Raw genomic sequence first — 57,671 nt, forward strand, 5'->3', positions numbered from 1 at the left:
CAGTAAATTATTATAGAAATAGAAAAACAGGTGGAGAAAAACAACTCGTTTTTCTCCACCTGTTTTATTTTAGGGACTTATTAGACAGCCCCTTTTAGTCAATGGCATAATACGATACTTATTAGTGTTTCAAAAATATAAATTCCAATTAAGTTACTTGACTTTTATTTTTCTGATAATTAAGATAATTAATTGAAGTTGCTTAACTGGAAAGGACCCAGATCCTTTGCAGATTTTACATACAGGAGGAATAGATATGAGCGAAATTATAATTTTATCAGGCAGCCCTGCTATACCATCAAGAACAGATATTTCATTAAAATATATCCAAACGTTGGTGGAAAAAGAAGGATTTACAACGGACTATCATTCTATTACCGAGTTTTCTGCAAACGACTTATTCCAAGGTCGTTATGATAGCGAGGATATTCTAAGACTTTCAGAAAAGATTAAGCAAGCTAATGGTATCATTATTGGTTCACCTGTCTATAAGGCATCTTATACAGGAGTGTTGAAAGCTCTAATTGATTTATTACCCGAGGGCGCGTTTAAGGATAAGCCAGTTTTGCCCATAATGGTTGGGGGAAGCAACAGGCATTTATTGGCTATAGATTATGCGCTGAAACCTCTTATATCAATATTAAAAGGGGAACCGATGCAGGGGTTATACTTTGTGGATAAAGAAATCGATAAGCAGAATCCAAAACATCCGATTAAGGAAGTGGAATTACTTGATCGTACAAAGAGTCAAGTAAAGGAATTTGTAGAAGCCATACAAAAAAGAAGAAATTGATGATTTCTTCTTTTTATCTTGACCCTTCCCATCAACGAGTTAAGTTATAGGCTACTTTAAAGGTTTATTCAAGCTTGTTCAGGATGAATGAACCTTTTTTACTGGCTTAACAAATCACTGTAACAAACTTGAACTATTTGTGTATAATAATTGAAGTTAAACCAAAATATTAAACCAAGTTAATTTATATGAAAACTCCATTGACAATGATTTGATATGTGTTAATATTTAAAATAATAAAACTTATCAAGAGCGACGGAGGGATTTGGCCCTTTGAAGTCCAGCAACCTGCATCATGAATGCAAGGTGCTACATCCAACAAAATGTCATCATTTTGGAAGATAAGGTAAATAAGATTACCTTATCAATCTTTCCATCTTGGCATGGAAGGATTTTTCTGATTGATTTTATTAATTTGGGGGAATTCATTTACAAGCTGATCATCTTACGACAAGCTAGTCGACGAGTTTTCTTAAAGGAGGAATAGCCTTGGAAAAGGAAAATCAGCTGGGGGAAATATTTGAAAGGCTGCAAGAAATGCTAAAAACTATGAAATATGGATCCATAACCCTTATCGTTCAGGACGGTAAGGTTATACAAATGGAAAGAAACGAAAAATTGAGAATTAAATAAATGGACTGCTGACTAGAAAACTAGAGGTGGATTTAGCTGATATAAATAGGAAACTATTGGTTAAAGCCGCCTTTTTCATTATAAGAAATGGTGTTTCAAAGGCTTTCAAAGATATCTGCTGTACCATAGGGTGATTCTTAAAAGGGGGTATAGAGTTGGCAGAGCTAGTGGACTATGAAAATATTGATACAGCGACATTACCTTCGTTCCCGGAAGATAGCGATACAAAAGGCGCGTTAGAAGTATTGGAATGGGCAAATTCAGAGTACGGAGATAAACTCATTTATGCCTGTAGTTTTGGGATTGAAGGAATTGTACTGACAGATTTGCTGGCAAAGGTTAATCCTTCCGCCAAAATCGTATTCTTGGATACGGATGTTCATTTCGCTGAGACTTACCAATTAATCGAACAAGTGAAAAATCGTTACCCACGGCTTTCCATTGTAATGAAGAAACCGGAAATGACATTGGAAGAACAAGCCGCTGAATTTGGTGATGAATTATGGCTTCATGACTCAAATCAATGCTGTAACATCCGCAAAATTACGCCGCTCACTGAAGTATTATCAACAGCGACGGCTTGGCTCTCGGGACTGCGCAGGGAGCAATCGGAAACCCGTGCATTGACTGAATATATAAACAAGGACAACAAATTCAAATCTATCAAAATTTGTCCGCTCATTCATTGGACATGGAAAGATGTATGGCGTTATGCGCATAAAAATGGCTTACCATATAATGTGCTTCATGATAATGGATATCCAAGTATTGGCTGTAAAACATGTACAGCACCTGCCATTAATGCTGATGATCTTCGTTCAGGACGATGGCAAGGTGCCCAAAAAACAGAATGCGGATTACATTTATCATAATTATAAAAAATTCAGGGGGAAATCAGCATGACCATTAGCTTGCCGCACGGAGGAACATTAATCAATCGCTTTGAACCAGACTATGATTTAACTAAAATAGAACAATCCGTTGAAATTGATGAAATCTCATTAAGCGACTTGGAACTTATAGGGACTGGAGCATACAGCCCCATTGAGGGATTCTTTTCAAAAGAAGACTATCAAACAGTAGTAAAGGATATGAGGCTTAGCAGCGGGCATGTCTGGAGTATTCCTATTACATTACCACTTTCCGCTGATGTGGCAAACGCTCTTACAATCGGGGAAGAAGTAAAGTTAACTCATGAGGGCCAAACTTATGGAGTCCTTGCCGTTTCCGATATATTTACACCTGATAAGCAAGTGGAGGCAACTTTAGTTTATCAAACGGATGATGAGAATCACCCAGGTGTAAAAAATCTATATAATCGTGGCGATGTATATGTAGGTGGTAAAATCAAGCTTATTAAACGGATCGAGCGTCCATTATTCGAGGATCATTATTTAGACCCAGTTGATACCCGAAAAACATTTGAAGAAAAAGGGTGGAAAACGGTTGTCGGTTTCCAAACAAGAAACCCCGTTCACCGTGCCCATGAATATATTCAAAAAACAGCATTGGAGATAGTGGATGGATTATTCTTAAACCCATTAGTTGGTGCCACGAAGTCCGATGACATTCCTGCTGACGTTCGGATGGAAAGCTATAAAGTATTACTTGAAAAGTATTATCCAAAGGACCGTGTCTCACTTGCGGTATTCCCAGCAGCCATGCGATATGCAGGACCTAGAGAAGCGATTTTTCATGCAATGGTTCGTAAAAACTACGGATGTACTCACTTCATTGTCGGACGCGACCATGCAGGTGTGGGCGATTATTACGGTACGTATGACGCACAAAAGATCTTCGGGAACTTCACTTCTGATGAGTTAGGGATAACATTATTATTCTTTGAACATAGCTTCTATTGTAAAACATGTGGGAATATGGCTTCTGCAAAAACATGTCCGCATGGTAAAGAAGATCACGTCATCCTTTCTGGGACGAAGGTTAGGGAAATGTTACGGAATGGGGAAATTCCACCAGCGACTTTCAGCCGCAAAGAAGTAATCGAAGTATTGATAGAAGGGCTTAAGAAGAACGAGGTATATAACTAATTATTGTAAGTTTTAGAAGGAGGATCCTCATGAGTAAAAGTACTAATGTAACTTGGCATGATGCATCGGTAACGAAGGAACTTAGACGGAAGCAAAACGGTCATGAGAGCACGGTGATATGGTTTACCGGGCTTTCAGGTTCTGGGAAATCAACGATCGCCAATGCTGTTGCAAACGAGTTGTATAATCGGAATATCCGAAATTATGTTTTGGATGGGGATAATATCCGTCATGGACTTAACAAGGATTTAGGCTTCTCAGAAAAAGATCGCACAGAAAATATTAGACGGATTGGAGAGGTATCCAAGCTCTTCGTGGACAGTGGTCAATTCGTATTAACGGCATTTATATCACCTTTTCGTGCAGATCGTCAAATTGTTCGGGACCTGCTTGGAGAAGGCGAGTTTATTGAAGTGTACATAAAATGTCCACTTGAAGAATGTGAAGTCCGTGATCCAAAAGGTCTTTACGACAAGGCGCGTAAAGGTATCATTAAAAATTTCACTGGAATCGATTCTCCATATGAAGAACCGGAACATCCGGAAATCGTATTGGAATCCAGTCAGTTTAGTGTAGAAGAGTGCGTCGAACAGGTTATAGACTATTTGACAACAAAGAGAGCGATTTAACCTAGGGGGAAAAGAAATGGTGTACGAGAAGATTTGGGCGGACAATCCAGCGCTTGCCAAAAACAAAATGGAAATTCGGAAACTGGAAAAAGATGCTTTGAAGATTTTTGACGATATTCCTCATTACGCGGCAAATGGATTCGACTCCATCCCTAAAGAAGAATGGGATGTGTTCAAATGGGCAGGTCTTTACTTACAACGTCCTAAAGAAGCTGGTTATTGGATGATGCGTGTTGTGATTCCAGGAGGGATTCTCACATACGACCAACAGATCACCCTTGCAAATATTGCTAAGGATTATGGCCGCGATGTCTATGACATCACTACACGGCAAGCTATACAATTTCATTGGTTGACGATAGAGCAGGTCCCTGATATATTAAATCGTCTAGATCAGGTAGGATTGACAACAGCGGGTGCTTGCGGAGACATAACACGGAATATTATCGGCAACGCTCTAGCTGGAATCGATCCAGATGAGTTATTCGATACGCGGGAAGTCCTTACGGATGTATTTGAATACTTCAGAATGAATGAAGACTTTTCGAACCTTCCACGTAAATATAAAATGTCAGTCAGTGCTAATATACATAATGCTTCAAACGCCGAAATCAATTGCGTTTCCTTTAATCCGGCAACAAAGGTCATAGATGGGCAAGAAGAAGTCGGCTTTCATGTGAAAGTTGGTGGGGGTCTATCCTCAGTCCCTATGCTGGCACAAGAACTGGATTTATTCGTTTTACCTGAGAAAACGGTAGAAGTGGCTGCAGCGATCACAACGATTTTTCGTGATTTCGGATACCGGGAAAAACGCCACCGTTCACGTTTGAAGTTTCTTGTTGCTGATTGGGGCCCTGAACAATTCACGGAAAAAGTACTGGAATACACTGGGCCGCTACCTGACAAGGGAGAAAGTGCGTTGAAGGAATGGAATGCTGGTTATTTTTACGGCATACATAAACAAAAACAGGAAGGACTCAACTATGTGGGCGTCAATATCCCAGTTGGTCGACTAACGCCCGAAGAGGTTATCGAGTTCGCCGAAATAGCTAAAAGATATGGAAATGGGGAAATCAGGAATTGCAATTCACAAAACCTGATTATTCCGAATGTATCGGATGGAAATCTGGAAGCCTTAAAACAGGAAACAATCTTTGAAAGATTTCCATACGAGCCCAAGAAATTTCTCGGTTACTCCGTTTCCTGCACAGGTATAGAATATTGTAACCTAGCACTTGTTGAAACGAAAAACAGGATGAAAACCATTGCCGAAACATTGGATAAGGAAATTGATCTAGATGTACCGGTAAGGCTGCATATGGTTGGCTGCCCTAATAACTGTGGCCAACGAGCGATTGCTGATATAGGATTACAAGGGATAAAAATGAAAAACCAAGATAAAAAGATGGTTGAGGCTTTCGAAATATACGTGGGCGGAACATTAAATGCTGGCGGAAAATTCAATGAAAAACTAAAAGGAAAAGTGGAAGCGGAACAACTTTATCATGTCTTGAAAGAGCTAATTCTTTATTTTAAAGACAAAAAACTTCCCTCGGAAAGTTTTCTTGAATTTGTTGAACGGGTTGGAACGTCGGAATTACAGAATAAACTGGATAATGTCTTAGCGAGCATGATTGCTGTTTAAAAAGAGGTAAAAAAATGATGAATCTTTATCGCTTTGAAGTTACAATTAAGAATGAATTATGTCATGTCATCATTGCTGCAGATTCAGATGAAATGGCTTTCCAGCTTGTCGATATCGAGCTGGAAAAACGGTTTTTGAAAATGCCGATGGTTAATGACGTATCATTATATGAAAAGAAACAAATTAAAAATGGAGCAGGTTTCGTTTTATCGAATTTCGAAACAGTACTCTGAGGAAAGGCGGATTGCAAAATGGGGAAAGTATATCTAGTAGGAGCCGGTCCCGGAGATCCAGATTTAATTACAGTAAAAGGGTTAAGATGTATTCAGGAAGCTGATGTTATTTTATATGACCGCCTTGTAAACAAAGAGTTGTTGACTCATGCCAAAGATGGCGTAGAATTGATTAATTGTGGAAAACTGCCGGATTACCATCTCTTGCAACAAGAAACAATCAATCGTTTTCTCGTCAAATATGCAAAAAAGGGTAAGGTGGTCACCCGATTAAAGGGCGGAGATCCCTTTGTGTTCGGTAGAGGCGGAGAGGAAGCAGAGGCTCTTGTCGAAAATGGAATACGCTTTGAAATAGTACCGGGCATTACAGCTGGCATAGCCGCATCGGCCTATGCAGGTATTCCGGTTACCCATAGAGACCATGCATCATCATTTGCCATTGTAACCGGTCATCGTAAAAAGGGTGAAGACGATAACATCAAATGGGAATCGCTTGCTAAAGGCATCGATACATTGGCGATATACATGGGTATTAAGAACCTTCCGTATATTCAAGGAAAACTCTTGGAACATGGGAAAAGTCCAGACACACCTGTAGCATTAATCCATTGGGGGACATTGGATACACAAAAGACGGCTATCGGTACATTAGGCACTATACTAAAAACTGTCCAAAACGAAGGAATCTCAAATCCCTGTATGATCGTCGTTGGAGAAGTGGTTAACTTAAGTGGGAAAATTAATTGGTTCGAACCAAGGGAAGTCGAAAAGTTATTGGCTAACGAGGCCTTTTAATGGAAGCGATTCTTTACATATGTCATGGGAGTCGCGTTAAAGAGGCTTCCGCGCAAGCTATCGATTTTATTCGAATTTGTATGAAACGACACCCCAATGTTATTCAAGAGTATTGCTTTCTGGAATTGGAAAGCCCGACCATAGAAGAAGCATATGCAGCTTGTGTATACAGGGGAGCAACAAAAATTAAAGCGATCCCGATTCTCTTATTAACTGCTGCGCACGCTAAACATGATATTCCACAGGTTTTACGTAAAATGAAAAACCAATTTCCTGATGTGGAAATGAAATATGGTAGGCCAATAGGGGTCAGTGAGAGAATGGTGGATATCTTAGAGGAACGTTTGGTAGAAACAAAAGAAAAGATAACGGAAAATTCACTTGTTTTATTGGTTGGGCGGGGAAGCAGTGATCCTGATGTAAAAAGAGACTTAGGCCATATAGCCAATTCACTTCAAAACAGGATACCAAACACTAGAGTGAAGGACTGTTATTTGACAGCGGCCTCACCAAGCTTTGGAGAAGCACTGTTAAAAGCGAATTCGACTCCCGTAAACCAAATTTTCGTAATCCCTTATCTATTGTTTACTGGTCTTTTAATGCAATCGATGGAAAGGGCAATATCGGAAGTCCAGAGAAACAGCGACAAGAAATTTGTCCTTTGTCCTTATCTTGGCTATCATCCTAAGATTGAACAAGCAATATCAGATAGAATTCAGGAATTATCTGGGGAGAGTGCTTATGTATCCGATTACGCTTAATCTCGAAAATAAAAAGTGCGTCATTATCGGCGGCGGTAAAATAGCCTTTTTTAAAGCTAACCCTTTAATAAAAGCAGGAGCTATTGTCACTGTGATAAGTCCTGAGATTTGTGAAGGGTTCCAGCAACTTCAAGAACAAGGAGCCGTTCATGTTGTTCGTAAAGAGGTGGAAGCAGCGGATTATCAAGAAGCCTTTTTAATCATTGCCGCAACCAACTCATCCAAGGTTAATGAAGAAATCTACAAAAATGCTCATGAAAATCAACTCGTCAATGTCATCAGTAATCACGAGATGGCAAACTTCCACATTCCGGCAACTTTACATAGAGGAAAGCTTTCAATCAGTGTTTCCACAAATGGGGCAAGCCCTCAGCTAGCTAAACAGATCCGTAATGATTTACAGGAAGTATATGATGAATCGTATGAGGATTATCTCGAATTCCTATTCGAAGCAAGACAGCATATAAAAAGCAGTTCATTTTCAAAAACAGAAAAATCCAGGTTGTTAAAAAATTCAATCGACGTGTTGTATAAGCATTCCGTTAAGGAAAGATATCGATTTTTAGTGAGTCTTATGCCGGTTGAAATTGATTAATAGATTGCGCTCATCAGAGAAAAGGAAGGCACCTTGCAATGATAATTTATCATTGCAAGGTGCCTCTTTTGACTATACATGAATGGTGTATGTAAGGTCAGTGTATTAATCTAGGAAAATGGGGAGGAAGTCATGGGAAAGTTCATCGTGTTAGCTTTCATCAGTTTTTCAAGAATGAATAGATGGTTCACTTGGAACAGTCATGGGAAAGTTCATCTTCACTCCAATTGATGTTTTGAATTACTCCAGCAGTTGCTTCAGTTTAGCATGTTATCCGTCCCTTATCAGAATTGGAACCACCGCTGTTTCAGTGGCCTCGTCTATCAACCTTGGTATTGTAGACAAGAATATAGTCTATCGCATGGTTTCCAGGGGAAATGGAATACATGTCTTTTTAGGCTGTCTCGGAATCTACCATAGAGTCACAAAACTGTCTTTAGCAAAAAAGCTAGGGACTTATTCAGCCTAAGCGAATTGACTCTTAAACAACCCTTGTGGTTGTTTTTTGCATTCCATGGAAACCTCATTCTAAAATTTAATCAGTTCATTTATACGAGGAATTTAGTTTCTTCCCTTTTAAGAAGTTTTCTTACTATAATAAGTCCAATCGAATGAGACAAGGTATCCATATACTATTGTTGAGGCTAAATAAGAAAGGGGTACATCAATGTCCATTTTTTCAAAAGACTCAACAGGCTCAAGGCTAGGCAAAGTTCTAGCACGGTTTCGGGCTGGCGATTCATTTTCATTAGAAATCATTCCCGGGTATATCTTCACAGTCAATAACAAGTTCAACGCTACACTCAAGAAAAAAAAGGAGAAAGAGTGTAAGCAAGATGAGACGTGTCAGGAACGAAAAAACAAACACGACAATAAAGAAAATGATTAAACCATTCCATGATTTATGTGTCAAGATTGACCAGTAAATTTCTTAAAGAATCAGTCATCTGAATGGATGGCTGTTTTTTTATATGTCGATCTATAAAGAGTTTTGCCTTTTTAAGTCATCGTGGATTTATTATCGAGATAAAAACATCTGAAAAGGTAGTTAAATATTTTACAGTTTTGTACAATAATATAAAAGAGATAACTTAACGTTATAAAAGGAGTTTTAAAATGTACAGCATACCCGATCACCTAGCGAAAAATTTGGATATCCTGTTTGTTGGCTTCAATCCTAGTATCCGTTCAGGACAGACAGGACATCATTATGCCAATCCAAATAATCGCTTCTGGAAGATTCTCTTCGAAGCTGGATTAACCGAAAGAAAATACGATCCTTCTGAAGACTTCGCTTTATTAGGGTTGGGTTTTGGATTTACTAATATTGTTTCTAGACCGACAAAAGGGGCTGCCGATATCACTAAAGAAGAATACAAAGAGGGAAGAAAACAACTACTTGCAAAGATAAAGCTTTTCAAGCCTAGGATTGTTTGTTTCGTCGGTAAGGGAGTATATCAAGAGTATCGGCAGAAACGAGACGTTCCATGGGGCTTACAGAAAGATCCTTTGTCGAAGGAAACGATGGAATTTGTAGCCCCATCTTCAAGCGGTTTGGTTAGGATGAGGATAGAGGATATTATTGAAATCTATCGAGAATTGCCGGAGCTTTTGAAGAAGTGAAAATACATAATAAGGGCGGAGACTTATGAGGCAGGATAGTTTGGGAGAAGAGCGTATCTATACAGATGTCAATGAAGGGCAAAGTTTCTGGGAAGGGGTGAAGGACTGTATCCCTACTTTACTGGGATATCTAAGTATCGGCTTTGCGGCTGGGGTAGTCGAAAAAACAGCGGGCTTAAGCATGGTGGAAATTGCCCTTATTTCCCTCTTATTATATGCAGGATCCGGTCAATTTATAGCGTCAGGCATGATTGCGGCAAGTCACCCGATCTCTGCCATTGTTTTTACGATCTTTTTCATCAACAGCCGCCATCTTTTACTAAGTGCGGCATTGGCACCATATTTCCGTCATCAAACAACGAAGCAAAATATACTAACAGGTGCCTTGTTAACAGATGAGACTTTTGGCGTTGCCATTAATCATGCACAGCTAAATAGAGCCATCAATTTTAAATGGATGTTAGGTCTGAATGTTGCCGCCTACTTTAATTGGTTCGTGGCAAACATGGCAGGGGGCTTTTTAGGGCAATGGATTCCCAATCCCGAGAAATATGGCATGGACTTTGCATTGCCTGCAATGTTTATTGGGCTTCTTGTTTTGCAGATTTTAAGACATAAAAAGTATTTTCTTGACTGTTTGGTAGCTCTCAGTGCCATCATAATTGTAGTGGCTTCAAGCTTTGTTTTTTCTGGAAGCACAGGTGTCATCGTTGCAACAATATTAGCATCAACCATAGGGGTGGTGATTGAAAGGTGGAAATAAACGCATATATTTTCTATGTGATCTTAGGGGCCGCCATCGTTACTGTCATCCCTAGAGTCTTACCATTAGTGTTACTTAGCAAAATGCATATTCCTGAGTGGGGCATCAATTGGCTGAAACATGTTCCTGTTGCTGTCATGGCTGCCCTACTTGCTCAGGAACTTCTTTTAGTGGACCAATCGTTTTCTATAAGGGAAAATTTATTGAGCCTAGCTGCTGCACTGCCTACATTTGCAATAGCCATTTTCACACGAAGCTTACTAATTACCGTACTTGGAGGAGTTCTTTCATTAATGGCATTAAGAATATTCTTTTAAAAAAGTTTTAAAAAGTACTAACTTTTTAGTGAATGAGTCGATATAACTAGTGAGGTTCGCCTCACTGGTTTTTTTGGTGCGTGATAATTGGGTGGGGATTTATCTTAACTTATAAGGTTTAGGAAGCTTGATTATCAAAAACGCGCGGGCTTACATATTCTATAATAAAAGAATTCGTATTGTAAGCGCTTTAAAGATTGGATGAATGTTTAATAATTGAATGGCTGTTAATAATGGAAATAAGCAAATTGCTACGGAGGTGTTTAAGTAATGAATATAAATGGAGCCTTAGAAGTCCTTGATCGTATGCGTCTTTCTAATGGGGCATATACAGCAAGTCTTTCTGAAGATTATAATTATGTATGGGTTAGGGATGTAGTTTACACAGTGTTACCTTTTTTAACTGATTCATCCGATCGATATATGAATGCCTATCATGCATTATTTGATATATTTCGTATGTATGAATGGAAAATAGACATTCATACCGAAAAAAAACCTCAATATCTTTTTGAATATATTCATGCTCGGTACTCCACTGATTTAAAAGAACTTCCAGTTGAATGGGGCCATGCCCAGAATGATTCAATTGGTGCTTTTTTATGGGGGGTTGGCGAAGGTTACCGGAATGGACAAAAGGTCATACGAGATGAACATGACTTGGAAATTGTGCAAAAGTTAGTCGATTATCTTGAGTGTCTTCAATATTGGCAGGCCGGAGATAATGGGATGTGGGAAGAGAATATTGAAATACATGCTTCAAGTATTGGAGCTTGTGTAGCCGGTTTAACTTCCGTAAAAATGCTTGTGACAGTTAAGGAAGAATTAATCAAGAAGGGAGAGGAAGCTCTTCGTTTCCTGCTTCCACGAGAAAGCTATACGAAGGAAACCGATCTTGCCCTTTTATCATTAATTTATCCATACCGTCTAGTTGATCGCAATACTGCCCTGAAAATTTTAGAGAATGTTACGAATCGTCTTGAAAGGACTTACGGTTGTATACGTTATGAGAAGGATCTTTATTATAATGAAGGGCAAGAAGCCGAATGGTGCTTCGGGCTCCCTTGGATTGGACTTTGCTACCTTGAACTAGGTATGGTGAACAAGGCGATGGATTATATTGATAAAACAAAAAAAATCATTCCTTTAAATTGGGAGGTGCCCGAATTATATATTGGAGGAAGAGACGTCCCTAACGGAAATACCCCGTTAGCTTGGTCAGTTTCTTTATCATATTTATTTTTGGAGAAAACAAATATGATGCAGAATGAAAAAATTAAATAAGTCATTTAGAGCATGAAAAAAAGCTCTTCCCATCAAGGGAAGGGCTTACATTTATTTTGGGGGAAGTATTTTATTACATTTATTGGGTATTCTTCCATTAAAATGTTTAAAGGTAGTGCGAAAAGGGCATTTATTACAATATATCGCCTCTGTTTGAAGGATAAATGCCATTTTTAACGAATATATATATTAACTGGTACTTATTGATACGAATATGCTATCGAGTTTATATTGTTCATGTTGATGGAGGCGGATAAATGAAGACAATGATTGGCCAACTAGAAGATAGTTATCCAAGTGACTTTGATTTATATTTATTTCATGAAGGTACGCTTTATGAAAGTTATAAAATGCTTGGGGCGCATATTCTAACATCATCAGGTATAGAAGGTGTAAGATTTGCGGTTTGGGCACCTCATGCCAAGAAAGTTTCAGTAGTGGGAAACTTTAATAATTGGGACGGTACAGATCATTTTATGGAACGTATCGATAATTCCGGTATCTGGGTATTATTTATACCTGGATTAAAAGAAGGTGATTTGTATAAATACGAAATACATTCACCGGGAAATAAGCAATTTCTAAAGGCAGATCCTTATGCTTTTTATTCTGAAATGAGACCAGATACAGCCTCCATTGTCCATGGTTTGAATAGCTTCGATTGGGCTGACTCGAAATGGCTGAGTGATAGGAAAAAGGGAAATGTTTATCAAAAACCCATGTCCATTTATGAAGTGCACCCTGGTACATGGAGACAGACAGCGATGTCCGAGTTTTATACCTATCGAGAGTTGGCTGATAGCTTAGTAGAGTATGTGGTTGATAATGGATTTACCCATATTGAACTGATGGCCATAATGGAACACCCTTTCGATAAATCATGGGGATATCAGGTGACCGGTTATTATTCAGTAAATAGCCGCTTTGGATCTCCAAATGATTTTAAATACTTGGTGAACCTTTGCCACCAAAAAGGGATAGGTGTCATATTAGACTGGGTTCCTGCACACTTTTGTAAGGATTCCCATGGTCTTAGCTGTTTTGATGGTACTCCACTCTATGAACCAATTGAATTTGATCGAGCTAATCGACCAATATGGGGAACATTTAATTTTGATTTTACGAAACCAGAGGTTATTAGTTTTCTCATATCTAATGTGATGTTCTGGATGGATGTATACCATATTGATGGTGTACGTGTGGATGCCGTTTCTTCCATGATTTATTTGAATCATGATAATCCCTTGCCAGTAAAACTTAAAAACCAATATGGCGGGGAAGAGAACCTAGAAGCGATTCGGTTTTTACAAAAATTGAATGAAGTGATTTTTGATAAGTATCCTAATGCCTTAATGATGGCTGAAGAAGCAACAGATAGACCCCTTATTACTTCTCCAACTGATATAGGAGGTCTAGGCTTTAATTATAAATGGAATATGGGATGGTCAAATGATATCCTCCGATATATGCAATTGGAAACAAGTGATAGACCCAGTCATCATAACCTCTTAACCTTCTCATTTCATTATGCATTTTCAGAAAATTTCGTCTTGCCTTTCTCTCATGATGATGTGGTTCATGGAAAGAAGTCTTTATTGAATAAGATGCCGGGAGACTATTGGCAGAAGTTTGCTAATTTGCGCTTGCTCCTCGGGTATTTCATGACGCACCCAGGAAAAAAGCTTCTCTTTATGGGCGGGGAATTTGGACAGTTTATTGAATGGAAAGATGATGAACAGTTGGATTGGTTTCTTTTGGAGTATGAGTCCCATACAAAGTTAGCTCTTTATTTTCGAACCCTGCAACAATTTTATCGAGAACATTCATCTTTATGGCGACAGGACCACGTACAGGATGGTTTCGAATGGATAGATCCCAATAATCGTTCCCAGAGCATTCTTACATTTATGAGAAAAGGTAAGCGAAAAGGAGATTATTGTATCGTGGTTTGTAATTTTTCAGAACAGACACACTATCAGCATAAAATTGGTGTCCCATCTCTAGGGAAGTATATGGAGGTATTTAACAGTGATGACCTTACCTTTGGAGGGTCTGGACAAATCAATCAAGAACCTCTTCATGTAAAAAAAGAACCTTATCATAACCAAAGATACAGTATGAATATTACAGTTCCTCCATTAGGGGTTTCAATTTTTATGAAGCAAACAAAAAAAAGGGCTGGGAGAGTGAACGAATAATGGGAGCAAAAAAGTGGATTGCGATGTTATTGGCAGGAGGTCAAGGCTCAAGGTTAGGTGAATTAACTATTGGATTGGCAAAACCTGCAGTTCCTTTCGGTGGTAAATATAGAATCATAGATTTTCCATTAAGTAACTGCACTCATTCCGGTATCGATACGGTTGGGGTCCTGACTCAATATCAGCCATTGATACTTAATGATTATGTCGGAAACGGAAAAGCATGGGACTTGGATTTAGATGTGGGTGGCGTTTCTGTCCTTCCCCCTTATCAAGGAAAAGAGGGTGGGGAATGGTATAAGGGTACAGCTAATGCTGTTTATCAAAATATTCAGTATATCGATAACTATGATCCTGAGCATGTGTTAATCCTCTCAGGCGACCATATTTATAAAATGGACTATAGCAAAATGCTGGACTATCATATCGAAAAATCTGCTGAGGCAACTATAGCAGTGATTCAAGTACCTTGGCAGGAAGCAAGCCGCTTCGGCATTATGAATACGAATGAAGGTGATAGGGTCACTCAATTTGATGAAAAGCCAAAATACCCGAAGAGTAATCTGGCGTCAATGGGTGTATACCTTTTCAACTGGAAAACATTAAGAAAATATCTTATAAATGATGAAAAAGATGTGAATTCTTCCAATGATTTTGGCAGCAATATCATTCCAAAGATGCTGGAAGATAGAAAGAAATTGTATGCTTATCGATTTAATGAATATTGGAAGGATGTTGGAACGGTTGAGAGCCTATGGCAAGCCCATATGGACTTATTGGAAGAAAACCCTAATTTCCAGTTAGATGACCCGCAATGGAAAATTTTCGCCCGAAATGCTAATCATCCGCCACAATATATTTCGAGAGAAGCGGAAGTCACACAATCGCTCGTGAATGAAGGCTGCATGATTTATGGGAACATTGACCATTCCGTCTTATCCTATAATGTCAAGGTTGGATTTGGCTCAACCATAAAAGACTCGGTCATAATGCCGAATGTCACCATTGGCAATAATGTCCACATTGAAAGAAGTATCATAGCAAGTAATTGCGTGATTGAAGACGGAGCAGTGGTAGGTAATTCAACCGTGACTTCTGACATTACCTTAATTGGAGAAAATCAGACCATTACTGATTCAAATAAAAAAAAGATAACTCTTAATTGATCAAGGGGGAGCTGCAATGGAAAATGTGTTAGGAATCATCAATTTAATTAATGAAAAACAACATTTAAAAGAATTGACTGCTCACCGTAATGTGGCATCTGTGCCATTTGGCGGACGATACCGTCTAATCGACTTCACAATGTCGAACTTTATCCATGCGGATGTTTCAAAGGTCGCTGTCTTTCCAAAGGAAAAATACCTCTCTGTTATGGACCACTTAGGATCAGGGAAAGAATGGAACTTAGACCGGCGTTCAGGTGGATTATTCATTTTGCCACCTATACATCCTGATGAAACGGTCACTGGAGACATGAAACAATTTTATGACCATCTCAGCTTTTTTGAACGGGCAGATGCCGACACCGTCATCATATCTCCTGGATGCCATGTTTGTAAATTGGACTTTAACGAAGTGCTTGCTTACCATAAAAAAGAGAAAGCGGATATCACTGTCGTCTATAAAGATTATGTGGGAGAATCCATTGAAAAACCCATCTACCACAAATGTTCAGTGAATTCGGATGGCGCCATCACCGACATTAGCTTTTTTACCATACCTCAACCGGGAGACCATGTTTGTCTAGAAACCTTCATTATCAGTAAAAGCCTTTTGGTCAATTTGATTAAGAGCTGTGTTGCCAATGGGGAATACGATTTCTTGAAAGATGCGGTTAAAGCCAATCTTCATCGTTTTACGGTTAAAGGCTATCATTTCACTGGAGAAATGCCGTTCATACATTCTATTGAAAGTTTTCATTCGAGTAATATGGATTTCTTGAATCCTGCCGTCATTCGGACTTTCTTTGGGGATACATGGGATGTCTATACAAAAATTAAAAACGAGGCTCCGGCTAAATACACACAATCCTCCAAGGTTACTAATTCATTGATTGCCAATGGGTGTAATATTGAAGGTACAGTTGAAAACAGTATTCTATTCAGAGGAGTCAAGGTGAAAAAAGGGGCAGTCGTAAAGAACAGCATCATCATGCAAAAAGGTGAGATAGAAGAAGGGGCAGTCGTAGAAAATATTATAACGGATAAAGAAGTTAGAATTACACGGGATAAAGAAGTAATTGGCCTACAACAACCAACTGTAATAAAGAAAGCAGAAGTTATTTAATGGAGGTACAGCTATGAATGTTCTATTTGCCGCTTCAGAATGCGCTCCTTTCATAAAAACCGGAGGACTTGGAGACGTGATAGGTGCACTTCCAAAAGCACTTAAAAAACAGGGGGTCAATGTAAGTGTAATTCTTCCAAAGTTTAAAGACCTTCCTTTTCATATCAAACAGGAAATGACGCACGTGACCAGTATCGAGGTCCCTGTAGGCTGGCGCCAACAATTTTGTGGAATTGAAAAGTTGGTTGCCAATGGGATTACATATTATTTTCTTGATAATGAATATTATTTTAAAAGACACGGAAGTTATGGATATTTTGATGACGGTGAAAGGTTTGCATTTTTTTCCCGTGCCATATTAGAATCCATACCTTTTTTAGACGATCACCCAGAAATCATCCACTGTCATGATTGGCAAACAGGTCTTGTGAGTGTCTTGTTGAAAGCACATTATCAAAAACATCCATTATATGAAAATATTAAAACGGTATTCACCATACATAATTTACTCTATCAAGGTGTCTACCCTAAAACTGTCCTAGCGGAATTGTTGGATTTAAGTGAATTGTATTTCAATATGGATGGTCTTGAATTTCACGGTAATGTGAGTTATCTTAAAGCGGGTCTGGCCTTCTCTAACTATATTACAACCGTAAGTCCAAGTTATGCAGAAGAGATACAGACTCCCTATTATGGAGAGCAACTGGATGGCTATCTGCGTAAACGGAACGGGGATCTTAAAGGTATCATAAATGGGATCGATAATGAATCCTATAATCCTGCTTCAGATGAATATTTACCCGTGCCTTTTTCCACATATGAAGGGAAAATGAAAAACAAGCGCGAATTACAGGAAATATTGAATTTGCCAGTCAATGATGAGGTTCCAGTTATATCAATGGTGACACGATTGGTTGACCAAAAAGGGATAGACCTTATCCTGCATGTCTTCCATGAAATGATGGGTCAAGGCATTCAATTCATATTATTAGGAACGGGCGAGGAAAAATATGAATGGGCTTTCCGTAATTTGGCTGAGCAATATCCTAATCAAGTATCGACCAACACATATTTTGATGAAGGAATGGCCAGGAGGATTTATGCGGGCTCTGATATTTTCTTGATGCCGTCACAATTCGAACCATGTGGAATCGGTCAGCTTATAGCAATGCGCTATGGTGCATTGCCGCTGGTGAGAGAGACTGGTGGCCTTCGTGATACGGTCATCCCTTACAATCAATTTACAGGCGAAGGTAATGGTTTTAGTTTTACGAACTATAATGCTCATGATATGCTTCATACTATTGAACAAGCGGTAGGAATGTATAAATTCCAACCAAAAAGATGGAAGCAGTTGACTGAAAATGCCATGAATGAAGATTTCAGTTGGGATTCCTCATCTTCCGAATATATAGATTTATATGAAAGCTTATTAACAATCAAAAAATAAGACAGTATAAAACACTTACGATTAATTTTCGTAAGTGTTTTTGTTTCTTTTGTCATACTTCATGGGTATATATAAATATAAATTATTTGTAGGAGAATGAAAATGAAAAGTAGAAGAAGAATGGAAATTGTGTTTTTATTTATTTTAATCGCATCTGTTTATATGGTTTTATTTAGCTATGCTAGCTTCAATGTGAAGCTATTTTTTATGGGATTATATATCTTGGTTATGCTTATAACGATGATCTCACTTATGCTAGAAAATAGATTTGCCCATGATACACTTTTATGGATGTATGTTCTTTTTTGTTTTCCTGTTTTTGGATTTATTTTCTATTTGTTTTCAGGTCAACTTTATCTAAAAGGATATTTATTTCAATCTAAAAGAAGAAAAGATAGAGAAGAATGGAAGAATCTTGTCAATGACATATCAGCTCCTGATTTATCGTTTCTGAATAATCATCAGCAATCTTTTGCGGATTTTGCAAAGAATGCTTCAGAAACAACCATCAGTACATCTTCAGAAACGAAAGTATTGAAAAATGGGAATGAAACATTTACAGAAATCATTCAACAGTTAAAAAAGGCGGAAAAGTTTATACATATAGAATATTATATTTTTCGTTCTGACAGGCTTGGTAAGGAAATCATCGATATCCTCATTGAAAAAGCAAAGGAAGGGGTAGAGGTATTATTTATCTTTGATGCAGCAGGAAGCTTAAGTCTAGCAAATAAAGAAATCAATAGAATGAAAGAGGCAGGTGTGAAGATATTTCCATTTTCGCCGTTAAAGCACGGATTTTTTAATCAAAAATTCAATTTTAGAAATCACCGGAAAATAATCATCATAGATGGAGAGATTGGTTTTGTTGGCGGACTGAATGTAGGGGAAGAATATCTTGGAAAAAATAAAAACATTGGATTTTGGCGTGATACACATATGGTTCTTAAAGGGGAAGCTGTTTATATGCTCCATACCGTATTCCTGATGGATTGGGAATATGTAAGTGGAGAAGATGTCTTAGAAGAACGACCAAAAATGAATAAATTTGAAAAGGGAGATGGAGCTGTCCAAGTTGTTGCGAGTGGACCCGATACCCAGCAGGGAATCATGAGCGATTATTATTTTTCCCTCATAACGACTGCAACCAAATCAGTTTGGATAGCAAGTCCATACTTTGTCCCCAATCAAGCAATTAAAGCTGCGATGAAGAATGCTGCTTTAAAAGGAATACAAGTTCGTCTTATGGTTCCTGCTGTAAATGACGGGTTCTTAACCCAGTATGGGAGCCGCTCCTATTTTGGTGAGCTTCTACAATTTGGCGTAGAAATATACTCCTATAAAAAAGGTTTCCTACACCAAAAAATAATCATTGTGGATGGAGACATGGCTTCGATAGGTACGGCAAATATGGACATGCGAAGCTTTCATTTAAACTTTGAGGTAAATGTCTTCTTGATGGGCAATAGTTCCATTGCTGATTTAGCCACTCATTTTCAAGAAGATATAAAAGATTGTGAAAGGATTGATCCATTAACCTATAAAAATAGGACACTATTGGAACGTTCAAAAGAATCATTTGCCCGACTATTTTCCAATATTCTATGATGGGCATGCATTAAGAAATCATAGTATAGTAGGATTGGAAGTCAAAACAGATAGATATAAGGAGAATAGAATAAAAAATGAAATTGGTATCTTGGAATGTAAATGGCATAAGAGCGTGTGTAAAAAAGGGATTTTTAGATTACTTTAAAGATGTGGATGCCGATATTTTTTGTCTGCAGGAAACCAAGCTTCAAGAAGGGCAAATCACACTTGATTTAGAAGGCTATTATCAATATTGGAATTATGCTTTGAAAAAAGGGTATTCAGGAACGGCGATATTCACGAAGGAAAAACCTATTTCGGTTAAATATGGAGTTGGTGACCGAGATGAAGAGCCTGAAGGAAGAATAATAACTCTTGAATTTGAAAAATTTTATATGGTAAACGTGTATACGCCTAATGCCAAACGAGATTTAACGAGACTGGACTATCGTTTGGAATGGGAAGATGAAATGATCGAATATCTAAAAGCCTTGGATATGAATAAACCAGTCATTTATTGTGGGGACCTTAATGTAGCATACTCCGAGATAGACTTAAGAAACCCCAAAACGAATGTTGGAAACTCCGGCTTCACCCTGGAGGAAAGAGGTAAAATGACTAACTTGTTAGAATCGGGTTTCATTGATACTTTTCGTCATTTTTATCCAAACAAAGAAGGTTCATACTCTTGGTGGTCTTATATGAGCAAGGTAAGAGAAAGAAATATTGGCTGGCGGATTGATTATTTTATTGTTTCGGAGCGGTTGGCTGTAGATTTAAAAGATGCTAGCATTCATTCAAATATAATGGGTAGCGATCATTGTCCAATTGTCTTGGAAACGGCCTTTTAAGTAGGATAAATATGATGTTATGGGAATATACTATCCGTTATCCAGTTTAACGGGGGGTGACGTGATGAGAACGTTTATTGCAAGCTTCCATCAAGAAAATCATATAGAATAGCATGCAAGTACAAAAGCTTACAGCCAGTGAATTTATTGAAGCAGGGGCAAGTGGTTTCCGAAGGTTATTCGAACTTGAAAAAAATGCAGGTAGCTTTGTCTTTTTTGACCAAAATTGGAGACGGACTCCTTTCCATCTCATCCTGCTATATCCTGAAGAAAACAATGATCCTAGTGATTGTTATTCATTTTCAAGAAATGATTGTTATGAATTCATGGTTCTTTATTTGCAAGGGATGGAGGAAAGAAGAGCAAGAGTATGGTCCAATTCATCACATGGAACATTTGAGGTTTCATATTGTGGAAGAGGGTAAAATATTGAACCATTAATGGATGAGGTGGAACCATGCAAGGGACGTGTGAGCTTTGTTCTCGAAGTGAGATAGAACTGACTGTGCACCATCTAACGCCCAGGGAGGAAGGAGGCAGTCAGTTACCAACCGCTTTTCTTTGTAAATCGTGCCACAAGCAAATTCATGCCTTATATTCAAACCGGGAGTTAGCCATAAGATTATATACCGTTATTTTGTTAAAAGATGATGAAGCTTTGAAAAAATATATAAAATGGATCAAGAAGCAACCTGCTAGCAAATCTGTAAAAACAAGAAAGTCCAAAACTAAATAATACGAAGGCCCATCTTGAATTAGATGGGCCTTCGTATTATTTATCTATTAATGCTTCCCCTATTCTTTAAACGATCCAGTAAAAATCCACCTTTAAAATACCTCGGTTCATAAGAAATGATGAAAGCTTTAGGTTCGAATTTTTCAATTGTAGCAATTAATTCTTGTTCTCGGTTACGTTTTGTTAATATTTCCATCCGATAACGGTTACTATCCCTTCCTTCGCCTGTATAGAGAGTAACACCAAAGCCGTTGTTCCTTAATGTGTCCATCAATTGGGTGTTTTTCGTCTGTGTATTAACGGTAACATTGATAAAACCAATAGCAAGTTTTTGCTCAATTTTCGTCCCGAATATGATACCTATTCCAAAACCAACTGCATATACAACCATGGCCAATATGCTTTGGTCTCCACCAAATACGAGGGATAGTCCAAATACATAAACTAACATCTCGGCTATGCCTAAAATAGAGGCCAAAGAGGTTAAGTTTTTGACTAAGAATATGGTACGTAATGTATAGATGGGAACATAAATAAGTTGCAATAATAAGATTAATAATATTTCCTTCAATTGGGCACCTCTCCATTATAATTAAGTCCATTAACTATTCTATATGAAACATCTTCCATAATCTAAACATATGGCACACAATAAAGCTATGGAAATATTATGCATGAACATGGGCATGCACATCCTATCACTTTTTTAGTTAATAGTTCTAGGTACTAAATCAATCTTAAATTTGGTATTATTGTTCTAACTATTTATCACATGTGAAGAAGAGGGTGTCTTCTGCTTTCACTTGTTGGTCCAATTCATGTTAAATTGCCTTGGATTTTCATGTTCACTTGTAAAAACATACAAAGGAAATGAAAAACTGTGAAAAGGTCACCATTTTAAAACGAAAGGGTTGAAGGTTATTACAACGATTTGTATAGTACGCCATGGAGAAACAGATTGGAATGTAGAAGGACGGTTACAGGGGCAAACAGACATACCACTTAATGAAAATGGAAAGAGGCAGGCCAGGAAGTGTGGAGAGTTTTTATTCAAAGACAAGTGGGATGTAATTTTTACTAGTCCTCTAAAAAGAGCAAGGGCTACAGCCAATATTATAGGTGAAATAATTGATTCCCCAATTATTATTAAAGAGGAATTCATTGAAAAGAATTTTGGGGACGCTGAAGGAATGACAGCTGATGAGAGGGAATCCACATTTTTTAATAAAGAATACCCTAATCAGGAAGACCAGGAAAGTTTACGAGAACGCCTTATGAAAGGCCTACAGGATATTGAAGCAGAATATCCTGATAAGAAAGTAATTTTAGTTGCACATGGGGCGGTCATTCATATGATTTTACGTATGATGTCGAATGAAAAGATTGTATCAACTCAAACTAGATTATCAAATGCTTGCCTGAGTACAATCAAGTTTGAACTGAATTCATGGGTTATAGCCGATTATAATCAAGTGAATCACTTGTCTTAATCCTTTCTAATTTAACAGTTCGGTTGCTATTGGGCAGCCTATACGAGAAAGAAGGAAAACATGACTAAAAAAACTGCGTTAGTTTTAGGTGCAACTGGGGTTGTAGGCACCCAACTATTGAAAAGGTTATGTACTAGTAAGGATTATCAAACCATACATCTATTTACGAGAAGAGAACTAGAATATAAAGATTCCGTTTGTAAAGTGCATATTGTCGATTTTAATAATATGAAAGAATTTGCAGATTTGTTTCATGTCAATGATGTGTTCATATGTTTAGGCACTACCATTAAAAAAGCGAAATCTAAAGAAGCTTTTCGGAAAGTTGATTATGATTACGTAGTAGAGGCGGGAAAATTGGCAAAAGCGGCAAATGTAGAGAATGTATTGGTTATAAGTGCTATCGGTGCTGACTCTAAATCAAGTTTCTTTTATAGTCGAGTAAAGGGAGATATGGAAGAAATACTAAAACAATTAAAATTGAATTCTTTACATATTTTCAGACCTTCGTTATTAATTGGAGAACGAAAAGAACTCCGTATCGGTGAAAAGATATCCGGTAAACTGAGTTCGATTTTTAAATTTTTGTTAGTGGGACCTCTTCGCCCATATCGCGCCATACATGTAGAAACGGTGGCTACTGCCATGAGTATTGCGGCAAAATCCATTACTTCAGGAAACCATGTGTACCAGTCCAATGAAATAGAGGAACTTGCTAATGAGAGAGAACTATATTAGGAGTTTGATTGATAAGATAAAAAAATGAAAGCGGGCCAATTATATGAGGCTCGTTTTTATTTTTATGAATTTTGATATACAAGTTCCTTATTTTTCAATATAATAGGTATAAAGTCTTAGAGAAATAGGTGATATTTTTGTTTTGTTCAACATGTGGTAAGAAACTATCAAGCGATGGTCGCTATTGTCCTAGTTGTGGGAATAAGAAAAAGAAATCTAAATTAATACCATTCTTAGTTATATTAAGTATTTTAAGCACATTAACTTTTGTGTTGACCATCAAATATTATTGGGATGAAGCGGACAATAAAAAAACAGCCACTATACCTACTGTAGTAGAAACCAAAAAAGATAAAAATGAAACGGGGAAAAAGAAAGAAGTAACAAGGGTGGTTGCATCAAAGCCAGTTGAGAAGATGAAAGAAGATACAAAACAAAGTGTCACGCAGATCATCGAGGAATCTCAGAAAAAAGTGTATACCATTTTTGCCGGGGACAGCCAAGGTTCTGGATTTTTAATTAATGACAAAGGTGATGTCTTGACAAATGCACATGTTGTGGAAGGGTATCTTGAAACAAGTATTAAAGATAAAGGTGGCACAGAGTATAATGGAAAGGTTATCGGTTATTCCACCGATACAGATGTAGCCATTATTAGAGTTCCCAAATTAGCCGGGATAAAGCCAATTGATGTTGAAAAAACAGGAGGGGCCAAGATTGGTCAGGAAGTAGTCGCACTTGGCAGTCCATTGGGCCTTGAGAATACAGCAACGCTTGGGACCATAACTGGAGTGGATCGCAGTTTCTTTATTGGAGAGCGTTCATATGATAATATTTATCAAATGTCAGCTCATATTGCTCCAGGTAGTAGCGGTGGACCTCTTGTTTCCATGGAAACAGGAAAGGCTGTGGCCATTAATTCAGCAAGGTTAATAACGGATGAATCCGTAGGGTTCAGCATACCAATAAAGGATATATTCCTGTTAATCGAAGGCTGGATCGCTCAACCACTCTCAGAACAGGAAATTAGCGATTTGTTTTACAATGAATCCGGCAGTTATTATTACGAAGACGAATCAGATGGTGAGTGGTATTTCGAGGGGGGCGATTATAATGATGAAGAAGACAGTTATTATGATATCCCAGATGAATGGTCAGAATCAGAGGAAGACTTTGAAGACTACGATGAGTACGAAGACTTTGAGGACTATGAAGAGGAAATTATAGACGAAGATGATAGTGAAGATATGGATGAAGATTATTATTCGGACTATGAAAACGAAGACTTGGCTGAGGATGGCGAAGATTATTCTGACGAAGATGGTTATGAAGACGAAGATGAAGAATATGACTATGAAGATGAGGATGAAGACTACGAGAATTATGAGGATAACGAAGGTAATGAAGTTGGCAATGAAGATGATAGTGACTATTAAATGACGGGCTTTGAAACTTATAACTGTAAAGAATCCATTCCGATTAAACAGGGATGGATTTTTTCCTGAAAACACTATTTTCCAGAAAAAAAATAATAAAACACCTTTTTTATAGAATATTAAAATATCTAAAATATTTATTCCAATAATAACCTCGCTAGAATATATTAATTTAAAGTCTAAATAGTAGTTAAGATATAAACAAAGATCGAAAATACATTTAATTCCAATTACCTATTTTAGTTTAATTTAGAAGTTATATATAGGTAAACTCCTCTACGATAATTAAAAGTTTCTATTCTCAAATAATGGGTAACTATAAATATGGTTGGTAAAAAAATTAAGGGGAATCGTTCATGAAAATTACACCTGAGCAAAGAATTGAACTTCATGGCTTCAACAATCTTACTAAATCATTAAGTTTTAATATGTATGATATTTGTTATACGAAAACAAAAGAGGAACGTGAAGCATACTTAGAATATATTGATGAACAATACAATGCGGAAAGACTCTCTAGCATATTGAAGAATGTATCGGATTTAATTGGAGCTCATGTTTTGAATACAGCCAAACAGGATTACATACCACAGGGAGCAAGCGTGACGATGCTTATTTCTGAGGGGCCCGTCGTAGAAGTACCCACCGATACCTATAAGGAAACGCCTGGACCTTTGCCGAACAATGTTGTCATGCAGTTGGATAAGAGCCACATTACGGTTCATACATACCCTGAGTTTCATCCCAATGAGGGAATCAGTACATTCAGGGCCGATATTGACGTATCTACGTGTGGGGAAATTTCTCCATTAAAAGCACTTAATTACCTGATTCATTCTTTTGACACCGATATCATCACGATAGATTATCGGGTTCGAGGATTTACCAGAGATACAAATGGTCGCAAATTGTTCATCGATCATGATATAAATTCCATTCAAAATTATATCCCTGATGAAGTAAAGGGATTATACGATATGATCGATGTGAATGTGTACCAAGAGAATATCTTTCATACTAAATGTAAACTGAAAAGATTCGAACTAAACAATTATCTATTTGATTATTCAGAAGAAAAACTAAAACCAACTGAACGTGATGAAATTATCGAAAGGCTTCAAACGGAAATGGATGAAATTTTTTACGGGGCAAATGTTTCGGTACCCAAGTAAGACTAGCACCTTGGGTAAGAATAACTTGTTAACTTTACAATAGTAATTGAAGCCAAAACGGCTGCAGGCAAAAGTCAGATTTCAAGGACTTTTGCGGCAGCCGTTTTCTTTTTCGCATATTCAATGGTAAACGCGATGAATGGAGGGATAAAGCTGATAAGAGTAATGCCGAGCAATGAGAGGAATAAATGACTACCCACCCATGTAAGGTTGCCGAGTAGGTAACCCGCACATACCCAAGTGATCGTCCAGACCATCGCTCCGACCATATTATGTCCGATAAATCGTTTGAACGAATAGCGTGTGAACCCACTAATGAAAGGTAAGGTTGTGCTAAGTAAAGGAACGAATCGGGAGAACATAATCGCGTATTTTCCATAACTGGTTAAAAATCGATGGGTCTTTTCAATAGATTTATTTGGGATGTACTTAAATACTGAGTATTTCTTTTCTTTCTTCGTGGATTTCCCAATCAGGTTCCCGATAAAATAATTCTGGGCGTCCCCCGCAACAGTTGCAAGGAAGAAAAGGAACAAAAGTGTAGGGAAACTCAAGTGTCCAATCGCAGCAATGGTACCGCTGGCAAACAAAGTCGCATCTCCAGGCAGGAAAGTCAGAACAATATAAGCCGTCTTCGCGAAAATGATGATGAATAAAATGACATAAATTTGTTTACCGAAAACAGTGATATATTGAGTCAGATCCGTATCGATCGATTGAGTAAAATGTAAAAGATTATGCAAATTAATGCACCCTCCTTTATGAGAATAAAAAATTCTAGAATGTAGTTTGATAAAAATAATTCCAAAGACGGATAAAAAGATAAAGGAAAAAGCCAGATTTACACCCTTAGTAATATTACATATTATATTATGCCAAGTAAATGGTTTATAACTGGGAATATGGGGGGGATTGAGTCTTATAATGTATTGGGGAGTGAAAAATTAGTGAATTGTTTTTATGGAATGTAGATATTAACTTTAATAAAATTCTCCACCAGACTATTAATTAGAAAAGGGTAGCAAATACCCATGGATTTGAGTCAATATTTTGGACACACAAAAGTAAAATCTTAAGCTGTATTTCTAATTTGATTTTCAATCGCTTGTGGGGTTTGGTACCCCAAAATATAGGCATTAGCATACGGGCACCCTTTTTGGCTAAAGGATTGCTTAATATGATGATTTTGGATATGTTGAGTAAACTCACCACATATTGTGGGCCATGATCTGTATGAAGAACTAAGCCCTCCGTGGGCTTTTGTGAAGTGTGTGCGTGATTGAAAGCTTGAATAACCAGTTCAGTCGTCTTAGAACGCGAAAAGGGATAGCCTACTATTTTCTTAGAATGAAGATCCAATACAGAAGCTAAATAACACCATCCGTCGTTTAACGTATGAATATACGTAATATCGGCTGCCCATTTCTCATTAATAGTCTGGGTGGTAAAATCTCGTTTGAGCAAATTCTCTAATTGTATAACCTTCTCTTTAGGTGGATAAGGACGGTATTTTTTCTTAGTGATAGAACGGATTCCCATCTTACTCATTAGGCGCTGAACACGCTTTAGACTTAGACTAAATCCTTTGGTTAATAAGATTTCATGGATTTTGGGAGCACCATAGCGACCTTTGCTTTCTAAGTGAATGAGATGAATTTCTTTCGTTAGCTCTTCGTTTTCTGTTCGCGATTTGATACGACTAGTTGAAGAGACTGATAATGACTGCTTCTTGGGATTTCTAATACTTCACACATTCTCTTTACGAAATATTGTTTTTGTGTTCCACGATAAATTCGGTGAGATCTGTCTCAGTTACTTTTTGGCGAATATGGCCATAGCCTTTTTAGGATTTCAACTTCTTGCTTTAACCGAAGGTTTTCCTTCTGTATCGCAGCCAATTCCTTCGGAGTCATGGACTCTTCCCCTATACCAATAGGGGTAAATTCTTTAACCCACTTATAAATTGTTACGTCAGATACGCCATATTCGCCACTTAATTCTCTTACTGAGTTACCCGAATGATATAGATTTACAATAATCTTCTTAAACTCATTATTATATTTCTTGCCTGTATGCTTACGTTCCAATCCGAACATATCCTCTCAAAAATCATTGTAAGGATTTAACTAAAATGTGTCCATGAAACTATACTGACTCCAGTGTCGTAGTACTAGAATGGAAGAAATTTTCATTCAGCTTTATTAAAAAAGTAAGCAAGTTTAACGTCTCCAAGGCATTCAAGGTTAAGGGTAGAAGGCTTAGGTGGTTTTTTAGTTTAGCGGTAAACTGTGATATAGAGGCGGTTTAAATTATACTCAGTTTTATTTCCTATGAAAAATTTATCGCTTGATCATTTATTTGAATTATGTGTGATAATGATAAAATCAAATCTGGTTTATGAGATATAACTTTACATAACTCGCATTCAATATAATCTGTTATACGAAACTACTAAAAAATAGTAGAATTAATTTAGATATCCAGTTATTGACACAACGTGTAGAATGGTGGTATTTTAATAACACACAAGTTCTTTATAAAGAACAATTAGGTTTCTAGATAAGAAAGGAAAACTCTTTTATCTCTTAGGGATTATTTAACACCTTATTTAATTTTTATAAATTAAATCGAACTTAAAAAGCTTTAATACCAAAGTTCAGTTTTAATATGGATGTTCGCTATTAAGAATATCGACTTGAAATCAATATTAAAATTTGGTGATGTCTCCTTACCAATATTAATGGAGGCACTCGACCATACTGTGGGTTGAAATAAACCTTAGACGCGAGTCGTCGAGAGTGTGGTGAGAGGCGGGGTTAAATGCCCTATTTATTATTTTAACACTTTATTTAGTTCGTGATTTGGGGGTGTTTAGCATAACGATTCTTGTAACTGGAGGGGCTGGCTTTATTGGAAGCCACATAAGTGTTGAATTATTAAATGCCGGATATAATCTGATGATTGTTGATAATTTTTCAAATAGTAATCCAGAGGTACTAAGACGAATTCAAAAAATTACAGGAAAATCTTTTGAAATTCACCAGATCGATTTGTTAAATGAAAAAGATTTAGAACGAGTATTCATAGAAAATAGGATAGAGGCAGTTATTCACTTAGCTGGTCTTAAAGCAGTTGGGGAATCTGTTGTTGAGCCACTCAAGTATTATAGAACAAATATAAATAGTACGATTAACTTATGTAAACTAATGAAAAAGTATCATGTTAGGAAATTAGTATTCAGTTCTTCAGCAACTGTTTATGGTATGCCGGATAAAGTTCCTATTGCAGAAGACTTTCCTCTAAAGGCAATGAACCCATATGGTAGGACAAAGCTAATGATTGAAGAAATACTTCAAGATATATATATATCCGATAAACAATGGAGTATTTCTATTTTGAGATATTTCAATCCAATTGGCGCTCATGAAAGCGGACTAATAGGTGATAATCCAAATGGAATTCCAAATAACTTAATGCCTTTTATAACTAAAGTAGCAATAGGTGAACTAAAAGAACTGAAAGTGTTTGGTCAACATTACCCTACAATTGATGGTACAGGAGTTAGGGATTATATTCATGTTATTGATTTAGCTAAAGGACATGTGGCCGCTCTTGACAAAGTACTGAAAAGGAACAGTATAAACACTTATAATCTAGGAACAGGCCAAGGCTATAGTGTATTAGAAATTATAACAGCCTTCGAGTCGATAACTGGTATAAAGATTCCATTTCAACTAAGCGAACCTAGATTAGGTGATATAGCAATTTGCTATGCTGATTCATCAAAAGCCAAGATGGAATTGGGCTGGGAAGCAGAGAAGGGAATCATAGAGATGTGTAGAGATGCTTGGCGATGGCAGAGAAATAATCCTAACGGTTATCAAGATAATAAGTTGATATCAAATTCTCGTATACGTGATTCGGGACTAATGAATATGGAAAGTACGGAAGAAGTCGAGAAGAATGTAGTAGATGAAAAGACTTACACCTAATAATATAAAATCATAACAATATAGGAAAACGTTCAAAATTTATCGTAATTAAATATCAAAAAAAGTAGCAAATTTGCATTATAGTTTAAATGACATATGGAAAATCTGGTAGAAGTTGAAATGATGTTAAAACTTATTAAAGAACCTTTAATAATATACTACAAAGTAGTTAAAGAGGTAATCGAATGATTGGAAAAAATATAGCTGAAATTAGGAAAAAAAGAGGGTATACCCTCTCAGAACTTGCTAAAAAGTCTAAAATCTCCAAGTCATATCTAAGTAATATTGAACGTAATATTAACAAAAATCCTTCCCTGGAAGTAATGAAAAAGATTGCGACAGTTTTAAAGGTAGATCTCATATCATTATTGAAAAATGGATTGGAAGGGGAGAAAAGTCTGCTTATCGAAAAAGAATGGATTGGTTTCTTTAATGAACTAAAGGAATTAGGGGTGGAAAAGAATCAACTCCACGAATATAAAACTTTAATTGAGTTTATTAAATGGAAAAATGAAAGTTCTAAACGTAAATGAACAATCTACATTAAATGTTGATATTAATAAATAAATTACATTAATTTAACTTGAGCTCGAGTGGGTGACTTTTTTGAACGTATTATTTATAACTTTATTAAATATGGAGAATGTTGACGAAAGAGGAATCTATACGGACCTTGTCAGAGAACTTGCGAGTAGAGGTATAAATATGCATGTGGTCTTTCCGAGGGAAAGGAGAACAAAATTACCTACAGAGCTTACTTCGATTAGAAATATTAAGCTTTTGAAAGTAAGAACTGGAAATATTACTAAAACGAGCTTTATTGAGAAGGGTTTATCAACCCTTACAATAGACAAGCAATACCTCAAGGCAGTGAAAAAGTATCTTAAAGATGTGCGATTTGACTTAGTCATTTATTCAACTCCACCAATTACTTTTGTAAAAGTTGTTAATTACCTAAAAAAGAAACATGAAAGTAAAACATATTTATTACTTAAAGATATTTTTCCACAAAATGCAGTAGATATTGATTTAATTAAAAATAGAGGTTTTATATGGAGATATTTCAGAAAAAAAGAAAAAAAATTATATCAATTATCAGATAAGATTGGCTGCATGTCAAAAGGAAATGTAAACTACATTTTACAACATAATTCTTTTATTGACAAAAGAAATGTCGAGGTATTTCCTAATTCAATTGAGCCTGTCGAAATAAGAGTAAATGTGAATAAAGAAATCTATAAAAAATACCACATATCAGAAGAATCAACTTTATTTGTTTATGGAGGGAACTTAGGTAAACCCCAGGGGATTAATTTCATATTAAAAGTAATAGAAAATTTTCACAAAGTGGATAGTGGGCACCTATTAATCGTAGGATCTGGTACGGAATATAAAAAAATAGAAAAACACATACATAATGCGAAACCGAAAAATGTAAGTTTACACAAAAACTTACCTAAAAAAGAATATGATAAATTACTTGAAAATGCTGATGTTGGATTAATTTTTTTAGATAAAAGATTTACAATACCTAATTTTCCCTCTAGATTAACTTCATATTTAGAATACTCACTCCCAATACTTGCCGCAACAGATAAAAATACAGATTTAAAAGACATATTAAGTGAAGCTGAAAGTGGACTTTGGTCAGAAAGCGAGGATATAGAGTCTTTTATTGATAATGCAAAACTACTCTCAACTAATAAAGAACTCAGAACTCAATTGGGTCTAAATGGAAGAAAATACTTAGAAGCACATTATAACATAAAAGAAACAGTCAATATAATTATAAAGCATTTGTAAATGGAGATGATTTGTATGTTTAAGGATAAAACTTTATTAATTACTGGAGGAACAGGTTCCTTTGGAAACGCGGTAATGAAAAGATTCCTAAATACAGATGTAAAAGAAATCCGAATTTTTTCTCGTGATGAAAAAAAGCAAGATGATATGCGAAAATTATATAAAAGTGAGAAACTCAAGTTTTATTTAGGAGACGTTAGAGATCTTTCAAGTATAAAGAATGCTATGTATAACGTAGATTACGTGTTTCATGCAGCAGCCTTTAAACAAGTACCTTCTTGTGAGTTTTTCCCTCTGGAAGCAGTAAAAACGAATATTATTGGTACTGATCACGTCCTAACTGCTGCCATAGATTATGGAATAAAAAAGGTGATTTGTCTGTCAACTGATAAGGCTGCTTATCCTATTAATGCAATGGGCATTTCAAAAGCAATGATGGAAAAGGTATTTATTGCAAAGGCCAATACAGTTTCTTCAGATAGTATTCTCATTTGTGGTACAAGATATGGAAACGTAATGGCTTCCCGTGGTTCAGTGATCCCTTTATTTATCGAACAAATAAAAAGTGGAAAACCAATAACAATAACAAATCCTAACATGACTAGATTCCTCATGACTCTAGAAGAAGCTGTGGAATTGGTAGTATTTGCTTTTCAACATGCAGAAGCCGGTGACATATTAGTTCAAAAAGCTCCGGCATGTCGAATAGGGGATTTAGCTCAAGCTCTGTTAGAACTATTTAACGAAAGTAACGATATTAAAATAATCGGAACTAGGCACGGAGAAAAGCTTTATGAAACTCTCCTTACAAGAGAAGAATTTTTAGTAGCAGAAGATTTAGGAGGTTTTTTCAGAGTACCATCCGATAAAAGAGATTTGAACTATGATAAGTATTTTGCTAAAGGAGACAAAAAGTTATCAAAAGAAGAAGAATATAACTCCCAAAATACTCAAATTTTAAATATAGAGCAAATTAAAGAGAAATTAATTGAATTAGAGTTTGTTCGTAATGAATTAAAAGAGGTTAAGGAAAGCAAGGAGAGTATAAAGGTACTTTAATAGCTAAATGAATATACCTTATTAACTTTTCAATAACTTAATAGATACATTAACAATTAATATATATAAATAAGACTCTGCGGGAGGAACTTATTTAATTAATAGAAAGGTCTGAGTCATTATGAAAATACTTATTACAGGGGCAGCTGGTTTTATTGGGAAAAACCTAGTTGCAGATTTGAAAAATAAGGAGAATAACGAAATATTTGAATTCAGAAGAGAAACAGATGCTTCGTTATTAGACAAATATACAAAAGAATGTGAATTTGTATTTCATTTAGCAGGAGTAAATAGACCCAATGATGAAAACGAATACATGAAAGGGAACTTTGAATTCACATCAAATTTAATAGAATCTTTAAAAAGAAATCAGAATAAATCTCCCATATTAATTACATCCTCCTCACAGGCTGATCAAGATAATCCATATGGTAGAAGTAAGAAAGCTTCCGAACAGTTAGTATTCTCTTATAGCAAAGAAGTGGGAGTTAGAACTTTAGTCTACAGACTACCAAATCTTTTTGGAAAATGGTGCAGACCGAATTATAACAGTGTTGTTGCAACCTTTTGCCATAATATTTCAAGAGGAATGGATATACAGGTTAATAACCCCAAAACTGAACTTACATTATGTTATATAGATGACGTATTAGCAGAATTTTCTCGAGCGTTAAATGGTAATGAAACAATGGAAAAAGAATACTGTAGAGTGCCAGTAACATACAAAATCTGTCTAGATGAACTAATAGACAAACTTTATTCTTTTAATAATAACCGGAAATCGTTAGTAATGCCTTCTTTAGAGGGTGAATTTGATAGATTATTATATAGTACCTTCTTATCTTATTTAGATGAAGATAATTTTTCTTATAAACTAAAAAAAAATGTAGACAGTCGTGGTTGGCTTGCAGAGTTTATTAAGTCTCAAAGTATGGGCCAAATTTTCATTTCAAAAACCAAACCTGGTGTTATAAGAGGAAATCATTGGCATCATACGAAAGTAGAAAAGTTTCTGGTTATTCAAGGAGAAGCTACTATTAAATTTAGGAATATTTATTCGGAAAAGGTACTTGAATACAATGTGGATGGAGAAACTCCTGAGGTAGTAGATATTCCTGCAGGTTATTCGCACTCTATAGAAAATACTGGAGTTAAGGATGTCATTACTTTATTTTGGGCTTGTGAAATTTTTAATCCAGAAAAGCCTGATACTTATTTTGTGGAGGTTTAAGTAAAATGGAAAAGATGAAAGTTATGACAATAGTAGGGACAAGACCAGAAATTATTAGATTGTCTGAAGTAATAAAATCATTAGATAGATATTTTAATCATGTTTTAGTACACACCGGGCAAAATTGGGATTATTCACTTAATAATATTTTTTTCGAGGAATTAAGTCTAAGAAAACCAAATCATTATTTAAATGTCGTAGGTGAAGACTTGGGTGAAACAATGGGGAATATTATTACTTCTTCCTATAAAATCTTAATACAGGAAGAACCTGATGCTCTTTTGATTTTAGGAGATACAAACAGTTGCTTAAGTGCAATATCAGCGAAACGCTTAAAAATACCAATTTTTCATATGGAAGCAGGAAATCGTTGTTTTGATCAAAACGTCCCTGAAGAAATTAATAGAATGATTATCGATCATGTAGCAGATATTAACCTTCCTTACACAGAGCATAGTAGACGTTATCTATTGACAGAAGGTATTCGTAAAGATCATATCTTTGTGACTGGTTCACCAATGACAGAAGTATTAAGTGTGAATATGGAAGGTATTCGTAATAGTAAAGTAATCGAAGAACTAAATCTTGAAAGAGGAAAATATATACTTATTTCTGCACATCGTGAAGAAAATATAGATAATGAAAATAATTTCTTTTCTCTAATGAAAGCAATTAATAATATTGCAGAAAAATATCAAGTTCCAGTAATTTATTCGACTCATCCACGTAGTTTCAAAAAGATTGAAGAAAGAGGAATTACCTTTCATCCCCTTATAAAGAAATTAAAACCTTTTGGTTTTCTTGACTATAACCAACTACAAATGAATGCTTTCACAGTCCTTTCTGACAGCGGTACATTATCAGAAGAATCTGCTATTCTAGGTTTCCCAGGCGTATTGATTAGAACATCAACTGAACGTCCAGAAGTACTTGATAAAGGAACGGTAGTAATTGGTGGTATTACAGAAAAAGATATTGAGCAGGCTGTAGAATTGAGTAGAGCAATGTGGGAGAAAGGCGAGAAAACATATCTTGCTAATGATTATCAGGATGTAAATGTATCTGTAAAAGTTACAAAGATTATTCAAAACTATACAAAAATTATCAATAATGTAATTTGGGGAAAAGTATAAATGAATAATTCCACATGTAATTTTGATATTTTATTTTTAGGCGGAGTATTTAATGAAAAAAAAATCATTAAGGAGAGCAAGAGCAACGTACAGTTTGCTGCGAACGCCCTTCAGTGGAATATTATAGAAGGACTAGATTTAATAAATTCACACCCTATAAATTTATTAAATGCTGTATTTATAGGATCTTATCCAAGTTTTTATAAGAAAGCGATTATTAAAAGGAACGATTGGTCACATGTAGAAGGTGCAAATGATATAGATGTTAATTTTTTGAATATTCCAATTTTAAAGAAATTTTCTCGTGGTTGGAGCCTATCTAGAGAAATTAAAAACTGGGTAAATATTAAAGATGAACGAAAAAAAGTAATTATTGCATATTCTATGGATTATTCTATACTTAGAGCCTTAAAGACAGCCAAGGCAAGCCAATCAGCAATAACAACTTGTTTAGTTGTACCTGATTTACCTCAGTTCATGAATCTTACTTCCACAGAAAAAGCAAGCTATAAATTTTTAAAAAAGTTGGAAATAAAGATGATTAATAGTTTGCAACATTATGTTGATTCCTATGTGTTATTAACCAAGCAGATGGCTGATACTCTGAAGTTACAGAATAAACCTTATGTGGTTGTTGAAGGAATGGTAAATATTAAAGAACAAGTTAAACCTCACATTTTAAAAGAAAGTGGAAAGAAAAGTGATTTAAAAACTATTTTATATACCGGTAGTTTAAATGAAAAATACGGTATTTTAGATCTTCTTATGGCGTTTGAGCTAATCGATAAGGAAAATTATAGATTACAAATTTGTGGAACAGGTGAAACCGAAAAAGAAATTAAAGAAATGGCTAAACGTGATAGCAGAATTGAATTTTATGGACGTGTGAGTAGAGAAGAGGCTATGAAACTTCAAAAAAAGGCAACAGTACTAATAAACCCAAGAAATAGTAAAGGTGAATACACTAAATATTCCTTTCCCTCAAAGTTAATGGAGTATTTGGTCTCGGGAGTACCTACTATAGCTTATAAATTACCGGGTATGCCAGAAGAATATAATGATTATATTTATTTTATTAATGGGAATTCCTTAAATAGCATAACAAATACTTTAATAAGGGTATGTGAAAAGAGTCCAAATGAATTGATGGAATTTGGAGATAAAGCAAGGAATTATGTTTTATCCGAAAAAAATAATATGAAACAAGTGGAAAAAATAATAAGTTTATTTTGAATTTCATTATTTTATTTGGCCTTAAAACATCTTTGGTTAGCTGTTTGGTTTATATATTCTGACTACAAATTGAAAGTAAAGTAAATAATTAAAACTATTAACTGTTAAATATAAATAATAAATAAAATGACTTTCTGAATTGTATATTGGTTCAGCATTATTTAGTGAGGTAAAATATGCGTTCTAATAAAAAACAAATAAGGTATGTTGGTGTTAGTTCAGATACTAGTCTTAAAACTAACAGTTTTCTGTCCAATATTAATAAATGGATCATTCTTTTTATGTGTACTTGGTACTCATGGCCTTACTTCAACTATAAATTGGGAGTAATACCATTCTTATTAATCCTTATAATTTGGTTTTTTACTACAGATTACCGGTGGGTTTTTCAAAGAATACCCCTTGATTTAGTAATGGTAATTATTTGGGCAATAACATTTTTACCATATATTTTAACAGGTGGTTTTTTGTACGGCATAGTAGATGGAAAATATGTAATGATTACTTTTATATTATTTATCGGTGGAATATTTATAAATCATTATTATATGTACTACAATAATAATGATTTAGTCCTGGGGAAAGTAGCTTTTTTTTCAATACTGTTTTATGTCATTGCTTCTACCCAAACATATTTAGGTTTAAAAGACTATCCTCTTGCTGCACGGGGACTTGCTACAGGAAGCGACCCATTACAGCAAACCTACTTATCTTTAGGTATAGGGGGGTTTGGTTTTGTTTATAGTGCTGTTTTTATAAACATTCTAATTTTATACTTTGTTATAAAAAAAGTTCAAGATGTTAATAAATTTTACAAAATTCTTTGCCTTTTTATTTATATTATTATAACTACTATGCTAATTTCCGCTTCATACGCTACCGCCATACTAGTACTATTAACAGGAACTCTTTTGATTGTAATGATTAAAGGGAAAAAAAGTTTTATTTTTTGTATGATATTGGTTTTTTTATTCTTGTTCTTAATCAATCCTATAGAAATGATTGGCTATTTTTTAATAGAGAGCGCAAAGCTATTCAAAACAAATGAGGTAATTAGTTCTAAATTTTTAGATCTTGCGCAAGGCTTTGTTAGTGAATCAGTCGGTTCTCAAACCTCTGGGAGGGGGCAACTTTATTTAGCATCTTTAGAGACTTTTTTGAGAAATCCAATATTCGGAATATACGGACCATTTGGTCATGATTTTAAATCTGAAGTTGGAGGACACTCCGGGTGGCTTGATCTTATGGCATATTACGGTTTATTCGGGTCGCTTCCACTGTTTATAGCGATCTTTTTGAATTTTCGAAAACAGTTAAGGTTTTATGCTAGTCATCCATACTTTCACGTTTTATTAACTGCACAACTTTTATTTGTAATTTTTGGATTTATAAATCCTATTATTTATATTTACCAAATAGGATTTGTTTTATTTGTTGTTGGACCCTCAATTCCATACTTACCATATGCGTTTTCGAAGAAATCATGAGAAAGGAAATATCAATCAAATGAAAATATTATGGGTGACTAATGTCCCATTGCCAGAAGCCAGTTTACTTATGAGTGAAAAACCTATAGCTTTCGGCGGATGGCTTGTTAATGCAGCCGCTAATTTAGCAAAGGAAAAGAATATTAAACTGGAAATATCATTTCCAAAAAAAGGGACAAAAAAAGTTAATATTTTAAAAGCCAAGGACATAATATACTATACTTTCCCATCTATTGGTTACAGTAATAAAGAAAAGAAAAAAAACAATAATTTACTATATATTATTGAAAAATCAAAACCTGATCTGGTGCATATCTTTGGAACAGAATGTGCTCATACTCTTGCTATGGTAAATATGTGTAAAAAGAAAAATATAAATGTTGTAATATCCATTCAAGGTCTACTGTCATATATTGCTGAGCATTATATGAATGGCATACCAGATAAAATTCAAAAAAAATATACATTTAGAGATTTTATCAAGCGAGATAACTTAAAATTACAAAAAAATAAATTTGTAATGCGGGGGAAATATGAAATAGAAGCTATACAAAAAACAAACCATGTTATTGGTAGGACTACTTGGGATAATGCTTGTACATCTATAATTAATCCAGAAATTCAATATCATCACTGCAATGAAACATTAAGGGATGAGTTTTATAAATATTCTTGGGATAATACTTATTGTGAAAAGTATTCGATATTTGTAAGTCAAGGTTCATATCCCATAAAGGGGTTACATTTTTTACTTGAAGCAATGCCAATAATATTAAAGAGGTATCCATTAGCTAAAATATATATTGGTGGTCATGATATTACTAATTATGAAAACTTAAATAATAAACTGAAAATTTCGTCATACGGAAAGTATATAAAGAGCTTAATTAAAAAGTATAAGTTACAAGAAAAAGTCCAATTTACTGGAGTGTTAAATGAAAAAGAAATGTGTAAGCAGTACTTAAAGTCAAATGTATTTGTGTGTCCTTCTACTATAGAAAATAGTCCTAATTCACTTGGGGAAGCTATGATTCTTGGAGTACCCTCTGTTGCTGCAAATGTGGGTGGCATTTCTGATTTATTAAAACATAAAGAAGAAGGGTTTATTTATCAATCAGACGCCTCATATATGCTTGCTCATTATATATGTGAGATATTCGGAAATGAAAAGATCGCAATAAACTTTTCTCAGAAATCCAAAATTAAGGCATCTCAATTACATGACGCAGAAGTTAACAATAAGAAACTTCTTGAAATTTACTTAACAATCAGTAAGAAAAAAATATTTAATATCTCATCATAAGGAGATTATCTATGAGTATTTTGGTAAGTATCAACTGTATCACTTATAACCACGAAAATTTTATTGAAGATGCAATTGTAAGCTTTTTGAAACAGCAAACGAATTTTGATTTTGAAATAATTATTGGAGAGGATTGCAGTACTGATAATACTAGAAAAATAATTGAAAAGTATGTAAATCTATATCCAGAAAAGATTAAATTGATTACGTCTGAAATGAATATAGGAGCTGAGAAAAACTTACGCCGTATTCATGAAAAATCACGGGGGAAATTTATAGCATTATGCGAGGGTGATGATTTTTGGACTGACCCCCTCAAATTACAAAAACAAGTAGAATATATGGAAGAAAACCCCGAATGCACTTTGTGTTTCCATAATGCAAAAGTAATTGACTCTAATAAAACATTAGTTCGTAGAGCAGTTGTTCCCTGGATGAAAAATAATAAAAAATATTACTTGAGGAAAAACACAAAATATTCAGCAGGAGAACTTGCTTTGCTAGGGTATATTCCTACAGCATCCTTTATTTATCCTAAGCACCTATTAGATAACCCTCCACAATGGTGTATTAACTCTGTTGCTGGAGATAATGTAATAAAACTAATTACCTCCAGCAATGGTTATGCTTATTATATAGACGAATATATGTCAGCTTATAGATTTGGAGTTGAGGGATCATCTACAACAAATTGGGTAAAAATGAATGACACACAAGAAAAAAAAATCAAGCTTTTAATGAGATTTATTAAATTTTATGAGGAATTTGATAGATATTCTAATTATAAATATAAGAATGAAATTGATGATGTAAAAAAGATTTTCGAATTTCAAATATCGGTTATAAATGGTGATTGGCAAGGTAAAAAAAGTAGGAAATATTATAAACGAATTCTTGCTGGACTGGATTTAAAAGATAAAATAATAATATACTCAAGGTACTATTTTCCTTCGGTATATGCCAAGTTAAATAAATTGAGAATTTTTGTTTTAAACACTAAATGAAATTAAATCAGGGAAATGATCTGAAAATAAAAACTATAAGGGGATTAATTTGGAGTTTTGCAGAATTATTGGGCACACAGGGAATCCAATTTATTGTTATTATGATTCTTGCAAGGCAATTATCTCCTGAGAATTTCGGTTTCATTGGAATGCTAGTTATATTTATAGCATTATCTAATTTAATAATAGATAGTGGGTTTACTCAAGCTCTAATTCGAGAAAGTTATGCTAGTGAATCTGACTATTCTACTGTATTCTTTTTTAATTTGTTCATGTCTTGCTCATTATTCATTATACTTTATTTTTTCGCTCCAATTTTTAGTAGCTTTTTTAAAGAGGAACAACTAATCCCTTTATTAAGAGTACTATCATTAGGTCTTATTATTAATTCTTTAGGGATTATTCAAAGAGTGATTCTTATAAAGAAAATAGACTTTAAAACACAAACTAAGATAAATCTTTTAGCTGCAACTATTTCAGGTTTTGTCGCGATAATTTTTGCCTTACGTGGTTACGGTGTGTGGAGTCTTGTTGCTCAAACGCTAACCTTACAGATAACCCAAACAGTACTATTATGGACCAATAATAAATGGTTTCCCATATTTTTTTTTAGTATACCATCATTTAAACGACTCTTTGGTTTCGGATTCAAATTATTAATTTCTGGTTTAATAGATACTATATACAATAATTTATTTTCGATAATCATAGGAAGATTATATCCAGCTGCTCAATTAGGATTATATACTAACGCGGTTAAACTAGGCGATATGTTTACAATCTCCATAACTAGTGCTATTCAACGAGTAACTTATCCAGTATTAAGTAGTATCCAAGAAGATAAAGACCGCTTAAGATATGGGTTTCAAAGGATTATAAGAACATCTGCATATATAATGTTTCCTATTATGTCTGGATTAATAGCTGTTTCTGACACACTCATCCCTGTTTTACTAGGACCAAGATGGTTTGGATCTATCATATACTTTAAACTTTTATGTATAGCTGGAATGCTATACCCACTTCATGCTATAAATTTGAACATTCTCCAAGTTAAGGGGAAGTCAAGCATATTCCTAAAACTGGAGATTATTAAGAAAATACTATTAACATTTCTAATTGTTGTATCAATTTATTTTTCATTAGGCATTATAGGGTTAATAGGAGCTGCAATAATATGTTCATACCTTTCTTTAGTTATTAATGCTTATTATTCAGCTAGAGAAATTGCGTATTCCATTTCACAACAGATTAAAGATATCCTACCAATTTTTCTGTTTTCTGTTTTTATGGGTAGTTTTGTTTATTTGCTAGGTATTGTATTACCTGTTAGTAAACTTATTAAACTTTTTATACAGATAAGCAGTGGTTCCTTGCTATATGTATTAGTAAGCTGGATATTTAAAATAAAAGAGTTTGAAACAATTTGTCAAGTTCTTTTTCAATTTTTAAAGAAAGCCAAGCAGAGGAAAATCAATTCGAAGGGAGCTTAGTATTAGATGAAAATGAATACGATTAGTTTTCAAAAATATAAAAATGTACTGAGAAAAATGGGGTTGGATTTTAGCTTACTTATTAATGATATTGATAGTTTAGAAAGATTAGATTCCTTTATATACAAAATGGATTCAAATTATTTATTACCGAGTGATAATGATGTTGAGCTGAAAGACTATTCAAAAAAGTTAATTGAAAATGCATATAACTTTATTTTAGTTGAGGACGATAACGATATAAGCATACTTTCAATATATGTGAATGATCTCATCACTAAAACAGCTTATTGTAGTTCCATAGGAATTTTACCGACACATCAAGGGAGGAATATCGCACCAATTTTAATAGACTTTGGTATTCAATTTTCAAAAGAAATGGGAATGGAGTTGATAAAGGCAGAAGTTAATAAAAGCAATTCTAAAATGATTACATTATTCACTGGATATGATTTTCATATTAGTAGTGAGACCGAGAAAAATTCTTATATTATTACTAAAGAGCTCAACGTACCTTAATTTAAAGAATTCAAATAATTAAATGGATATTTGAATTTACTTATTAATTTGGAGGCGGACTTATGATGAAGGGTATCATTTTAGCTGGAGGTAATGGGACGAGATTATATCCGATAACTCAAGCTATATCAAAACAATTGTTACCGATATATGATAAACCTATGATTTATTATCCACTATCTGTTCTTATGTTATCAGGGATTAGGGAAATACTGATCATTTCTACACCGAAAGATATTCCTCTTTTTATGAATTTACTTGGTGATGGATCTAAATTGGGAATAAAACTTGAATATGCAATTCAAAAGCATCCAAGAGGGCTAGCGGATGCTTTTATTATTGGAGAAGAATTCATAGGTAATGATAATGTCTGCCTTATACTAGGTGATAATATTTTTTATGGACAGGGATTTACTCCTTTACTAAAAACTGCTTCAACCCTAAATGAGGGTGCAATTGTTTTTGGATATCAAGTAAAAGATCCAGAGCGTTTTGGGATTGTGGAAATTGATCATGAGAATAACGCTTTGTCTATAGAAGAAAAGCCAGCATTTCCAAAGTCTAATTATGCTGTAACAGGCTTATATTTTTACGATAATAACGTAATTGAGATTGCAAAAAATATTAGGCCATCTGTTAGAGGTGAATTAGAAATTACGGATATCAATCAAGTTTATTTAAAAAGAAAAAAACTGAAAGTAGGTCTTCTTGGTCGAGGATTTACTTGGCTTGATACAGGGACATTTGAAAGTTTTTTAGAAGCTGGCCAATTTGTTGAGACTATTGAAAAGAGGCAAGGTTATAAAATAGCCTGTTTAGAAGAAATCAGTTATCGGAACAATTGGGTCTCTTCTGATGAAGTGTTATCAATAGCGCTTCAATATAAAAACGACTACGGTACTTATTTAAATGAATTAGTGAATGGGAGGTTTATAGATGATTCCGGTTACTCAACCCTTTCTGCCTCCAAAAGATGAATATTACAGTTTAATTTCAAAGTTATGGGATACGAAGTGGTTAACAAATAACGGTGTATATGTAACCCAGTTAGAGAAGCAGTTAGAGGATTACCTAAATATATCCTCTCTCCACTTTGTCAGCAATGGCACTATTGCTCTACAGCTAGCAATAAGAACTTTGGGAATAAAGGATGAAGTCATTACCACCCCTTTTTCGTTTGTTGCGACAACAACATCTATTTTATGGGAGAATTGTGACCCCGTATTTGTAGATATTGATCCAAAAACCTTTTGTATTGACCCAAATAAAATTGAGGAAGCTATTACGAGTAAAACGGAGGCAATTTTAGCTACTCATGTATTTGGTATACCATGTGATATAGAAAAAATCGAGATTATCGCAAAAAAGCATGGACTTAAAGTGATTTATGATGCTGCACATGCTTTCGGTGTCCAATACAAAGGGAAATCCGTCCTAGGATTTGGAGACATATCCACCATAAGCTTTCATTCAACAAAGCTCTTTCATACTATAGAAGGTGGGGCCGTAATAAATAATGCGGAAATAGAATTAGATCAGGACATTAGATTATTAAGAAGTTTCGGGTTTGACAGTGGACAGCATTACACACCAGGAATTAATGCAAAGAACTCCGAGTTTCATGCAGCAATGGGCTTATGTAATTTAAAATATATTGATGATATCTTTATCCACAGGAAGAACTTAACTGAAACGTATGATGCACTTTTGGCAAGTAATTATGAAAGGCCCTTTATTTCGGATGACATTAAATATAACTATTCATATTACCCCGTAGTTTTTGAGTCAGAAAAAGAACTACTATATATAAAAAATAAATTAATGGAAAATGATATAGAGACAAAGAGATATTTTAATCCATCTTTAAATAAACTACCGTATTTAACAACCATTATCTCTTGTCCCATATCTGAAGATATATCTAAGAGAATTTTATGTTTGCCTTTATTTAGCGATTTAAGTATGAACGATGTTATAAAAATATCTGCATTGATAATGGGGAAGAGAACAAAAGCACTGGTTAACTAACAATACCTTCAATTTTTAATAACACCTGCTTATATATAAAATTAGAAAACATAATTAATACAAAAATTCATATTTGAAAAGGGAGTGAGAATAAATGAACTTACTTATTACAGGAGGGGCAGGATTTATAGGTTCTAATTTTGTTTCATACATTTTAGATAAGTATGAGGATATTCATATCGTGAACTTTGATAAATTGACCTCCGCAGGGAAACTTGAAAATCTTAAAGATATTCTGAGTCATCCCCGTCATTCATTTATTCAAGGAGATATTTGTGATCAATTACTTGTTAAGAAGACCTTTGAACAGTATCAAATTGATGGGGTTATTCATTTTGCAGCGGAGTCACACGTAGATAATTCAATTCAAAATCCAGCACTATTTGTGCAAACAAATGTCCTAGGAACATTTACTTTGCTTGAAACAGCCCGGAAAGCTTGGATGGACGGTATAGGTACTTATAAAAAACAATATCAAAAGGCTAGATTTCATCATATTTCTACTGATGAAGTATATGGAACTCTAGGAATTAATGGATTTTTCAATGAAGATTCATCTTATTCTCCAAACAGTCCCTATTCTGCAAGTAAAGCCTCTTCAGATATGTTGGTACGGAGTTATTTTCATACATATGATATGAATGTTATTTCTACCAACTGTTCAAACAATTATGGACCGAATCAACACGATGAAAAACTAATTCCGGCGATTATCAAAAAAGCATTAGATTTAGAGCCTATAACAATATATGGAGATGGACAGAATATTCGTGATTGGTTATATGTACTGGATCATTGTTTTGCGATAGAAAAAGTTTTTTTTGAAGGAAAGCCAGGAGAGACCTATTTAATAGGTGGCCATTGTGAGAAGACAAATATTGAAATTGCTCATACAATATGTGACTTTCTTGATAGACAAAGTCCTACTCAAATTAATGAAAAAGGAATTACAAGTTATAGAGAATTAATTGAATTTGTTAAAGATCGACCTGGACATGATTTTAGGTATGCAATTGATGATTCGAAATTACGGAACCAGTTGGGATTTCAAGCAGAGTATACTTTTGAGAAGGGAATTGAGAAAACGATTTTGCATTATCTAAAGCTTTCCAATGAGAAAAAATTTATGTCTAATATTAATTAAAATATGAAATTGTAAAAACACCATATAAAAAATATAATCAACTCATAAAAAGCGTGGTTTAATGGAAGGTTTTAATGTTTTTGAATCTAGTTTATCGGAAAAAATTATACATTTAGGTACAGAAGATGATTGGGTAAAGGTCATTGAAAAGTTCCAACATTTAGATATTTATTATTCTAAGGAGTATTTAAATTTATTTGCTGCGTTTGAAGACGGTTTAACAGAAGCAGTTTTTTATGAAAATGAAGATGGAAAAGTATTTTATCCATTTATTAAAAGGAAGATTGATATAAAGGAAGGATACTTTGATATTATAACTCCATACGGCTATGGGGGACCTGTTTTGGAAGGGAAACCGAGTGTAATTAAAAAGTTTTATGAACATTTTAATAACTATTGTTTAAATAACAATATTATTACCGAGACAATTAGCTTACACCCATTAATTAATAATTATGACTATATTAAGAATACTATGAGAGTTGATTATATTCGAAGAACGGAAGCAATAGATTTAACTCTTTCTTTAGAAGAGATAAGAAATAATTACTCTTCTACCAATAAAAGAAATATTCGAAAAGCCATTAGAGAAGGAGTACAAGTTAATGTTTCAAATACTAGGGAAGATATAGAAATTTTTATGAATTTATATTATGAAACAATGGATCGCAATAATGCGTCGAAGTTTTATTATTTCAACAAATCCTACTTCTATGGACAAATGGAAGAAACGAAATTAAGTAAATCCTATCTTTTATTAGCTAGATTTAATGAGCAAATTATTGGTGGAATATTATTGATTATTGGAAAGGAGTTTGCTCATTATCATTTGGGAGCTTCAAAGACAGAATATTTATTTCTAAGACCCAATAACTTATTATTCGATACAATGATAGAGTTCACTAAATCTTTTGATTTGAAAGCACTTCATTTAGGGGGGGGTTATAAGGATAATGATAGTCTTTACAAATTCAAGAAATCATTTTCAAATAATGATTCACTTTATTACTTTCTTGGAAAGAACATCATTAACGAAAAAATATATAATGAACTGTCAAAATCTATAATAAATGATTTTTCAGGAAGTTCCAAAACTGATTTTTTCCCTTCATACCGGGATTTAACTTAGCTACTAGGGAAAAAAATTATATATAAAAATTAAATTTAAAAGGAGATATTAACTTATTAACTTTATTTTTCAAATCGATTAATAAGAATAGTTGATCTAGAAAAAATCCATGAGGGTTAACTAGCCAATTGTGGAGCGGGTGTTCTATTAAAATTAATATCTTATCCTGATTGGCAGTATCGTTTTTTAGATAAAAACCTTTTTGGAATGAAACACTAAAGTATTACATATTACTCGAAAAATATTTTTAATATTCTCATTTCTACTTTCAGAAATATATAATATCGGCTACCCACTATAGTTTTCAGTAGTAGCATAAAGGAAGCTAAGGATTCTTATTAATTTCATAAAATTGAAAAGAGGTGAAAAAATGAAAAAGATATCAAGTTTTACCTTACCCTCTTTAAAGACTGGTACATTTGTTAAAAATATTTTTATTTTATTTTTGTTTATCATTTTGATTATGTCAGCCATTTGGATAAGTTTTTTACAGTTCCGATCACCAGAAGTTCTTACGCTTAATTCAAGTACAAAACAATTTTCTGCTGAAAGAGCTATGTCTCATTTAAAAGAATTTGCAGTTAAACCTCATCCACTTGGTTCTGAAGAGCATGATCGAGTGAGAGATTATTTAATGAAGTCTTTGAAAAATTTAGGTGTATCTCCTGAAATACAAAAGTCAGACAGCTTCATCACAGAATGGGGTATTGTTTATGATGGGAAAATAGAAAACATTATCGCAAGAATTCCAGGTAAAGATTCATCAAAGGCTATTATGATTGCATCACATTATGATTCTGTACCGACTAGTCCAGGGGCTGCTGATGATGGTTCAGGTGTGGCATCAATTTTAGAAACGGTAAGAATTTTGTCAGAATCACCGACTTTGAAAAATGATGTTATTATTTTAATAACAGATGGTGAAGAAAGTGGACTATTAGGGGCACAAGCATTTGTGAATCAACATCCATGGGCAAGAGAAGTAGGTTTAGTGTTTAACTTTGAAGCTCGTGGAAGTATGGGCCCATCTGTTTTATTTGAGACAAGTGAAGGAAATTCTAGGTTGATTTCTGAATTTATAAAAGGGGCTCCAAACCCAGTTGCGCATTCTTTCATTTATAATCTATATAAAGTACTCCCGCATGATACTGATTTAACAATTTTTAAACAATCGGGTATGCAGGGTTTGAACTTTGGTTTCTTCGAGGGGGAAAGTAGATATCATACAAATCATGATAATATAGAAAATTTGAGTCTAAGTAGTCTCCAACATCATGGTGATTATATGGTACATCTAGTACAGCATTTCGGTAATTTGAATTTAGTTGAAAAAAAAGAAGGTAATAAAATATATTTTAACGTATTAGGGAGATATATTATTACATATTCTGAGCTTTTTGTTATCCCAATAATGTTTATTACTATTGGTTTTTATATTTTTTCATTTATACATGGACATAAGAGGAAGAAAGTTACATTAACTGGTACAAGCTTGGGATTCTTTCTTTTTTTGATTACACTTGGTTTAGGATATACTCTTGGTCGGATTTTATGGGGTATCTTCTCCAATATGCACCCCGAGAATACTCAGACTATAGACAGTAATGTCATTTTTGTAGGAATGATATTTATACTATTCTCCATAAATGCACTTGTTTATCAATTAGTTTCTAAAAAAATTAATGTCTTTAATCTTACTATGGGAGCATTACTTGCTTGGCTTCTATTGTTAGTTATAACAAGTGTTCTCTTTATAGGGTCCAGTTATATCTTTGCATGGCCTTTGCTATTTGGATTAATAGGCCTAAATTTAATGATGAAATTAGAAAAAGTATATTCTTTAAAGGGATATATAATCACGATAGGATTTACGATACTTGTTCTTCTTCTAACTGCCCCAGTTATATATTTGATGTATATTTTACTTACATTAAAATCAGTAGGAGTTCTTTTAGCGCTTATATCTTTATTAGGAGTTTTTATTATCCCTATACTATCTACATTAAAACTAGGATCTTTTTTTGGATTGCCGGTGCTTTTATTATCAATTGGCACTTTTTTTCTTTTTTGGAGTAACGTTTTATAAATTAATAAATTTCAAAAATTATCTAAAAGCTAGAAACATTTAAACATTAGAAATGCAATTAAGCCATTAAATTCACACAATAGAAAACTAACTATGTCTTCGTTGAATGCAATGCAAAGGATGGACAATGGTGTCTTTAAATTATTGGGGTCGATATGGTCAGATTCTAGGTCTAATCGGGTCTAATCACCTCAAGAATAATTACATTAATAGAATGATTTTGGCCATTTTTCAATATAGATTTCAGATTTTCACGAAATTGAATCTTATCATAACCCTGAGCAGATTACGGTTCTTGTATTCTCCTTATGGATTGTCATTCGTAAAAGCAATTCCTTACCAGCTTCCAACTAATATAACCAGATTTTCACAGGAAAACCATACTGGTAAATTTTCTTCCCTAATTTAAAGAAAATTAATCCAAAATAATGTATAGTTAAAAAGACAAGATTCGAACAAACATTCGTTACTTGTTTGTAAGCTACTTCTTAGAGGAACAGGGGAGAGAAAGTGAACGGAACAGCACATATGGCAATAGGGGCAACAGTAGGATTTCTAACGGCGAACACTCTACAGACCGATCCAACCACTACGTTATTTCTAGTCGGTGTAGGTGGAGTTTCAGGATTAATGCCTGACATGGATATTGACGGAAAGTTGAGTAATAAGATTACCTTTTCACACAAATTCATTCGAACTTTGGCTCAAACCATCGGAGTGCTTATGATCATTTATAGTCTTCTAGCAAGTTCTGAAACGGAGAGATGGCTAGGTGTAGGCGCAGGTATTGGTATTATTATCATTTCTTCATTTATAACACAAAGACATATGCTAACTCTTACAGGGCTTGGTATTTTAGGGACTGGGCTGTCTTTAGATATTAGCTGGCTATGGCTTTTAGGAGTTTATATTATACTAGCTTCCTTTACACCGCACCGTAGTTATACCCATTCGATAGCGGGGATTCTATTCTTTGGAGTGATTGCGTTTCAGTTCCAAGAGACATTGGGGACTGAAGGGATTTTCACTACTTGCATTTTAGGGTACATAAGTCATTTGCTGGCTGATATGAAGTTTCTGCCCTTTAATAAACGGGGGGTAAAGTTATTGCTACCATTTTTCTCAAAGGAATTTTAGGAAAAGCCGCAGTGTTTCTTTAATAGAGACATTGCGGCTTCTTTCCTTTTATATAAGGTGATCTTTATTTTAGTATCGTTTATTTCCTAAATCTACTAATGTAATATAATTGTAAAGTCCCTGTGATGCGCATGTTATGACTTTTCTAGTATATTAGGTTTAGCATATTGCATCAGGGGGTAAGTTATATTGTTAAAGAAAATTTTTGTCGGATTGTCGTTAGTTACAATGATTGGATTTGGTTCCTTTACTGGAAACAATGTAGAAGCTGCATCTTATCATACTAAAGCAATTAAAACCGCTAAAAGTGAATTAGGGACGAAATATAAAATGGGTGGTATGTCTTCTTCAGGTTTTGACTGTTCAGGTTTGGTGAAATATTCATATAACAAAGCTGGAAAGACATTACCACGAACAGCTGCTGACATTTATAAAAAAGGAAAGAAAGTTAAAACCTTAAAAAAAGGTGACTTAATGTTCTTTTCACCAAATAAAGCGAAGAAGCCAACCCATGTAGCCATTTATTTAGGTGACAATAAATTCATACACTCCGCATCTTCCAAGGGAGTTTCCTACGCAAAGACGAATAATAGTTATTGGAAACCACAGTATATTGGGGCAAAACGTATATAATTAGTAAAACTATTCCTTATAGAAACGGAAATTGAGGCTGTATTCAGTCTCTTTTTTTATTTAACAGATTAAATGTGCACTAAAACTAGTCAAGCAAAATTCTTGAAAGTCAAAGAAGGTCAATGTATAATAAAGGTATAAGGTCAAAGTTAGTCAAAGTCAAATGATAACTCGTAATAATAAATAAGGAGGAGTACTCATATGTTATGTGAAAAATGTCATGAAAACCAAGCAAATATTCAGGTTCATCTCAATATGAATGGGCAACAGCATGATGTCAAATTGTGCTCCACTTGTTATAAAGAAGAACGAAATAAACTTGGTGCAGCCATGGGAGGAATGGATACAGGAAAGTTCCAATTTGATGGATTTTCAAATTCATTCAACCCTTTTAATAGTAGCAACATGCCTCCATCAAAACCCGTACAAGAAGATAAAGACGGAGGTTTGCTTGAAGAGTATGGTAACAATCTGAATGATGTTGCAAAAGCAGGACTCATTGATCCGGTCATTGGAAGAAATGAAGAAATCAAAAGAGTCATCGAAGTGTTAAATAGACGAAACAAAAACAATCCAGTTTTGATTGGTGAGCCTGGCGTTGGTAAAACAGCTATTGCAGAAGGATTGGCCTTAGCGATTGTTGAAGGAAAGGTCCCGGAAAAATTGCGTAACAAACTGGTTTTTTCACTCGATATGGCATCTCTTGTAACGAACACAGGCATTCGTGGTCAATTTGAAGAAAGAGTGAAACAATTAATCAGTGAATTACAAGATAGAAAGAATGTCATTCTATTCATTGATGAAATTCACCAAATCGTAGGTGCTGGTTCAGCTGAAGGTTCAATGGATGCAGGGAATATTTTAAAACCTGCCTTAGCACGCGGTGAACTTCAACTTGTGGGTGCAACGACCCTTTCTGAATATCGGAAAATTGAAAAAGATGGGGCCCTTGAACGACGATTCCAACCCGTACAAGTTGATGAGCCGACAACAGAAGAAGCGATAGTCATTTTACAAGGTCTGAAAGATCGTTACGAGTCTTTCCATGGAGTCATATATACGGAAGAAGCGCTGGAAGCAGCTGTTGAACTTTCCCATCGTTACATCCAAGATCGCTTTCTACCAGATAAAGCGATTGACTTAATGGACGAAGCCGGCTCTAAACAAAATTTGACGATTGAATATAGTCAAGAGGATGTAGTAACACAACGTCTTGAACAAATCTATAAAGAAAAAGAAAAGGCTCTAAAAGAAGAAGCCTACGAAAAAGCGGCCGAGCTTCGAGATGAAGAAGAAAAGTTGGAAAAATCCCTACAGGCTGGAGCCAATGCAGCTAAACCGAACGTCACTGTAGAAGATATACAAAGGATTATAGAACAAAAAACGGGAATTCCTATAGGCAAGCTGCAAGAAGATGAACAGAAAAAGATGGTTCATCTACAAGAGGACTTAATGAAAAAAGTCATTGGTCAAGAAGAAGCAGTCAAAAAGGTTGCAAAAGCTGTTCGTCGAAGCCGTGCAGGTTTAAAATCCAAAAACCGTCCGACCGGCTCTTTCCTTTTTGTTGGACCGACCGGCGTAGGTAAAACTGAATTGGCTAAAACGCTAGCCGAGGAACTGTTTGGCGATAAAGAAGCAATGATTCGCCTTGACATGAGTGAATTCATGGAAAAACATAGTGTTTCTAAATTGATTGGTTCTCCTCCAGGTTATGTTGGTCATGAGGAGGCAGGACAATTAACTGAGAAAGTTCGCCGTAAACCATACAGTATTATTTTATTGGACGAAATTGAAAAAGCCCATCCTGATGTGATGCATATGTTCTTACAGATTCTTGAGGATGGTCGTCTGACGGATAGTCAGGGAAGGACTGTGACATTTAAAGATACTGTCATCATCATGACAAGTAATGCTGGAGTCGGTGAAAAGCAAAAAGTTATGGGATTCGGTACGAGCACTGCTGTTGAAGAAGCTTCAATCCTACAATCATTGGGTAGTTTCTTTAAACCAGAATTCCTAAACCGATTTGACAGTATTATTGAGTTCTCCACACTGAAGAAAGAAGATTTATTACAAATCGTTGATATCATGATTCATGAACTTGAAGAAACCCTGATTGCTCAAGGCTTATCACTTGTCGTGACAGATGAAGCTAGGCACAAATTGATTGAGATGGGTTATCACCCACAATTCGGTGCAAGACCCCTTCGCCGTGTTCTTCAGGAACAACTTGAAGATGGCATAACAGACTATATTTTTGAACAGCCTGAAGTGAAAAACTTCAAAGCTATCGTTAAAGATGACCAATTGAAAATTATCAATTCATAATGATTAGTACTAGAAATGCCTCCAAGACAGTATGACTGTAATGGGGGCATTTTTTAAAACGTTCTATAATGACCGCTCGTTTAGTTTAATAATTAGAATTCTTTTAATGAAGTCTTAGTTTGAAATAGTTTTTTTCATAAGGATATCAATTACTTGAAGGAACTGCAATAAAAAAATTGTTAGGTATAAACAAGGACTTATTTCTTTTTGCAGAGAGCATAGTATATAATATTGTTTAACAATGGGAGAAATGGTATATGTTTGATGATGAAACAGTTGTGGAATTAAAAGAAAGTGTATTCACTTTTATGGATTGGGCCATTCAAATGAAATCAAAATATTATATAAAAAAACGAATTCCTATTTCATAAGGGGAATTTCATTGGAGGAGTGACCTATGAAAGATTCACTTTCTTATTTCGAAGAGGAAAATACCAATCAAGCACCTAAGGAAAAAGAAATCGAAAAAATTCTGGACTCCTTGCCGGTTGCAGAAATTGACCCAATGAGCCCGCAAGAAATGGATAACCTTTATTATTATGATGGCAATGATTTAGGGAATGACTTTCACCCAAATCGAACAGCTTTCCGTCTCTGGGCACCTACTTCAAGTGAAGCTAAGCTTGTTACGTATAAAAGTTGGGATGATCCTGTTGGTACCGAGTTTGATATGAAGCGCTCGGAGAAGGGAACGTGGACGGCTGAACTTCCAGGTGATCAAGATGGCTTGATATATACATACAAAGTGAAAGTCGGTAATGTATGGAATGAAGCTGTGGATCCATACGTCCGTGCCGTCACGGTTAACGGGAATAGAGGGGTAGTCATTAATTTAAATGATACTAATCCCCAAAAATGGAGTACTGATAAGCCACCATTAGCTAAACCGGAGGATGCGATTATATATGAACTTCATATCAGGGATTTATCAATTCATCCCGACAGTGGGATTCAACAAAAAGGTAAATATTTAGGTGTGACTGAAACAGATACTATAAGCCCTTATGGTTCGAAAACAGGAATCAATCATATTAAGGACTTAGGTGTAACTCATGTTCAATTCATCCCCATATTTGATTTTGCTACAGTAGATGAAACGAGATTGACTGAGCCTCAATATAACTGGGGATACGACCCAAAAAATTTTAATGCACCGGAAGGATCCTACTCATTGGACCCTTATCAGCCGAAACTTAGAATTAGAGAGTTAAAGCAGATGATTCAAACGCTGCATGATCAAGGTTTACGTGTCATCATGGATGTAGTTTTCAATCACGTATATACAGTGGATGACTCAAATTTTAATAAACTCGTACCCAATTACTTTTTCCGCTTTAACGAAGACGGAACACTGTCTAATGGGACGGGGGTAGGGAATGACACCGCTTCCGAACATAACATGATGCGTAAATTCATTGTCGACTCTGTGGTTTATTGGGCAAAAGAGTATCACCTCGATGGCTTCCGGTTCGATCTTATGGGGGTTCATGATGTGGAGACGATGAATGAGGTGAAAAAAGCTGTTCATGAAATTGATCCGTCTATCATTCTGTTAGGTGAAGGATGGGATATGAATACACCACTGGATGCTTCCCTGAAGGCAAACCAGAAAAACGCGTATAAAATGCCGGGCATTGCTCATTTTAATGACGCCATTCGAGATGGCTTGAAAGGTTTTGTAATGGATAAATACGATAGGGGCTTTGTCAACGGTAAACAAGACATGGAAGATATCGTAAAAAGGGGAATTGCTGGAGGATTGAAATACGATGATCATTTAGCTACGTACCAGACCCCATCCCAGGTCATAAATTATGTAGAGGCTCATGATAATTATACTTTATGGGATAAGCTTGTCATCACCCAACCTGACGTCTCAGATGAAGAACGTAAACAGATGCATAAATTGGCAACTGCTGTCGTATTGTTATCACAGGGAATTCCCATGATACATGCCGGTCAAGAATTCATGCGAACAAAAGATGGAGACGAAAACAGCTATCAATCCCCAGATTGGATCAATCGACTGAATTGGAAACGAAGAGCGGAATTCGACCATGAAGTAGAGTATGTAAAAGGATTAATTGCTTTGCGAAAAAAACATCCTGTATTTAGACTTACTTCGGCTGAAGAAATTGAACGGCACTTGATGTTCCTGGATTCCCCTGCAAATGTAATAGCTTATTCATTAATGACAGAAGATTCAAATATAGTTGTCGTTCATAATGCAAACTGGCATTCAATCGACATTACTTTGCCTCATCTAAAAAAGTGGTCACTTTTAGTTAATGGACAGAAAGCGAGTCTAGAAACAATAGAAGTAATTCATGGTAGTCATATAAACGTATCACCCTTAAGTTCATTTGTGATAAAAAGTGATGCCGATTAATATCTCATGAGAACCGAAAAGGAAGAACGGTAAATTGCGTTCTTTCTTTTTTTCGTGAAAAAAGATAAGACGAATCGTTCTAATGGTAAGTTTGAATCTAAAATGCTATCAAAAGTACCGGAAGAATCCAGGACAGATGTGATTATCCATTATTTTAACAAGTTTAAGGCGTTTTTAAGCAGGGTAAATTAGATTTATAGATTGACCACTTGTATTAGGAGGAGTTTATTTTGCGAGAAAAAGTACATATAAAAATTAATGGAGCGGAGACAGTTCTGGATGGCAACCAAACAGTGCTACAAATGCTTAATGATAGTTCAATAGAGGTTCCTAGTGTTTGTTATCATCCAAGCTTAGGGCCGATTGAAACTTGCGATACGTGTCTCGTTAGTGTAAATGGTGAACTTGTGAGATCTTGTTCAACTGAAATCAAAGACGGAGATGTGATTGATACATTAGCACCTGATGTGAAAGAAGCACAGGTAATGGCAATGGATAAGATATTATATAACCATGAATTGTATTGTACGGTTTGTGATTATAATAACGGCGGTTGTGAAATCCACAATACGGTGAAAGAAATGAAAGTGAACCACCAAAGTGTTCCGTTTGATCAAAAACCTTATGAAGTGGATCAATCCAATCCATTTTACCGATATGACCCTGATCAATGCATCCTTTGTGGCCGGTGCGTAGAAGCCTGTCAAGATGTTCAAGTAACAGAAACATTATCGATTGATTGGGAAGCCAAAAGACCACGGGTCATTTGGGATAATAATGTTCCTATCAATGAATCATCATGTGTATCATGCGGCCATTGTTCAACTGTTTGCCCATGTAACGCGATGATGGAAAAAGGAATGGAAGGGGAAGCGGGCTTTTTGACAGGCATTGCTAAACAAACCCTTCGACCAATGATTGAAATTACCAAAAATGTCGAAACTGGATATGGATCTATTTTAGCCATTTCTGATATGGAATCTGCCATGCGTGATGCAAAAATCAAAAAGACAAAGACCGTTTGTACATATTGTGGTGTAGGCTGCAGCTTTGACGTGTGGACAAAAGATAGAAAAATATTAAAAGTAGAACCACAAGCAGAAGCACCGGCAAATGGTATTTCTACTTGTATAAAGGGTAAATTCGGTTGGGATTTCGTGAATAGTGAAGAAAGGCTAACTAAGCCATTGATAAGGGAAGGCGATGCTTTCCGCGAGGCCGAATGGGAAGAGGCACTGAATTTAATTACTAGGAGATTCAAGGAAATCAAAAAAGAGAACGGACCTGATTCTTTAGCCTTCATTACTTCCTCTAAGTGTACAAATGAAGAATCTTACTTGATGCAAAAATTGGCCAGAAGCGTTATTGGAACCAATAATGTCGATAACTGTTCTAGATATTGCCAAAACCCAGCAACCGTTGGTTTGTTCAGGACCGTCGGTTATGGTGGGGATACAGGTGGAATTAAGGATATAGAAAAATCTGAACTAGTTTTGATTATTGGATCGAATACTTCAGAATCTCATCCAGTTTTATCGACCAGGGTTAAACGTTCACATAAACTTGGAAAGCAAAAATTAATCGTTGCTGATATCAGGAAACATGAAATGGCTGAACGCTCTGATTTATTCATTCAACCAGCTCCAGGTTCAGATATCGTTTGGTTATCAGCCGTGTCTAAATATATCATCGATAAAGGCTGGGCTGACAAAAAGTTCATCAAAGATCGTGTGAATGGCATGGATGAATACATCAGAAGCCTGGAACCTTTTACAATGGACTATGCAGAAAAGCATACGGGAGTAAGCAAAAAAGATTTAATCACCATTGCAGAAGCACTTCATGAAGCTAACAGTGCTGTTTCCCTTTGGGCAATGGGTGTAACACAGCATATAGGTGGAAGTGATACAAGCACCGCCATTTCCAATCTCATGCTTATTACTGGTAACTATGGAAAACCAGGAACAGGTACCTATCCATTACGAGGTCATAATAATGTTCAAGGAGCCAGCGACTTTGGTAGTACGCCGGACAAACTTCCTGGATATGAAATGGTCACAGATAAAAAAGTCCGGGATAAATATGAAAAAATATGGGGCACACCAGTACCTTCAAAGCCTGGACTGAACAATCATGAAATGGTCGAGGGCATCCATGAAGGCACCTTAAAGGCCATGTATTTAAAAGGGGAAGATATGGGATTAGTCGATTCCAATATCAACTATGTACATGATGCATTTGAAAAGCTGGACTTTTTCGTAGTACAAGATATCTTTTTATCCAAAACTGCTGAATTTGCGGATGTCGTTCTTCCTGCTAGCCCAAGTTTTGAAAAAGAGGGTACGTTTACAAATACGGAACGCCGTATTCAAAGAATGTACCAAGTGTTTGAACCCCTTGGTGACTCTAAACCTGATTGGCAAATCATTATGGAAGTGGCAAATAGGTTAGGTGCCGGATGGAATTATGCT

General features: G+C 35.2%; 49 protein-coding genes, 2 pseudogenes and 1 riboswitch (1 of these 52 running past the window's edge). Of the genes and pseudogenes, 48 read left to right on the top strand and 3 right to left on the bottom strand.

Translation table 11 applies throughout. The features are described from left to right. The first annotated feature begins 256 nt into the window (after positions 1 to 256). The 22 genes from ssuE (at position 257) to ACIQXR_RS18720 (ending at position 21,233) form a co-directional block, all read left to right on the top strand. Positions 257 to 793: an NADPH-dependent FMN reductase gene (ssuE, locus tag ACIQXR_RS18615; RefSeq protein ID WP_402873154.1), complete on the top strand. Its 537-nt coding sequence runs from the start codon at positions 257 to 259 to the stop codon at positions 791 to 793. A 240-nt stretch (positions 794 to 1,033) separates the two neighbouring features. Then, positions 1,034 to 1,141, top strand: a riboswitch (SAM riboswitch). A gap of 168 nt (positions 1,142 to 1,309) precedes the next feature. Beyond that, positions 1,310 to 1,426, top strand: coding sequence for a YezD family protein (locus ACIQXR_RS18620; RefSeq protein WP_402873240.1), 117 nt, complete (start codon positions 1,310 to 1,312; stop codon positions 1,424 to 1,426). Between the two features lie 167 nt (positions 1,427 to 1,593). Beyond that, positions 1,594 to 2,298: a phosphoadenylyl-sulfate reductase gene (locus ACIQXR_RS18625; RefSeq protein WP_402873237.1), complete on the top strand. Its 705-nt coding sequence runs from the start codon at positions 1,594 to 1,596 to the stop codon at positions 2,296 to 2,298. Positions 2,299 to 2,325: 27 nt separating this feature from the next. Continuing rightward, the gene (gene sat, locus ACIQXR_RS18630; RefSeq protein WP_402873151.1) at positions 2,326 to 3,474 is read left to right on the top strand and encodes a sulfate adenylyltransferase; all 1,149 of its coding nucleotides are present in this window, start codon (positions 2,326 to 2,328) and stop codon (positions 3,472 to 3,474) included. Between the two features lie 29 nt (positions 3,475 to 3,503). Continuing rightward, the gene (gene cysC / locus ACIQXR_RS18635) at positions 3,504 to 4,103 is read left to right on the top strand and encodes an adenylyl-sulfate kinase (RefSeq protein WP_402873148.1); all 600 of its coding nucleotides are present in this window, start codon (positions 3,504 to 3,506) and stop codon (positions 4,101 to 4,103) included. 16 nt (positions 4,104 to 4,119) lie between these two features. Next, positions 4,120 to 5,748, top strand: a complete 1,629-nt coding sequence (locus ACIQXR_RS18640; RefSeq protein WP_402873146.1) for a nitrite/sulfite reductase — start codon at positions 4,120 to 4,122, stop codon at positions 5,746 to 5,748. A gap of 14 nt (positions 5,749 to 5,762) precedes the next feature. Next, positions 5,763 to 5,981 (top strand): DUF3906 family protein, encoded by a 219-nt coding sequence (locus tag ACIQXR_RS18645; RefSeq protein ID WP_402873143.1) that lies wholly within the window; start codon positions 5,763 to 5,765, stop codon positions 5,979 to 5,981. Positions 5,982 to 5,999: 18 nt separating this feature from the next. Next, positions 6,000 to 6,776 carry a uroporphyrinogen-III C-methyltransferase gene (cobA, locus tag ACIQXR_RS18650; protein WP_402873141.1) on the top strand — a complete coding sequence of 259 codons (777 nt, stop codon included), beginning with the start codon at positions 6,000 to 6,002 and terminating at the stop codon, positions 6,774 to 6,776. Then, positions 6,776 to 7,537, top strand: coding sequence for a sirohydrochlorin chelatase (locus ACIQXR_RS18655; protein ID WP_402873138.1), 762 nt, complete (start codon positions 6,776 to 6,778; stop codon positions 7,535 to 7,537). Before cobA ends, ACIQXR_RS18655 begins: the two co-directional genes overlap by 1 nt. Further along, positions 7,518 to 8,132: an NAD(P)-binding protein gene (locus tag ACIQXR_RS18660; RefSeq protein WP_402873135.1), complete on the top strand. Its 615-nt coding sequence runs from the start codon at positions 7,518 to 7,520 to the stop codon at positions 8,130 to 8,132. Before ACIQXR_RS18655 ends, ACIQXR_RS18660 begins: the two co-directional genes overlap by 20 nt. Positions 8,133 to 8,799: 667 nt before the next feature. Then, a complete protein-coding gene (locus ACIQXR_RS18665; protein ID WP_402873132.1) occupies positions 8,800 to 9,021 on the top strand; it encodes a hypothetical protein in 222 nt (73 codons plus the stop codon). A gap of 227 nt (positions 9,022 to 9,248) precedes the next feature. Continuing rightward, positions 9,249 to 9,755, top strand: a complete 507-nt coding sequence (locus ACIQXR_RS18670) for a mismatch-specific DNA-glycosylase (protein WP_402873129.1) — start codon at positions 9,249 to 9,251, stop codon at positions 9,753 to 9,755. A gap of 25 nt (positions 9,756 to 9,780) precedes the next feature. Further along, a complete protein-coding gene (locus ACIQXR_RS18675) occupies positions 9,781 to 10,518 on the top strand; it encodes an AzlC family ABC transporter permease (RefSeq protein ID WP_402873126.1) in 738 nt (245 codons plus the stop codon). Beyond that, positions 10,509 to 10,835: an AzlD domain-containing protein gene (locus ACIQXR_RS18680; protein ID WP_402873123.1), complete on the top strand. Its 327-nt coding sequence runs from the start codon at positions 10,509 to 10,511 to the stop codon at positions 10,833 to 10,835. Before ACIQXR_RS18675 ends, ACIQXR_RS18680 begins: the two co-directional genes overlap by 10 nt. A gap of 270 nt (positions 10,836 to 11,105) precedes the next feature. After that, entirely contained in the window at positions 11,106 to 12,119 is a 1,014-nt protein-coding gene (locus ACIQXR_RS18685; RefSeq protein ID WP_402873121.1) for a glycoside hydrolase family 15 protein, read from the top strand. Between the two features lie 257 nt (positions 12,120 to 12,376). Next, on the top strand, positions 12,377 to 14,317 hold the full coding sequence (gene glgB / locus ACIQXR_RS18690; protein WP_402873118.1) for a 1,4-alpha-glucan branching protein GlgB: 1,941 nt from the start codon (positions 12,377 to 12,379) through the stop codon (positions 14,315 to 14,317). Then, entirely contained in the window at positions 14,317 to 15,483 is a 1,167-nt protein-coding gene (locus ACIQXR_RS18695; RefSeq protein ID WP_402873115.1) for a glucose-1-phosphate adenylyltransferase, read from the top strand. Before glgB ends, ACIQXR_RS18695 begins: the two co-directional genes overlap by 1 nt. A gap of 16 nt (positions 15,484 to 15,499) precedes the next feature. Next, positions 15,500 to 16,606 (top strand): glucose-1-phosphate adenylyltransferase subunit GlgD, encoded by a 1,107-nt coding sequence (glgD, locus tag ACIQXR_RS18700; protein WP_402873112.1) that lies wholly within the window; start codon positions 15,500 to 15,502, stop codon positions 16,604 to 16,606. Positions 16,607 to 16,619: 13 nt separating this feature from the next. After that, positions 16,620 to 18,056 (top strand): glycogen synthase GlgA, encoded by a 1,437-nt coding sequence (gene glgA / locus ACIQXR_RS18705; protein ID WP_402873109.1) that lies wholly within the window; start codon positions 16,620 to 16,622, stop codon positions 18,054 to 18,056. 102 nt (positions 18,057 to 18,158) lie between these two features. Further along, complete coding sequence (gene cls / locus ACIQXR_RS18710; RefSeq protein ID WP_402873106.1) at positions 18,159 to 19,664, top strand: cardiolipin synthase; 1,506 nt, start codon at positions 18,159 to 18,161, stop codon at positions 19,662 to 19,664. A 77-nt stretch (positions 19,665 to 19,741) separates the two neighbouring features. Further along, the gene (locus tag ACIQXR_RS18715) at positions 19,742 to 20,497 is read left to right on the top strand and encodes an exodeoxyribonuclease III (RefSeq protein ID WP_402873103.1); all 756 of its coding nucleotides are present in this window, start codon (positions 19,742 to 19,744) and stop codon (positions 20,495 to 20,497) included. Between the two features lie 457 nt (positions 20,498 to 20,954). Further along, positions 20,955 to 21,233: an HNH endonuclease gene (locus ACIQXR_RS18720; protein ID WP_402873097.1), complete on the top strand. Its 279-nt coding sequence runs from the start codon at positions 20,955 to 20,957 to the stop codon at positions 21,231 to 21,233. A 40-nt stretch (positions 21,234 to 21,273) separates the two neighbouring features. On the opposite strand, the gene ACIQXR_RS18725 is transcribed toward ACIQXR_RS18720, so the two are convergent. Further along, on the bottom strand, positions 21,274 to 21,804 hold the full coding sequence (locus ACIQXR_RS18725; RefSeq protein WP_402873095.1) for a DUF2179 domain-containing protein: 531 nt from the start codon (positions 21,802 to 21,804) through the stop codon (positions 21,274 to 21,276). 340 nt (positions 21,805 to 22,144) lie between these two features. Here ACIQXR_RS18725 and ACIQXR_RS18730 point away from each other — a divergent pair, with 340 nt between their 5' ends. The 4 genes from ACIQXR_RS18730 to speD all read left to right on the top strand — a co-directional run bounded on the left by ACIQXR_RS18730 (position 22,145) and on the right by speD (position 26,069). Further along, complete coding sequence (locus tag ACIQXR_RS18730; RefSeq protein WP_402873092.1) at positions 22,145 to 22,723, top strand: histidine phosphatase family protein; 579 nt, start codon at positions 22,145 to 22,147, stop codon at positions 22,721 to 22,723. 60 nt (positions 22,724 to 22,783) lie between these two features. After that, positions 22,784 to 23,461, top strand: coding sequence for an oxidoreductase (locus ACIQXR_RS18735; protein WP_402873089.1), 678 nt, complete (start codon positions 22,784 to 22,786; stop codon positions 23,459 to 23,461). A 137-nt stretch (positions 23,462 to 23,598) separates the two neighbouring features. Then, positions 23,599 to 24,897 carry a trypsin-like peptidase domain-containing protein gene (locus ACIQXR_RS18740; protein WP_403080553.1) on the top strand — a complete coding sequence of 433 codons (1,299 nt, stop codon included), beginning with the start codon at positions 23,599 to 23,601 and terminating at the stop codon, positions 24,895 to 24,897. Between the two features lie 356 nt (positions 24,898 to 25,253). Then, positions 25,254 to 26,069 (top strand): adenosylmethionine decarboxylase, encoded by an 816-nt coding sequence (gene speD / locus ACIQXR_RS18745; protein WP_402873080.1) that lies wholly within the window; start codon positions 25,254 to 25,256, stop codon positions 26,067 to 26,069. Positions 26,070 to 26,143: 74 nt separating this feature from the next. Here speD and ACIQXR_RS18750 read toward each other — a convergent pair whose 3' ends face one another. Then, on the bottom strand, positions 26,144 to 26,812 hold the full coding sequence (locus tag ACIQXR_RS18750; RefSeq protein WP_402873077.1) for a VTT domain-containing protein: 669 nt from the start codon (positions 26,810 to 26,812) through the stop codon (positions 26,144 to 26,146). 383 nt (positions 26,813 to 27,195) lie between these two features. Continuing rightward, positions 27,196 to 28,165 (bottom strand): annotated as a pseudogene (locus ACIQXR_RS18755) (IS3 family transposase); the annotation flags it as partial. Positions 28,166 to 28,945: 780 nt separating this feature from the next. On the opposite strand from ACIQXR_RS18755, the gene galE reads away from it, so the two are divergent. The 22 genes and pseudogenes from galE to fdhF all read left to right on the top strand — a co-directional run. Continuing rightward, on the top strand, positions 28,946 to 30,061 hold the full coding sequence (gene galE, locus ACIQXR_RS18760; RefSeq protein ID WP_402873235.1) for a UDP-glucose 4-epimerase GalE: 1,116 nt from the start codon (positions 28,946 to 28,948) through the stop codon (positions 30,059 to 30,061). A gap of 185 nt (positions 30,062 to 30,246) precedes the next feature. Further along, positions 30,247 to 30,594, top strand: coding sequence for a helix-turn-helix domain-containing protein (locus ACIQXR_RS18765; protein WP_402873074.1), 348 nt, complete (start codon positions 30,247 to 30,249; stop codon positions 30,592 to 30,594). 64 nt (positions 30,595 to 30,658) lie between these two features. Beyond that, positions 30,659 to 31,864, top strand: coding sequence for a glycosyltransferase family 4 protein (locus ACIQXR_RS18770; protein WP_403080555.1), 1,206 nt, complete (start codon positions 30,659 to 30,661; stop codon positions 31,862 to 31,864). Positions 31,865 to 31,879: 15 nt separating this feature from the next. Continuing rightward, on the top strand, positions 31,880 to 32,923 hold the full coding sequence (locus ACIQXR_RS18775) for a polysaccharide biosynthesis protein (protein ID WP_402873069.1): 1,044 nt from the start codon (positions 31,880 to 31,882) through the stop codon (positions 32,921 to 32,923). A 121-nt stretch (positions 32,924 to 33,044) separates the two neighbouring features. Then, entirely contained in the window at positions 33,045 to 34,154 is a 1,110-nt protein-coding gene (locus tag ACIQXR_RS18780; RefSeq protein ID WP_402873066.1) for a polysaccharide biosynthesis C-terminal domain-containing protein, read from the top strand. A 5-nt stretch (positions 34,155 to 34,159) separates the two neighbouring features. Then, positions 34,160 to 35,287 (top strand): non-hydrolyzing UDP-N-acetylglucosamine 2-epimerase, encoded by a 1,128-nt coding sequence (gene wecB / locus ACIQXR_RS18785; protein WP_402873063.1) that lies wholly within the window; start codon positions 34,160 to 34,162, stop codon positions 35,285 to 35,287. Continuing rightward, positions 35,288 to 36,520: a glycosyltransferase gene (locus tag ACIQXR_RS18790; RefSeq protein WP_402873061.1), complete on the top strand. Its 1,233-nt coding sequence runs from the start codon at positions 35,288 to 35,290 to the stop codon at positions 36,518 to 36,520. 176 nt (positions 36,521 to 36,696) lie between these two features. Further along, entirely contained in the window at positions 36,697 to 38,007 is a 1,311-nt protein-coding gene (locus tag ACIQXR_RS18795) for a hypothetical protein (RefSeq protein ID WP_402873058.1), read from the top strand. Between the two features lie 19 nt (positions 38,008 to 38,026). Then, on the top strand, positions 38,027 to 39,310 hold the full coding sequence (locus ACIQXR_RS18800; protein ID WP_402873055.1) for a glycosyltransferase family 4 protein: 1,284 nt from the start codon (positions 38,027 to 38,029) through the stop codon (positions 39,308 to 39,310). Positions 39,311 to 39,321: 11 nt separating this feature from the next. Beyond that, the gene (locus tag ACIQXR_RS18805; protein ID WP_402873053.1) at positions 39,322 to 40,314 is read left to right on the top strand and encodes a glycosyltransferase; all 993 of its coding nucleotides are present in this window, start codon (positions 39,322 to 39,324) and stop codon (positions 40,312 to 40,314) included. Next, positions 40,311 to 41,807, top strand: coding sequence for a lipopolysaccharide biosynthesis protein (locus ACIQXR_RS18810; RefSeq protein WP_402873050.1), 1,497 nt, complete (start codon positions 40,311 to 40,313; stop codon positions 41,805 to 41,807). The genes ACIQXR_RS18805 and ACIQXR_RS18810 overlap by 4 nt, the downstream gene beginning before the upstream one ends. Before the next feature lie 6 nt (positions 41,808 to 41,813). After that, positions 41,814 to 42,326 carry a GNAT family N-acetyltransferase gene (locus ACIQXR_RS18815; protein WP_402873048.1) on the top strand — a complete coding sequence of 171 codons (513 nt, stop codon included), beginning with the start codon at positions 41,814 to 41,816 and terminating at the stop codon, positions 42,324 to 42,326. A 65-nt stretch (positions 42,327 to 42,391) separates the two neighbouring features. Next, complete coding sequence (gene rfbA / locus ACIQXR_RS18820) at positions 42,392 to 43,303, top strand: glucose-1-phosphate thymidylyltransferase RfbA (protein ID WP_402873232.1); 912 nt, start codon at positions 42,392 to 42,394, stop codon at positions 43,301 to 43,303. Beyond that, the gene (locus ACIQXR_RS18825; protein ID WP_402873046.1) at positions 43,263 to 44,354 is read left to right on the top strand and encodes a DegT/DnrJ/EryC1/StrS family aminotransferase; all 1,092 of its coding nucleotides are present in this window, start codon (positions 43,263 to 43,265) and stop codon (positions 44,352 to 44,354) included. Before rfbA ends, ACIQXR_RS18825 begins: the two co-directional genes overlap by 41 nt. Positions 44,355 to 44,448: 94 nt before the next feature. Then, positions 44,449 to 45,498 (top strand): dTDP-glucose 4,6-dehydratase, encoded by a 1,050-nt coding sequence (gene rfbB / locus ACIQXR_RS18830; protein ID WP_402873044.1) that lies wholly within the window; start codon positions 44,449 to 44,451, stop codon positions 45,496 to 45,498. Positions 45,499 to 45,559: 61 nt separating this feature from the next. Further along, complete coding sequence (locus ACIQXR_RS18835) at positions 45,560 to 46,627, top strand: peptidoglycan bridge formation glycyltransferase FemA/FemB family protein (RefSeq protein WP_402873042.1); 1,068 nt, start codon at positions 45,560 to 45,562, stop codon at positions 46,625 to 46,627. 370 nt (positions 46,628 to 46,997) lie between these two features. Further along, positions 46,998 to 48,713: a M20/M25/M40 family metallo-hydrolase gene (locus ACIQXR_RS18840; protein ID WP_402873039.1), complete on the top strand. Its 1,716-nt coding sequence runs from the start codon at positions 46,998 to 47,000 to the stop codon at positions 48,711 to 48,713. A 510-nt stretch (positions 48,714 to 49,223) separates the two neighbouring features. Continuing rightward, positions 49,224 to 49,850 carry a metal-dependent hydrolase gene (locus ACIQXR_RS18845; RefSeq protein WP_402873037.1) on the top strand — a complete coding sequence of 209 codons (627 nt, stop codon included), beginning with the start codon at positions 49,224 to 49,226 and terminating at the stop codon, positions 49,848 to 49,850. A 228-nt stretch (positions 49,851 to 50,078) separates the two neighbouring features. Beyond that, on the top strand, positions 50,079 to 50,483 hold the full coding sequence (locus ACIQXR_RS18850) for a C40 family peptidase (protein ID WP_403080560.1): 405 nt from the start codon (positions 50,079 to 50,081) through the stop codon (positions 50,481 to 50,483). 201 nt (positions 50,484 to 50,684) lie between these two features. Next, positions 50,685 to 52,811 carry an ATP-dependent Clp protease ATP-binding subunit gene (locus tag ACIQXR_RS18855; protein ID WP_403080558.1) on the top strand — a complete coding sequence of 709 codons (2,127 nt, stop codon included), beginning with the start codon at positions 50,685 to 50,687 and terminating at the stop codon, positions 52,809 to 52,811. A 436-nt stretch (positions 52,812 to 53,247) separates the two neighbouring features. Continuing rightward, positions 53,248 to 55,200, top strand: a pseudogene (gene pulA, locus ACIQXR_RS18860) (type I pullulanase); the annotation flags it as partial. A 230-nt stretch (positions 55,201 to 55,430) separates the two neighbouring features. After that, positions 55,431 to 57,671, top strand: the 5' portion of a protein-coding gene (fdhF, locus tag ACIQXR_RS18865; protein ID WP_402873033.1) for a formate dehydrogenase subunit alpha. The gene runs 723 nt beyond the window's last position; 2,241 of the gene's 2,964 nt are visible here — the first part of the coding sequence; its start codon is at positions 55,431 to 55,433; its stop codon lies beyond the right edge, outside the window.

The organism is Peribacillus sp. NPDC097224, assembly GCF_044761985.1.
Classification (GTDB): domain Bacteria; phylum Bacillota; class Bacilli; order Bacillales; family DSM-1321; genus Peribacillus.

Coding starts and splice junctions, on each gene's coding strand:
- ACIQXR_RS18685 (WP_402873121.1), top strand. CDS start 11,106: ATGAATATAAATGGAGCCTTAGAAGTCCTTGATCGTATGCGTCTTTCT.
- ACIQXR_RS18655 (WP_402873138.1), top strand. CDS start 6,776: ATGGAAGCGATTCTTTACATATGTCATGGGAGTCGCGTTAAAGAGGCT.
- ACIQXR_RS18795 (WP_402873058.1), top strand. CDS start 36,697: ATGCGTTCTAATAAAAAACAAATAAGGTATGTTGGTGTTAGTTCAGAT.
- ACIQXR_RS18855 (WP_403080558.1), top strand. CDS start 50,685: ATGTTATGTGAAAAATGTCATGAAAACCAAGCAAATATTCAGGTTCAT.
- ACIQXR_RS18765 (WP_402873074.1), top strand. CDS start 30,247: ATGATTGGAAAAAATATAGCTGAAATTAGGAAAAAAAGAGGGTATACC.
- ACIQXR_RS18720 (WP_402873097.1), top strand. CDS start 20,955: ATGCAAGGGACGTGTGAGCTTTGTTCTCGAAGTGAGATAGAACTGACT.
- ACIQXR_RS18735 (WP_402873089.1), top strand. CDS start 22,784: ATGACTAAAAAAACTGCGTTAGTTTTAGGTGCAACTGGGGTTGTAGGC.
- ACIQXR_RS18825 (WP_402873046.1), top strand. CDS start 43,263: ATGATTCCGGTTACTCAACCCTTTCTGCCTCCAAAAGATGAATATTAC.
- ACIQXR_RS18670 (WP_402873129.1), top strand. CDS start 9,249: ATGTACAGCATACCCGATCACCTAGCGAAAAATTTGGATATCCTGTTT.
- ACIQXR_RS18665 (WP_402873132.1), top strand. CDS start 8,800: ATGTCCATTTTTTCAAAAGACTCAACAGGCTCAAGGCTAGGCAAAGTT.
- ACIQXR_RS18790 (WP_402873061.1), top strand. CDS start 35,288: ATGAATAATTCCACATGTAATTTTGATATTTTATTTTTAGGCGGAGTA.
- ACIQXR_RS18800 (WP_402873055.1), top strand. CDS start 38,027: ATGAAAATATTATGGGTGACTAATGTCCCATTGCCAGAAGCCAGTTTA.
- cobA (WP_402873141.1), top strand. CDS start 6,000: ATGGGGAAAGTATATCTAGTAGGAGCCGGTCCCGGAGATCCAGATTTA.
- ACIQXR_RS18815 (WP_402873048.1), top strand. CDS start 41,814: ATGAAAATGAATACGATTAGTTTTCAAAAATATAAAAATGTACTGAGA.
- ACIQXR_RS18640 (WP_402873146.1), top strand. CDS start 4,120: ATGGTGTACGAGAAGATTTGGGCGGACAATCCAGCGCTTGCCAAAAAC.
- glgD (WP_402873112.1), top strand. CDS start 15,500: ATGGAAAATGTGTTAGGAATCATCAATTTAATTAATGAAAAACAACAT.
- cysC (WP_402873148.1), top strand. CDS start 3,504: ATGAGTAAAAGTACTAATGTAACTTGGCATGATGCATCGGTAACGAAG.
- cls (WP_402873106.1), top strand. CDS start 18,159: ATGAAAAGTAGAAGAAGAATGGAAATTGTGTTTTTATTTATTTTAATC.
- glgB (WP_402873118.1), top strand. CDS start 12,377: ATGAAGACAATGATTGGCCAACTAGAAGATAGTTATCCAAGTGACTTT.
- ACIQXR_RS18780 (WP_402873066.1), top strand. CDS start 33,045: ATGAAAATACTTATTACAGGGGCAGCTGGTTTTATTGGGAAAAACCTA.
- ACIQXR_RS18850 (WP_403080560.1), top strand. CDS start 50,079: ATGATTGGATTTGGTTCCTTTACTGGAAACAATGTAGAAGCTGCATCT.
- ACIQXR_RS18675 (WP_402873126.1), top strand. CDS start 9,781: ATGAGGCAGGATAGTTTGGGAGAAGAGCGTATCTATACAGATGTCAAT.
- ACIQXR_RS18695 (WP_402873115.1), top strand. CDS start 14,317: ATGGGAGCAAAAAAGTGGATTGCGATGTTATTGGCAGGAGGTCAAGGC.
- glgA (WP_402873109.1), top strand. CDS start 16,620: ATGAATGTTCTATTTGCCGCTTCAGAATGCGCTCCTTTCATAAAAACC.
- ACIQXR_RS18645 (WP_402873143.1), top strand. CDS start 5,763: ATGATGAATCTTTATCGCTTTGAAGTTACAATTAAGAATGAATTATGT.
- rfbB (WP_402873044.1), top strand. CDS start 44,449: ATGAACTTACTTATTACAGGAGGGGCAGGATTTATAGGTTCTAATTTT.
- ssuE (WP_402873154.1), top strand. CDS start 257: ATGAGCGAAATTATAATTTTATCAGGCAGCCCTGCTATACCATCAAGA.
- ACIQXR_RS18775 (WP_402873069.1), top strand. CDS start 31,880: ATGTTTAAGGATAAAACTTTATTAATTACTGGAGGAACAGGTTCCTTT.
- ACIQXR_RS18810 (WP_402873050.1), top strand. CDS start 40,311: ATGAAATTAAATCAGGGAAATGATCTGAAAATAAAAACTATAAGGGGA.
- speD (WP_402873080.1), top strand. CDS start 25,254: ATGAAAATTACACCTGAGCAAAGAATTGAACTTCATGGCTTCAACAAT.
- ACIQXR_RS18660 (WP_402873135.1), top strand. CDS start 7,518: ATGTATCCGATTACGCTTAATCTCGAAAATAAAAAGTGCGTCATTATC.
- ACIQXR_RS18715 (WP_402873103.1), top strand. CDS start 19,742: ATGAAATTGGTATCTTGGAATGTAAATGGCATAAGAGCGTGTGTAAAA.
- sat (WP_402873151.1), top strand. CDS start 2,326: ATGACCATTAGCTTGCCGCACGGAGGAACATTAATCAATCGCTTTGAA.
- wecB (WP_402873063.1), top strand. CDS start 34,160: ATGGAAAAGATGAAAGTTATGACAATAGTAGGGACAAGACCAGAAATT.
- rfbA (WP_402873232.1), top strand. CDS start 42,392: ATGAAGGGTATCATTTTAGCTGGAGGTAATGGGACGAGATTATATCCG.
- ACIQXR_RS18835 (WP_402873042.1), top strand. CDS start 45,560: ATGGAAGGTTTTAATGTTTTTGAATCTAGTTTATCGGAAAAAATTATA.
- ACIQXR_RS18805 (WP_402873053.1), top strand. CDS start 39,322: ATGAGTATTTTGGTAAGTATCAACTGTATCACTTATAACCACGAAAAT.
- ACIQXR_RS18840 (WP_402873039.1), top strand. CDS start 46,998: ATGAAAAAGATATCAAGTTTTACCTTACCCTCTTTAAAGACTGGTACA.